Source organism: Acidovorax sp. GW823-FHT01C06, assembly GCF_058798375.1.
Genome location: NZ_JBXAKN010000004.1, coordinates 226,393 through 282,067, shown reverse-complemented (window position 1 = coordinate 282,067; position 55,675 = coordinate 226,393). Strand labels below are relative to the sequence as shown.

Genomic DNA, 55,675 nt, shown 5'->3' with positions numbered 1-55,675 from the left:
AAGGCCGCTCCCGCCAAGAAGGCAGTAGCAGCAAAGAAGGCTGCGCCTGCCAAGAAGGCAGCAGCACCAGCCAAGAAGGCCGCTCCCGCCAAGAAGGCAGCAGCAGCAAAGAAGGCTGCACCCGCCAAGGCCGCCCCCGCGAAGAAAGCTGCACCGGCCAAGAAGGCCCCCAAGGCGCCTGCCCCTGCGGCCGCTCCTGCAGCACAGACTACCCTGAACCCTCAGGCAGCCTGGCCCTTCCCTACGGGCAACAAGCCGTAATCAGCACGTATTACGCGCTCAACCCGGTGCCGTTGCACCGGGTTTTTTTATGCCTGCCGAGACACGCGCTTCGGGCAAAGCGGCATCTCGAACCGAAGCCGCCCCCACCCGCCTGCCCCGCAGGCACCGCCCCCTCACGCGGGAGTGAAATCCAGCGTGTAGTTCTGCGGGCCGCGCTGCGCAATCTTGAGGGCCCCGACCCGGTTGCCCAATTCGGCGCAGCGGGCCAACGGCCAGCCCTTTTCCAGGCCGAACAACAGTGCGCCACGCCAGGCATCGCCACAACCCGTGGGCTCGACCACGGCGGCCGGCTTCGCGGCCGGCACATGCTCGCGCTCGCCGTCAATCCAGACTTCGCAGCCTTCCGCAGCCAGGGTCACGACCAGCCCACGCACACGCCGGGAGATGTCGGCCAGGCTCCAACCCGTGCGCTGCGAGAGCATTTTCCCTTCGTAGTCGTTGACCACCACCCAGCTGGCAAGATCCACGAAATGCGCAAGCTCCTTGCCGTCGAACATGGGCAGGCCCTGGCCAGGATCGAACACAAAGGGAATATCCGCCGCCTTGAATTGCTCTGCATGCTGCAGCATCGCCTCGCGCCCGTCGGGTGCGACGATGCCAAGGCGGATGTCTCCGCGCGCGGCAACGCGTGTGATGTGCGCCTGCTGCATCGCCCCGGGATGGAAAGCCGTGATCTGGTTGTTGTCACGGTCGTTCATGATCATGGCCTGGGCCGTGAAGCTGTCATCCACTTGCCGCACAAATTCGGTGCTGATGCCCAGCGTTCGCAGCCGCTGCAGATAGTCCGCGCCGTCGCTTCCCAATGTCGCCATGGGCAATGGTTCGCCGCCCAGCAGCTTGAGGCTGTACGCGATGTTGCCCGCGCACCCCCCGAAATCACGGCGCAACGAAGGCACCAGGAAAGAGACATTCAGGATGTGCAGCTGGTCCGGCAGTATCTGCTCGGCGAAGCGGCCCTCGAAGGTCATGATGGTGTCGAATGCCAGGGAACCGCAAATAAGGGCAGCCATATCAGAAAAGTAGGTTGGTAGAAATCAGTATCAGGGATAGAACGCCAGCAGCCGATAGCCGGCCACACGCGCCCCGCCAGTGGTCACGATCACCGACACCGAGGCGCTCCATTCACCCCGCGCCGGCAACTCCATCGGAGCTCCCAGATCGGCCGGCAGCAGGACACGCCGGAGAACGGGCTGGTCCTGCGCGTCCGTCAGGGTCAGCTCCACGGCGGGCATGGCCAGGGGTATCGAGGCCTTGCTCTTCATGGCCAGGGCCAGCTGATAGCTGTCACCCCGGGCCTTGTTGAAGGAGGAGCTGTCGATGACCACATCCGCAATCTGGCGCTGCGGCGCAATCTGGCATTGCAACGGAACGCACAACGCCATCAACCATGGCCTTGTGCGCGGATCCATCGCCGCCACGCGGTCACGCTCCTGAATGGCGACCTGCAGCGCGAGCGCCGCGACCGACAACAACAGCACGAGGGCAAGCCCCACGCGCACCATCGGCTTGCGCCAGAACGCCTTTCGCCGCGCCGCGACGACAAAGCTGACCTCCTGCCCGGCATCCACTCCCTCGTCTTCGTCGTCATCCAGGTCTGGCGCGTCCCGGGGCGAATTGCGCGAGGGGGCCAGCAAGACGGCTGCGGGAGAACGGTCCTCCACGAGCGCCAAGGCCTCCGGCCCGGGCACCACGGACTCCCGCACAAACTCCACTGGCGGCAGGGGCTCTGCGGTGCCCTCCGACGCGGCGGGTACCACCTCGACGCCACCGTCATCCTCCGGCGCGGAGGCGGCCGCTGGTTTCACAGGCAACTCGAGCGCTGGATAGCCCATGTCGGTCAGGGCCGCTGGCGAAACCGGTTCAGGCTCCTCCTCGGGGTCTCGCAACGCGGCGTACGGCAATTCATACCCGCCCGGCACGGACTCAACGGCCACATCCGGCCGTGCGGCGGGCAAGGGATCCGAGACCACAGCGGCGGGAGGCGGCACCGGAGCCGGAGCCGGAGCCGCGCCATCGGGACTGCCAGGCGACGAAGAATCTTCCGGACGCCACGCAAATCGCGTCAGGCGCGCCATGCGGGCGTCCTCGCCGTCAGCCACGTCCCCGCTTGCCGCGGAAAGAAAGGCAGGCACCGCCGGCTGAGGGACATCCAGGACAGGGGTCGCGGGCAATTGCGGAAGCGCGGCCGGCGCGGGCCCGCTTGCCGGTGACACCGCCGGAGACGGTGAAGCAGGCGGTGGAGAGAAAGGCTCGCCCCATGCGCGCTCAGCATCCGCCCTGCGCGCCATGGGCACCGGCGGCGGACGCACGTCGGTCAGGGACACATCCGGCAAAAGCGCGGGAGGGGCCGCTGGCAGCAGATGCGCCGACGCATCGAAAACCTCTTTGCATTGGCCGCAGCGCACCCATCCTTCGGAGATGCGCAATTGGTCTGCCACCACCTTGAAGGAGGTAAGACAGGACGGGCAGCGAGTGATCTGGCTCATCAGCGATGGATTGTAGATAGCGGCGCACGCAACCCCGCCGGGCGTGTGGCTCTGCCTACGCCGCCTCGTCGCGCCGTGCGGTCATCAGGATCCAGCCGTCCTCCAGGTCGGCCACCTCGAGCCGAATCCAGGGTGCATAGGCTTCTTTCAGCTCATCGGCCTGGCGCTCCAGGATGCCCGCCAGCACCAGGTGCCCGCCCGGCATCACATGCCCGCACAGGAGGGGCGCGAGCACCCGCAAGGGGGTGGCAAGTATGTTCGCCAGCACGGTCTGGTATGCGCCCCGGGCCTTGTCGGGCAGGCCGGCATGCAGCTGCACCTCATTGGCTTGCGCGTTCAGCGCCGTGGATTCCACGGCGGCAGGATCGATATCCACCGCATCAATGTCCGTGGCGCCAAACTTCGCCGCGCCAATCGCCAGGATGCCGGAGCCGCAGCCATAGTCCAGAACCCGGCCCAGCGGATTGCCCATGGACGACTCGGTGGCACCGTTGCGGGCAATCCAGCGCAGGCACATGCGTGTCGTGGGATGGGTGCCGGTGCCGAAGGCCAGGCCCGGGTCCAGCCGGATGCTGCGCTTCGCCTGCGCCGGCAGTTCATGCCAGGTGGGAACGATCCAGAAGTCCGGGGTGATGTCCACGGGTGCGAACTGCGATTGCGTCAGGCGCACCCAGTCCTGGTCGGCCACCTGGGACACACCCAGGACCTGGCAGCCGGCAAAGAAGTCCTGCACGGCCAGCAGCTGCTGCGCATCGCGCGCAGCCCCTTCGGAGGGGAAGAGCGCCGTCACCCGGCTGCGTTGCCAGCCATCCTTGGGCGGCGGCATGCCAGGCTCGCCGAACAGGGCCTGTTCGGCATCGGTCTGCGCATCGGCATCCTCCACCGACACGCTCAGTGCATCCAGTGCATCCAGGGCATCGCTGACCGCTTCGATCCGGTCCTCGGGGCACATCAGGCTCAGCTCAAACATAGGCGCCTCTCAGAAAAAATGAAATGCTGGCACCCGTCGCCAGGAGCCAGCATGCGAATGACCGTGCGCAGCCGCAATCTCAGCGCTTGTGCTGCGACAGCCACTCTTCCAGATAGTGGATGTTGGTGCCGCCAGCCATGAACTTGGCGTCCACCATCAGCTCGCGGTGCAGCGGCACGTTGGTGTTGATGCCTTCGATCACGGTCTCGTTCAGCGCCGTGCGCATGCGGGCCAGGGCCTGCTCGCGCGTGTCGCCGTGCACGATGATCTTGCCGATCATCGAGTCGTAGTTGGGCGGCACGAAGTAGTTGGTGTACGCATGTGAATCCACGCGCACGCCGGGGCCGCCTGGTGGGTGCCAGGTGGTGATGCGCCCGGGCGAGGGGATGAACTTGTAGGGGTCTTCCGCATTGATCCGGCACTCGATGGCATGGCCCCGGATCTCGATCTGGCGCTGGGTGAACGGCAGCTTCTCGCCGGCCGCCACCATGATCTGCGTCTTCACGATGTCCACGCCGGTGATCCACTCGGTCACGGGGTGCTCGACCTGCACGCGCGTGTTCATCTCGATGAAGTAGAACTCGCCGTTCTCGTACAGGAACTCGAACGTGCCCGCGCCGCGGTAGCCGATCTTCTTGCAGGCCGCCACGCAGCGCTCACCGATCTTTTCGATCAGCTTGCGGGGGATGCCGGGTGCCGGCGCCTCTTCGATGACCTTCTGGTGGCGGCGCTGCATGGAGCAATCGCGCTCGCCCAGGTAGACCGCGTTGCGGTGCTTGTCGGCCAGGATCTGGATCTCGATGTGGCGCGGGTTCTGGAGGAACTTCTCCATGTACACCGCAGGATTGCCGAAGGCGGCGCCCGCTTCGGCCTTGGTCATCTGCACGGCATTGACCAGGGCGGCCTCGGTGTGCACCACGCGCATGCCGCGGCCACCACCGCCGCCGGCGGCCTTGATGATCACGGGGTAGCCCACGGCCTTGGCGATGCGGCGGATCTGCACCGGGTCATCGGGCAACTCGCCCTCGGAGCCGGGCACGCAGGGCACGCCCGCGCGGATCATGGCCTGCTTGGCCGAGACCTTGTCGCCCATGATGCGGATGGACTCGGGCGTGGGGCCGATGAACTGGAACCCGCTCTTTTCCACGCGCTCGGCGAAGTCCGCGTTCTCGGACAGGAAGCCGTAGCCGGGGTGGATGGCTTCGGCGTCGGTCACCTCGGCGGCGGAGATGATGGCGGGCATGTTGAGGTAGGACAGCGGGGACGGGGCGGGGCCGATGCACACCGCTTCTTCCGCCAGCTTGACGTACTTGGCGTCGCGGTCGGCCTCGGAGTAGACCATCACCGCCTTCACGCCCAGCTCGTAGCATGCGCGCTGGATGCGCAGCGCGATCTCTCCGCGGTTCGCAACAAGAATTTTCTTGAACATGGGCACCTTATTCGATGACGAACAGCGGCTGTCCGTATTCCACGGCCTGGCCGTTTTCGCCCAGGATGCGGGTGACCGTGCCCGACTTGTCGGCCTCGATCTCGTTGAGGATCTTCATCGCCTCGATGATGCAGATGGTCTCGCCTTCCTTGACCTGGCTGCCCACTTCGACAAAAGCCTTCGCGCCGGGGCTGGAGGAGCGGTAGAACGTACCGACCATGGGCGACTTGACGATGTGGCCCGCAGGGGCTGCGGGTGCGGAAGGCGCAGGCAGCTCGGCCACCTGCGCGGCGGCGGGTGCGGGGGCGGCAGGCGCCTGCACCGGGGCGGGCACATACTGCTGAACCACGCCCCCCACGCTCTTGACGATGCGGACTTTGCCCTCCGCCTCCGTGATTTCGAGTTCGGATACGTTCGACTCGGACACGAGATCGATGAGGGTTTTGAGTTTTCGCAGATCCATGGGAGCTCCAACGGCTATAAAACTGAATAGGGCGCGAATTTACTCCAATTTCGGCCTATCACCGTCTTCCACGGGTATTTTTCATGAACTACATCATGCCAATAACCCCCGGATATCCCAGCGGAACCGCCAGACGGCCGGTGCGAGGGGTCAGCGCAAGGCGGCCCAGCGCTGCAGGTCCTGCGGGGTGATCTGCCCCATTTTACGATGCAGGACACGGCCGCTGCCGCCCAGGACCACGGTGAACGGCAAACCTCCCGTGAGATTGCCCAGCGATCTGCCCAGGTCCGTGCCGCCCAGGCCGGCCAGCCCCACAGGGAATTCCAGCGGGATGCGCTGCAGGAATTTGCGCACGGCGGACGGCTGGTCGATGGCCAATCCAAGAACTTGCCATCCGTTCGCTCCATGTTCGCGGTAGAAGGCATTGAGCATGGGAAGCTCCTCCACGCAAGGCGGGCACCACGTCGCCCAGAAGTTCAGCAACAAGGGTTTGCCGGCCAGCGACTTGAGCGCCACCGAGCCGCCTTCCGGTTTTTCGAATTCCATGGTCCAGAGCGCTTGCTCGGCCCCCTGCTCCATCGCGTGGGGCTGGAATTTCCACCAGGCCAGGCCCGCGCCGCCCAGCGCGGCGGCGCCCGCCACACCCGCATAGAGCAGGCGCCTGCGGGAGGCTGCGGGCGCAGTGCCAGGGACGGGGGCCGCAGAGGCAGGGTGATCGGAAGAAGGTGTCGTCATGGGGCTGGGGTTTCCTGGAGCAGGCGCCGTACGGCGGTCATGTCGCCCCGCGGCACACGTCCCTTCGCGTCCGGGCGCAAGGCGCCGCGCAGGTCGTCAAGGTCATAGATCAGCAGGTGCACCCCGATCATCTCATTGAGTTCGGGGGATTTGCTGCCCAGGCTCAATGCTTCGACCGACTCGCCATGGAAACCGGTCACCGTGCGCGGTTCATAGTCGACGTGGTGGTCGATCAGGGCTATTTCTGCCGATTTCGGGTCATCGCAGAACAATTGCAGATAAATATCGGACAACCGCGTGGCCGTTCCATGCCAGACCGCGCCCGCCAGATGGGGGCGGAAGGCCGCCATGCGCTCCATCCACACCAGGGCGAGCTGGCGCAGCGCCCGCAACTCGCGCGGCTGGGTGTCGGCACAGAAAAGCTGGATGTACTCCCGCACCGCGGCCTCGACCTGGTCGTTGTCCGGCAGGGCGGTGCGGGCGGGCAGCCCCATCTGGCGCAGCGCCCGGCGCTTGGCCGGGCCCCATTCAAGCCCTTCCTCCACCACCAGCCGGGCCGTGGTGTGGGCGATTTCGTCGCTCAAAGGTGTGTGCATGGCAGTGGGAAGGCAGCAAGGAACGAAACCGCATTGTGGCCCGAACCGCCCACCAGGACTACGGGTTGACCCTAGTCCCCACTCCGGCCACACCCGCATTTACTATATTTTTCATAGCTTCTTGCGCTTGCCAGCCAAGCGCTGGAGCCCCGTTTTCTGTTGAACCTTAGAATCTGCGCCCATGCATATACACATACTGGGCATTTGCGGCACGTTCATGGGAGGCCTCGCCGCACTCGCACGCGAGGCGGGCCACAAGGTGACGGGCTGCGATGCGGGGGTCTATCCGCCGATGAGCGACCAGCTCCGCGCGCTGGGCATCGACCTGATCGAAGGGTTCGGCGCCGACCAGCTTGCCCTGCAGCCCGATGTGTTTGTGGTCGGCAACGTGGTCAGCCGGGTTCGGCAGCCCGATGGATCGCCCAAGTTTCCCCTGATGGAAGCCATCCTGGACGCCGGCCTGCCCTACACCAGCGGCCCCCAGTGGCTGGCCGAACAGGTGCTGCAAGGCCGCCACGTGCTCGCGGTCGCGGGCACCCATGGCAAGACGACGACAACCTCGATGCTGGCCTGGATCCTGGAAAGCGCGGGCCAGCAGCCGGGCTTTCTGATTGGCGGCGTACCCCTCAATTTCGGGTTGTCGGCCCGGCTGGGCGCACCCCGGCGCCCGGTGCCCGCGCCCTCGCCACTCGGTGCGGCGCCGCTGTTCGTGATCGAGGCGGACGAATACGACACCGCGTTCTTCGACAAGCGCAGCAAATTCGTGCACTACCGGCCCCGCACCGCCGTGCTGAACAACCTGGAGTTCGACCACGCGGACATCTTTGACGACCTGGGAGCCATCGAGCGGCAGTTCCACCACCTCGTGCGCACCGTGCCCCCGTCGGGCCGGGTGGTCGTCAACGGCCTCGAGGAAAGCCTCGCCCGCGTGCTGCACACGGGTTGCTGGAGCGAGGTGGCCAGCTTTGGGGAGGCCGTCAGCGACTTTTCGGCCGAGGGCGATCCCCAGGCGTTTGATGTGCTGCACCAGGGGCGCAAGGTGGCCCGGGTGGAATGGGCGCTGACCGGCGTGCACAACCAGCTCAACGCGCTGGCGGCCATTGCCGCCGCGCACCATGTGGGCGTCAGCCCCCAGCAGGCGGCCACGGCACTGGCGGCCTTCCAGAATGTGAAGCGGCGCATGGAGCTGCGCGGGACCGTGCACGGGATTGCCGTGTATGACGACTTCGCGCACCACCCCACCGCCCTGAGAACCACCCTGGACGGCCTGCGCCGCAGCCTGGGCCACGGCGTGCGCATCCTGGCGGTGTTCGAGCCCCGCAGCAACACCATGAAGCTGGGCGCGATGAAGGCGCAGTTGCCGTGGGCGCTGGAACCCGCCGATCTCGCGTTCTGCCACACGGCCGGGCTGGACTGGGATGCGGCCGAAGCCCTCGCCCCCCTGGGCGTGGGCCCGGGCCTGCGGGCACAGACTGCCGACGACATCGCCACCCTGGTGCAGCAAGTCACCGCGGCAACCCGCCCGGGTGACCACATCGTGTGCATGAGCAACGGCGGATTTGGCGGAATCCATGCGAAGCTGCTGGATTCGCTACAAAATAAATAGCTGTCTGCGCTTGTATGGCAAGCGCTAGGGCCCTATTTTATTCAAAAGGGTCAGAACGACACGGCCATGCCCGGCACATCCACGCGCACCACCGGCTTGGCCAGTGCGGCGCTGGCGGCCCGCGCAAAGTCGCGGGACCATGCCGGATCGGCCAGGAGCGAGGCCCCTGCCGCGCGTGCGACGGTAAGCACCTTGTCGGCCAGCAGCACCTTGCCGCTGGCGCGCAGGGGTTCGCAATCGAGCGCAGTGAACTGGTCGTCGAGCCAGCGCCTTCCGGCCTCATGACCCATGGGCTCGGCGCCCTCCAGATCGAAACGGAATTCCTGGTTTCCGGCCAGATGGACCGACACTTCGCTGTGCATGATGGTTTGCCTTTCTTCTGAAGCCGTGGTGCTTCCCGTGCGTCATCGCACGGGCCGCCACAGGCTTGCAGTTTAGGGCCTCCCGCCTGCGGCGCGGACCATCGGCCCGTCCGCTGTCAACGCGCGCGGCGCGCCTTGACCGCGTCGGACAGCTCGGCGAGCGACACCAGCGAGTCATCCCACCCCAGGCAGGCGTCCGTGATGCTCTTGCCGTACTCCAGCGCGCCGGGCTGGTCCTTGCCGGGCGAGAACTTCTGGGCACCGGCGATGAGATGGCTTTCGATCATGAGACCGAACACGCTGCGCGATCCGCCGGCGAGCTGCGCCGCGATGTCGCGTGCCACGTCCAGCTGCTTTTCATGCTGCTTGCTGCTGTTGGCATGGCTGCAGTCCACCATCAGCGTCGCGGGCAGCTTGGCGGCCTCGAGGTCCTTGCAGGCAGCGGCCACGCTGGCGGCGTCATAGTTGGGAGCCTTGCCGCCCCGCAGGATCACATGGCAGTCCTTGTTGCCCTTGGTGTTGACGATGGCCACCTGGCCGTTCTTGTGCACCGACAGGAAGTGGTGGCCCCGGCTGGCCGACTGGATGGCATCGGTGGCGATGCGGATGTTGCCGTCCGTGCCGTTCTTGAAGCCAATGGGCGCCGAGATGCCGGACGCCAGTTCGCGGTGCACCTGGCTCTCGGTGGTGCGGGCACCGATCGCGCCCCAGCTGATGAGATCGCCGATGTACTGGGGCGAGATCACGTCCAGGAACTCGCTGCCCGCCGGCATGCCCAGTCGGTTGATGTCGATCAGCAACTGCCGCGCGATGCGCAGCCCTTCGTCGATGCGGTAGGTCTCATCGAGGTAGGGATCGTTGATGAGGCCCTTCCACCCCACCGTGGTGCGCGGCTTCTCGAAGTACACGCGCATCACGATTTCCAGGGTGTCGGCGTACCGCGCGCGCACGGCCATCAGGCGGCGTGCATATTCCAGGGCAGCGGCCGGATCGTGGATGGAACACGGCCCGATGACGACCAGCAGGCGGTCGTCCTTGCCCGCCATGATGTTGTGGATGTTCTTGCGGGTCTGGGTGATCAGCGTCTCGACCGGCGTGCCGCGGATCGGGAAAAAGCGGATCAGGTGCTCTGGAGGAGGCAACACGGTGATGTCCTTGATACGTTCGTCGTCGGTCTGGCTGGTTTTCTCGACGCTGCGGTACCAGGCATCGCTGGTGGGGGTGGTAGGGACCGTCATGGTTGCTTCCTCGTGGAGTCAGTTGAAGTGGATGGAAAAACGGGAGGGCGGAAAAACAAAAACCGCCGGGCTTTGCAGCGTCGGCGGTTGGTATGGGAAGGTTGTGTCAGCTTGCGCGTTTTCCTCTCATCCGCCGGGGACCGAGATAAAAAACCAAAAATAAAACGCGCTGCGAACTTGCATGGCGACCAATGTAGCACAGGAGTGCGGCAGTGCAGCAACCCTCAATTGTTGTGATTGCACGACAGATAGAGACTGCGAAGGCAGTCTCGGGACGCAGGCATCGGCCCTGCCGGGGACGGTATCGGCTATGGGGATCACCGCCGTGCAGTGACCTGCCTCCGACCACGCCATCCGTTTCTGCAACGAAATCGTTTGGAATCGCCACGCCAACCACCTCGGTCACCGCCAGAAGCGCCGCCACCAGCTACGTGCGCGCTGCAAGGCAGACAGGTGGCGCGGCGAAGCAGCGCCCTCGGACAGAAGATCGCTGGGCGGGTCGCTGCTGTGCTCGTACATGTCAATAAGCAGAAGCGCTTCTCCCAGCGTACGCCAGGCCAGAAGCTCAAACTGGTCGAAGCTCGCGCTTTCCTTGGCGCTGCGGCGCTCCAGCATCTGCAGCCAGTCCGCGATCGCATTGCGTAGCTCCCTCAGCGCCCGCTGATAGGCGCCAAACTCGTACAGAGCATGCCAGGCCGAACCCAGGCCCGTGAGGAACAATTGATGTTCACGTGCGCACTGCGACAAGGCCGTGACCCGCCGTGTGATCGCCATGGTGTCCGTGCTCGTGCGGCGCATACGCACGGTCTCGTCGATCTGCATCGACAAGGCACCGAGGCTGTCGCGCAACTGGCGCGACTCCTCATCGGCAACACCTTCGCGCAGAAAGCGGCTGATGTCGCCAAACGACTGGAGGGTTAGCTGCAGGCTGGGGCGCGTAGCGGGCATGGCGCCATTTTGCGCTGCCAAACGCGCGGCAAGGCACCTATTGAGCATTCTGGCGGGCACTCCCATGGAACGCTTTGCGAGCGCCTACCCATGTCAATCCATGACAACCAGTGCGTCCTCCATGCTGTACCAGGACGCCCCCAGATATCAAGTCAGGCCGTGCCGCCCACCGTCAGCCCCTCGATGCGCAAGGTAGGCTGGCCGACGCCCACGGGTACGCTCTGGCCTTCCTTGCCGCAGGTGCCCACGCCGCTGTCCAGGCGCATGTCGTTGCCGATCATGGTCACCTTCTTGAGCGACTCGGGGCCGCTGCCGATGATGGTGGCGCCCTTCACGGGGTAGAGGATCTTGCCGTTCTCGACCCAGTAGGCCTCGCTGGCGGAGAACACGAACTTGCCCGAAGTGATGTCCACCTGGCCGCCGCCGAAGTTGCTCGCGAACAGGCCTTTCTTGATGCTGGCCACGATCTCCTGGGGATCCTTGTCGCCGCCCAGCATGTAGGTGTTGGTCATGCGCGGCATGGGGATGTGGGCGTAGCTCTCGCGACGGCCGTTGCCGGTGGGCGCCACGCCCATCAGGCGTGCGTTGAGGGAATCCTGGATGTAGCCCTTGAGGATGCCGTCCTCGATGAGCACGTTGCGCTGGCTGGCGTGGCCTTCGTCGTCCACGTTGAGCGAGCCGCGGCGGTCGGCGATGGTGCCGTCGTCCAGCACCGTGACGCCCTTGGCCGCCACGCGCTGGCCGATCCGCCCGCTGAATGCGCTGGAGCCCTTGCGGTTGAAGTCGCCTTCCAGCCCATGGCCGATGGCCTCGTGCAGCAGGATGCCAGGCCAGCCAGGGCCCAGCACCACGGTCATTTCGCCAGCAGGCGCGGGGCGGGACTCCAGGTTCACCAGCGCGGCATGGACCGCTTCGTCCACGTAGCGGCCCATCTGCTCGTCGTCGAAGTAGGCCAGGCCGAAGCGGCCACCGCCGCCGGCGGACCCCATCTCGCGGCGGCCGTTCTGCTCGGCGATCACCGTCACCGACAGGCGCACCAGGGGGCGCACATCGGCCGCCAGCGTACCGTCGGCCCGGGCCACCAGCACCACGTCGTATTCGCTGGCCAGGCCCGCCATCACCTGCGCCACGCGCGGGTCCTTCGCGCGCGCGCGCTGTTCCAGCTTCTCGAGCAGCGCCACCTTGGCGGTGCTGTCCAGGGAGGCGATCGGGTCCACGCCGGGGTACAGGCTGCGGCCAGCAGCTATCTTTTTAGTAGCTACCCGCGCTTTCCCCGCCTGCGCTGCAGACGAAATGGATCGTACCGTGCGGGCCGCATCCATCAAGGAAGCCTGCGAGATGTCGTCCGAGTAGGCAAACGCCGTCTTTTCCCCGCTGACCGCCCGCACCCCCACCCCCTGGTCGATGCTGAAGGAGCCCGTCTTGACGATGCCCTCTTCCAGGCTCCAGCCCTCGCTGCGCGTGTACTGGAAGTACAGGTCCGCATCGTCCACCTGGTGGGTGCGGATCTCGGCCAATGCCCGTGCGAGATGGCTCTCATCGAGCCCGAAGGGGGTCAGCAGCAGTTCGCGAGCGACGTCGATGCGCTGGCTGGTGGCCGCGCGCTGGGGCGCGGCAGTGGTGGAGCGGGAAGTCATCGGGGCATTTTAGGCGCGCGGCCATGCCCGGCAGGGCACGAGGCGGTATGTCCCTATGCCGCATCACGCGGCCGCCCCGATGCTCAGGCTGCCGTCTGATCGTCCAGGCCGGCCTGCGGGGCGTGCGCCTGCACGGATTCGATGCCCGCATCCCGCGCCTTGGCGCCGGAGTACATCTGGCTTTGCCCGATGACCTGGCCATTGCCCGCCTTGAGCGTGAAGTAAGGGGAGCCGTCCTTGGCGCTCAGGCGTCCGAACCGGCCGCCCTCGGGCGCGTTCTTGCGCACGGCCTCGATCCCGCCCAGCGCGCTGGCCCGGGATTCGTACAGCTCGCTGGTCAGGATCACCTGGCCGTTGGTGGCCAGCAGGTTGAAGACAAATTTATCGTTCTTCGACTTCTTCAGCTCGAACTTCGCCGCCATGGGGAATCCCTTCGGTTGCTCTGAGGCCAAGGCACAGTTGGCCTGCCGGTTTGTACCCTCTTGCGGCGGCCCACGCAACGCCCGGGCAGAGACCCTGGGCCTTGCCAAGATTCATCCGGGGCCACGCCGCCCCGGCGCGCTACAGCGCGGGACGCGCGTCCTTGGGCTCCTGCTTCTGGGCGCGGGCGACCGACATCAGGATGCCCAGTGCCAGGCCCAGCGTGACCATGGCGGTGCCGCCATAGCTGATGAAGGGCAGTGGCACGCCCACCACGGGCAGTATTCCGCTGACCATGCCCATGTTCACGAAGGCGTAGGTGAAGAAGATCATGGAGACCGCCCCGGCCATGAGGCGCCCGAACAGGCTCGTGGCCCCCGCGGCGATGGACAGCCCGCGCCAGACCAGCATCAGGAAGCAGACCAGCAGGAAAAGGTTGCCCGCCAGGCCGAATTCCTCGGAAAACGCGGCAAAGATGAAGTCGGTGGTGCGCTCCGGGATGAACTCCAGGTGCGTCTGCGTGCCCGCCATGAAGCCCTTGCCCCACATGCCCCCGGAGCCGATGGCGATCATGCCTTGGATGATGTGAAACCCTTTGCCCAGCGGATCGCGCGTCGGGTCCAGCAGGGTGCAGATGCGCTGCTGCTGGTAGTCATGCAGCACCGACCAGCGCACGCCGTCCGCGCACAGCTGGTCGCCCAGGAGCACCAGCGCCAGCACGCCAATGCCTCCCAGCAGCACCGGCGGAAGCACCAGTTTCCAGGACAGGCCCGCGAAGAAAATCACCGACAGCCCCGCCGCCAGCACCAGCAGCGAGGTGCCCAGGTCGGGCTGCTTCATGATCAGCCCCACGGGCAGGGCCAGCAGCAGCCCCGCGGCGGCAAAGTCGAGCGGGCGCAGGGTCCCTTCCCGCTTCTGGAACCACCACGCGAGCATCAGCGGCATGGCAATTTTCAGGATTTCGCTGGGCTGGATGACGATACCGACGTTGACCCAGCGCTGCGCGCCTTTTTTGGTGATGCCGAACAGCGCCACCGCCACGAGCAGCGCCACGCCCGCCGCATACAGCGGCACGGCGAACACCATGATCTTCTGCGGCGGCACCTGGGCCACCATGAACAGGATCGCCCCCGCGATGAGCATGTTGCGCCCATGGTCCATGAAGCGCGTGCCGTGGTCGTAGCCCGACGAATACATGGCCAGCAGCCCGGCGCATGCCAGCAGCACCACCACCAGGAGCAGCGGCAGGTCGAACCCGCGAAACAGGGGAAGAAAACGCTGGGCGAGCGTGGGTTTCTCAAAAACAACGGCCATCGCGGGATTATCGTGGCCCCGGGGCCCGCCCGCACCAGGCGGCGTTCACCCCGCCTGGCGAAAGGCCATCACCGCCTGGTTGCGCAGGGTGCGCAGCAGCCCGAGGGCCTTGTCGTCCACGACGATGCCCCCGGCCATGGACTGGTCGGCGTAGATGAGCGCGAAGGTCTGGCCCTTGATCTGCAGCGGAAGCAGCAGGAACGAGGGTGCGTTGAGCCCCGTGCGGTACCACTCGGGCAAGCGGGACTGCATCCTGGGCTCGGTCGCGTCGTTGATGAGCGTGTCGGCGCCGCGCAGGCAGACAGCGGCGAACAGATCTCCCTGGGCCTTGAGCGGCACTTTCATGGCGCGCACGGCGGCCTCGCTGCCTTCGCCCAGGCCGAAGCGGCCGGTCAGCAGGTCGGTGCGCGCCTCGCGCAGGCAAAACACCATGCGCCGGAACCCCAGCGCGCGAAACATGGTCTCCAGGATCATGCGCAGCACGTCGTTGAGCTGAAAGCTCTCGACCATGGCGTTGGTGACATCCTGGATGCCCGCGGCCAGCACCTCGTTGACCTGCGCCACCGACACCGCGCCGCCGGCCTGGGACTCGAGCACCGCGGGCAGCGGCTGGGTTTCGCTGGCCCGCAGCTCGTGCGAGCCCAGGGGGTCGTCCTGCGGCATGGCGGCGCCCGTCGGGGGCGGCAGCTTCAGCAGCCGCGCGGCGGGCGTGCCCGGTTCCACGCGCAGGTCCAGCGCCTCGGCCAGCGCCACCAGCTTGTGGCGGGCACGCAGAGTGGCATCGGAGATCGCGTCGGCGGACAACGCCAGCGTGCGCGAATAGCGCGTGCCGATCTGGCCAAGGCGCCCTTCCAGCGCGGCCGGCTCGCTCAGCAGCAGCGTGCTGGCCACCTCGTTGGCCGCCATGGCCACCCACCGCAGGCGCTCCACCCCCTGCTCCGGGGCGCGCTGCATCGGCGAGCCCAGGGGCTTTCGCATGCAGCGCTGCAGGCTCTCGGGCAGCCCCCAGACGCGGGCCACGCCCACGCCCAGGTCCTCGAACCCCAGGCCCAGCACCTGCAGCGCGGCGGCTTCTTCGCCGCCTTCCACGCGGCCCGACGCCAGCAGGCTGCGCACCTGCCGCGCCTCTTCCGGAAAATAGAACTCGCACAGCATGCGCCCCAGGTTCTGGAACATGGCCCCGATGAAAGCCTCCTCGGCCGCCTGGGCCGATGCGCACAGTTCGGCCGCCACCGAGCCGGCCATCATGGCGCGCAGGAACTCCTCGCGCATCTGGCTCGCATGGGCCTTGTCCTGCATGTGGTCCAGCAGCACCAGGCTGAGCGCCATGTTACGCACGGCGTTGAAACCCACCAGGCTCACCGCGCGCGACACGGTGCTGATCGTGCCGCGCCCCGCATGGGCGTAGTGCACGCTGTTGACCAGGCGCAGCAGCTTGTTGGTGAGCGCCACATCCTTCAGTATCTCGTGCGTGAGGTCGCTGATGCTGTCGTCCTCGGAGTTGGCGACGCGCTGGATGCGCGCCACCGAATCGGAGAGCGCCGGGAAATCGCTCTTGTGGCGCATGCGCCGCAGCAGGAAGTCGAGCGTGGCGTTGCTGGCCGCCGTGGGCGCGCTCGCGGGCGCGGCCCAGGCGCGCAGGGCATCGCGAAACTCCGCCGCCGAGGCGTAGCGCCCGCCCGGCTCGCGGGCCATGGCGCGCTGCAGGATGGCCCGCAGCCCGTCGTCCACGCCCGGGCCCAGGTCCTGCGGCAGCTGCAGGGCTTCATTGGCGATGTGGTACAGCGCCTGCCAGGTGTCCTTCTGGTGGACCAGCGGATGGCCGGTGAGCATTTCCACCAGCACCAGCGCCGCGGAATACACATCCATGGCGGGCGCGGGCGCCGCGCCCGCCGCGGCCTCGGGCGCCAGGTAGGCCGGGGTGCCGCTGGCCATCTGGGCATCCGGCGTGGCCTGCATGGGCGCCGCCATGCCGAAGTCCATGACCCGGGCGTGGCGCTGGGCGTCGATCATGATGTTGGACGGCTTGAGGTCGCGGTGCACGATGCCCGCCTGGTGCGCAGCCTGCAGGCCGTCGAGCACGTCCACCATCAGGGCCACGGCATCGTGGGGCGTGCAGCGCCCCTGCTGCGCCAGGTGTTCGGCCAGTGTCCTGCCCGGCACGTACTCGAAGACGATGTAGGGCTGGCGGCCCTGCACGTCCGCCTCGAACACCGGCACGATGAAGGGGTGCGCGAGGCGCCCCACGTGCCGGGCCTCGCGCAGCCAGTGTTCGAGCACCGACGGGTCCTGGTCCTGCACGGGGCGCATGAGCTTGATGGCCACCTCGCGCTGCAGGCGCGGGTCCAGCGCCAGCCACACCGTGGCCTGGGCGCCCCGGCCCAGAAGCCTTTTCAGCTCGAACCGCCCCAATGAAGCGGGCGGCTTCTCGGCGGATCCCAGGGCCCAGCGTTTGGCGGTGGAAAGCGGGGCAAAATCAGTCATGGTGGGGATCAAGGCTGCGGGCTCCACCGTGTGGCGCCCATGCCACGCATCTTATGTCTGGGCCACCGCCCTTTGCAGCAGTGATTCCCCTGCCTTGTCGTTTTCCCCCTCCATGACCACCACCCACCTCCTGTACCTGCACGGCTTTCGCTCCTCTCCCCAGTCCGCCAAGGCCCGGCAGATGGCGGCGTACGTGGCGCTGCACCATCCGGGCGTCACCTTCTGGTGCCCCCAGCTGCCGCCGTCGCCCCGGGCGGCGATGGCGCTGGTGGCGCAGGGCATCGCCCACTGGCCCGGCGCGGCCATGGCGGTGGTCGGCTCGTCGCTCGGCGGTTTCTATGCCAGCTGGGTGGCGCACCACAAGGGCTGCCCCAGCGTGATGCTCAACCCCGCCGTCCACCCGGCGCGCGACCTGGAGCGCCACATCGGCGAGCAGACCTCCTGGCACGACCCGGCACAGCGGTTCTACTTCCAGCCGGAGTACATCGGCGAGCTGCGGGCGCTGGACACTTCGGACCAGCCCCCCGCCGCCCCGGAGATGGCCATCATCGCCAAGGGCGACGAAGTGCTGGACTGGCGGGAAATGGCGGCGCGCTACCCGCATGCGCGGCGGATCGTGCAGGAGGGGGGCGAACACGCCCTCGCCAATTTCAGCGACCACCTGCCCCAGGTGGCGCAGTTCCTGCGCCTGGCCTGACCACCAGCGCCACGCGGGCGCCTGTGCTCAGCGGGCGCGGGACGCCCCGGCGCCACCCGCCCCCATCCAGCGGGCATGGTCGTCCGGGTAGGCGATGCGGTAGCGCTTCATGTGGAACGCGGCTTCATCGTCCTTGCCCAGCATCACGGCGCTTTCGATCAGTGCCTCGATGACGCGGGGCTCGGGAGAGTAATGGAGCAGCTCGTGGGCCAGGGCATTCATCTGCTGCGCGTTGTCCCGCGAGAGCGCCATCGTGGTGAGGCGCGCGAAGTCCAGCTGGCTCGCAAACATCACGGAAGAGGACACCCGGCCCGGCAGGTCATCCCGGTACGCCGGGGCCCTTTGCGCGCTGGGCTTGTAGAACTGGCTCACGCGGTGGTAGTCCCAGGCGGCAACGCCGCACACGGCGAGGACCGCCACGGCCCCCACCAGCCCCGCAAGCCCCGCCCCCGGCGCGGTGCCGCCCGCCGCCCGCCGCGGCCAGGCCAGCAGCGCCACCGACAGCAGGGCCACCAGCTGAAAAGGCCCGTACCACAGCGGGTACTCCAGCATGCTGTGCAGCCCGATGATCGCCAGGGCACCCCAGGCCAGCTGGCGCGCGGGATCGGTCTCGCGCCACGGCCGGGCGTGCACGCACCAGGCCACGAACGCCCCGCACAGCGCCAGGGCCGCCGGCAGGCCCAGCTCCACGGCCAGGTGCAGGGGCAGGTTGTGCGCGTTGTCCAGCAGCACGCAAAAGCGCTCGCCGGGGAACAGCGTGATGTAGTGCGCATAGTCCAGTTCCCCCCAGCCCCAGCCCAGCCAGGGCTTTTGCGCGATCAGGGTGAACATGTTGGACCACAGCACCCGGCGGCTGGCGCACGCGTGCGCGCCATCGGTGAAGCGATGGAACAGCGCATCTGCACGGACGCCCTGGAACTGCCAGAGCAGTTCGGGCAGCAGCCATGCGGCCGCGAGAAAAATCGAAAGCCCGACCGCGCCCATGCGCAGCGCGCTGCCCCTGCCGGGCCCCCGCCACAGCACCAGCAGCCCCAGGATGAGCAGCCACTGCACGGCGACTGTCCGCGACGCCGTGGCGGCCTCGCCCACGGCGATCCCCGCCAGCGCTGCCACGGCAAGCACGTTCGCGAGCGCGGTGGATGGCGGCCACCGCCCCGGGCCCGGCGCTTCCCCGCCGCGTTCCCCTGCGTGGGACGGCCGGGCATGCAGCGCCCACCACAGCCAGGCCCATGTGCCCAGGCTGAGCAAGGTCGCCTGCTGGTTGCGCTGGCGCAGATTGCCCACGGCCTGCCCGGGCACGGAGGCGTGGATCCAGGGGCCCAGGCCCACATCGCCCGCCACGTACTGGACAAGTCCGATGGCGCTGGCCACGACCGCGGCCGCGCCCAGCCCGCCCGCCAGCAGCATTCCCCACCAGGCGCGCCCTCCGCGCCGGGGTGCCTCCGCGTGCACCGACCAGGCCCCCAGCAGCAGGAGCACTGCCACGCACACCCACGACACCAGCACGGGCCAGAAATTGGAGATCGGGGAGTCGGTGAAGGCGAAGAGGAACGGCAAGACCACTGCGAGCAACGCCAGCGGTGCGGCAATGGCATCAAAAAGCATGTCGATAGAACCGTGCCATCATGAAGGACCCTGGATCATAGGGGCTGGTTTCGCACCCCGCACCCCGCACCCCGCGCGCCGCCGCATGCCCGCACCTGCCCTGCCGTCCTCCCGCCTGGCGGGAGCTCCCGGGCCGCCGGTAACATCTCCACCAGGCAACTTCCTCGCACACCCCATGAGAATCGCCCTGCTTTCCGACCTGCACCTGTCCGTGCAGCCCCTGGCCCTTGCCGTGCCCGACGCCGACGTGGTGGTGCTGGCCGGAGACCTGCAGCGGCCCGCGCAGGCCATGGCGTGGGCACGGCAGCTGGGACTGCCCACGGTCTTCGTGGCGGGCAACCACGAGTTCTACGGCTCGGACCTCGTGACCACCATGGCGCAGCTGCGCGCGCATGCCGAGGGCAGCGGCGTGCGGGTGCTCGAACGTGGCGAGTGGCGCCACGGCGGCGTGCGTTTCCTGGGGTGCACGCTGTGGTCGGACTACCGGCTTTTTGACTCGGCGCAGCAACGCGACGAGACCCTGGCCAAGGCCGTGGAGCTGGTGCGCGACTTCACCCGCATCCGCGTGGCGCCCGAATTTCCCCAGCCGTTCACCCCCGCGGTGTCGCAGATGCTCTTCGACCAGTCCGTCGCCTGGCTGGAAGAGCGTTTTGCCGAGCCGTTTGACGGTCCCAGCGTGGTCGTCACGCACTTCGCGCCGGCGCGCGGCAGCATTGCCAGCCAGTTCGCCGGCTCGCCGCTCAATGCCTGCTTCGTCTCCGACCTGGAGGAGCGCATCCTGCGCTGGCAACCCCGCCTGTGGCTGCACGGCCACGTGCACGACAGCTTCGACTACACCATCGGCGCCACGCGCGTCGTCGCCAATCCACGGGGCTACGCGCCCCAGGGCGTGGTGGAAAACAAGGCGTTCGCTCCCGGACTGGTCCTGGAGATCTGACAATCGGCGCCCGGCGCCCATGGGAGAATGCCGGCCATGCATGCATTGTTTGAAGAAGCCGGCAAGTTCATGGCCGGCCGTATCCTGTCCGAAGCCGACACCTCCGCCCAGGTCGAGCTCGACTCGGGCAAACGGGTCAAGGTCAAGGCCGCCAACCTCCTCCTGAAATTCGAGAAACCTGCTCCCGCCGAGCTGGTCGCCCAGGCCCAGGCCGTGGCCGAGACCATCGAGCTGGACCTGGCCTGGGAGTTCGCGCCCGAAGACGAATTCGGCTTTGCCGACCTGGCGCGCGACTACTTCTCCGAGAACGCCACCCTGGTCCAGCAGGCCGGTGCGCTGTTCCGCCTGTACGACGCGCCCCACTATTTCCGCCGCGCGGGCAAGGGCCGGTTCAAGAAGGCATCGGCCGAGATCCTGCAGCAGGCGCTGGCGGCCATCGAGAAGAAAAAGGCCGTCCTCGCGCAGATCGACGAATGGGCCGCAGCGCTCGGACGCGGCGAATGCCCGCAGCCGATCCGCGACCAGCTCTACAAGATATTGTTCAAGCCCGACAAGAACGCGCCCGAATACAAGGCCGTGGTGGACGCCAGCCGCGCCACGCACACCGCGCCGCTCGACCTGCTGCAAAAGGCCGGCGCCATCGACTCGGCCTACCAGTTCCACTGGAAGCGCTTCTTGTTCGAGAACTTCCCCAAGGGCACGGGCTTTCCAGCCGTCACGGCGCCCGCCATTGCGGACGAGCTGCCGCAGTCGCCCGCGCAGGCGTATTCCATCGACGATTCGCAGACCACCGAAATCGACGATGCGCTGTCGGTGCAGGGCCTGGGCACGGGCACCGTGGTACTGGGCATCCACATCGCGGCGCCCGGCCTGGCGATCCAGCCGGGCAGCGCCATCGACCAGCTCGGCCGCGCGCGCCTGTCCACGGTGTACATGCCGGGCTACAAGATCACCATGCTGCCCGACGACGTGGTGCAGACCTACACGCTGGACGAGGGCCGCGCCAACCCGGCCGTGTCGCTGTACGTGACCATCGACGAGGCCACGCTGGAGTTCAAGAGCTCCGAGACAAAGCTCGAGCGCGTGCACGTGGTGGCCAACCTGCGCCACGACCAGCTCGATGCGGTGGTGACCGAAGAATGGCTGTCCAACCCGGCGTTCGAGCATCAAAACGACCCCCAGCGCTTGTCCGACCTGCGCCCCCAGCTATCATTTTTGCACCGCCTGGCCAAGGACCTCAAGGCCCGCCGCGAAGTCGTGCGCGGCAAGCCCGAGAACTTCAACCGGCCGGACTACAACTTCCGCCTGGTCGGCAACAACGGCGCCGAGCCCACGGGTGATGAACAAGTGCAGATCAGCGTGCGCCAGCGCGGCGCGCCGCTCGACCTCATCGTGGCCGAGGCCATGATCGTGGCCAACAGCACCTGGGGCAGCTGGATGGCCGAGCTGGGCGTGCCCGGCATCTACCGCAGCCAGGCCAGCATGGCGCCGGGCGTGAAGGTGCGCATGGGCACCAAGGCGCTGCCGCATGCGGGCATCGGCGTGAAGGCGTATTCATGGGCCACATCGCCCCTGCGCCGCTACACCGACCTGGTCAACCAGTGGCAGATCATTGCCTGCGCCCGCCACGGCAAGACCGCCGCGCTGGCCGCGCCCTTCAAGCCCAAGGACGCCGACCTGTTCTCCATCATCAGCAGCTTCGACGGCGCCTACAGCGCCTACAACGGCTACCAGGCCGGCATGGAACGCTTCTGGACGCTCAAGTATGTGGAGCAGCACGGCATCACCGAGCTGAACGCCACCGTCTTCAAGGAAGGCCCGGGCGGCAGCTTTTTGGTGCGGGCGGACGACATTCCGCTGGTCTTCCCGGTGCTGGGCGCGCAGAACCTGCCGCGCGGCGCGCGCCTCCTGGTGAAGCTGGGCGAGGTGGACGAGATCACCCTGGACATCCACGGCACCGTGATCGAGCGCCTGGACGACCCGGCCGATAGCAGCGACGACGGCCCGGTGGAGGACGCCGAGGAAGAAGACGACACCGTGGCGGGGCCCATCGCCATCGCCGTGGATGTGAACGAGGCCGAACCCGCCACCGCTGATAATCCCACCCCGTGAACATGGCCCCCACGCTCCCCAGCCCCGTCTGGCCGCGGCCCCCCGAGGGGGCCGCGTTGGATTCGGGGGCATCCCTGAAATGAAACTGCCCGCCTTCCTTCGCACCTTCAGCACGCTGCAGCTGGCGCTGGGCGTGTCCATCGCCGTGCACGCCGCGCTGATCTCGGTGCGCTTCATCGACCCCGAGGGCTTCAACCGCGTGTTCCAGGACACGCCGCTCGAAGTCATCCTGGTCAACGCCAAGTCCAACGAGCGCCCCGACAAGGCCCAGGCCATCGCCCAGACCAACCTGGCGGGCGGCGGCGATGCCGACAAGGGCCGCGCCACCAGCCCCCTGCCGTATTCGGCGCTCACGGCCATTGGCGACGATTTCGAGGAAGCGCAGCGCAAGATGGATGCGATGCAGGAGCAGCAGGCGCAGCTGCTGGCCCAGCTGCGCAAGCAGCTGGCCACCCTGCCCGAGCCCGACCCGCGCAAGCCCAGCCAGAGCGCCGAGCAGGCCAACGAGCAGGAAAAGCGGCGCCAGCTCGTCAAGCTGCTGGCCGAGATCGAAAAGCGCATCAACGAAGAAAACTCGCGCCCCAAGAAGCGCTACATCAGCCCCGCCACGCGCGAGGAAGCCTACGCCGCCTATTACGACACGCTGCGCCGCAAGGTGGAAGACAAGGGCACCGAGAACTTCCCCGAACAGGGCGGGCGCAAGCTGTACGGCGAGCTCACGATGATCGTCACCGTCAACCACGACGGCCGCGTGCTGGAGACCGAGGTGGTGCAAGGCTCGGGCAACACCACACTCGACCGGCGCGCCGAGGCCATTGCCCGCGCCGCAGGGCCCTTTGGCGCCTTTGGCACCGACATGCGCAAGAAGGCCGACCAGATCGCCATGGTGGCGCGCTTCAAGTTCACGCGGGACCAAACCCTGGAAACCAGTGTTCGGTAACCCCCCTGAGTCGCCTGCGGCGTCTTCCCCCCAGGGCGACGCCGCCAGCCGCCTGGCAAAGCCCGTTCCGCGGCAGCCCCGGCCTGACCCCGCTCCCTGCATGCAGCCCTTGTTGTTCCCATGACACCTTCGCCTCTCGCCCCCGACCTGTACTGCGTGATGGGCAACCCGGTGGCGCACAGCCGCTCGCCCGCCATCCACGCCCGCTTCGCCGAACTGACGGGCGAGCACATCGCCTACGAGCGCCGCCTGGTGCCCATGGATGGTTTTGCGCAGGGCGTGCGCGACTTCGCGGCCCAGGGCGGGCGCGGCTGCAATGTCACCGTGCCTTTCAAGACCGAGGCGCCCGGTCTCGCCACCGAATGCAGCGAACGCGTGCAACTGGCCGGTGCGGCCAACACCCTGACCTTCCGCGCCGATGGCGGCATCTATGCCGACAACACCGACGGCCTGGGCCTGGTGGCCGACATCACGCGCAACGCGGGCATCTCGCTGGCGGGGCGCGATGTGCTGCTGGTGGGCGCCGGTGGCGCCGCTGCGGGCGTGCTGGGCCCGCTGCTGCGGGCCGGTGCGCGCCACATCACCGTGGCCAACCGCACGCTGGCCAAGGCACAGGCCCTGGTGCAATCGCACAGCGCGCTCGCATCGCTACAAAAATCGGAGCTGCTAGCGCTTATCCCACAAGCGCTAGATGCCAATTTTGATGTCATCATCAATGCCACGGCCAGCAGCCTTGCCGGTGCCGAGGTGCCGGTGCCCGCCCACGTGCTGCGCCCGGGCTGCCTGGCCTACGACATGATGTATGGCCCCGCAGCGCAGGGTTTTCTGGACTGGGCCCGGCGCCACGGCGCCGTGCCGCGCGACGGCCTGGGCATGCTGGTGGAGCAGGCCGCCGAAGCGTTCCTGCTGTGGCGCGGGGTGCGCCCGCCCTCGGCGCAGGTGCTGGCCGAACTCCAATCCGCCCTCTGACTGAACCCACGGAACAAGGACACGCTGCGATGAAAGCCGTGCTGCGCTGGCTGGGACTGGTGGTGCTCGCCTTCGTGGCGCTGCAGCTGTTCTTCGTGGTCCGCATCGCGGCCATGGTGGCCATCGACCCGGAATCCACCAGCTTCCAGCGCTCCGAGGCCTGGGCGCAGCTGTCCAGCACGGGCCAGGTGCGCTGGCGCCAGCAATGGGTGCCCTACGCGAGCATCTCGGACTCGCTCAAGCGCGCCGTGATCGCGTCGGAAGACGATGGCTTCGTGAGCCACGACGGCGTGGACTGGATGGCCATCGAGAAGGCCTGGGAGCGCAACGCCAAGGCCGAGGCCCAGGCCAGCAAGGCGCAGGCCCGCGCCCCCGACCGCCCCGTGCGCGCCCCGAAGATCCGGGGCGGCTCGACCATCACGCAGCAACTGGCCAAGAACCTGCTGCTCTCGGGCGAGCGCACGCTGCTGCGCAAGGGCCAGGAGTTCGTGCTGACGCTGCTGCTGGAGCAACTGCTCTCCAAGCAGCGCATCCTGGAGATCTACCTCAACAGCGTGGAGTGGGGCGAAGGCGTGTTCGGCGCCGAGGCGGCCGCGCAGCACTACTTTCGCAAGAGCGCCAGCAAACTCACCGCCGGCGAGGCCGCGCGCCTGGCGGTGATGCTCCCGGCCCCCAAGCGCTTCGAGAAAACACCCGGGTCCGCGTATCTGGCGGGCCGGTCGCGGACGATTCTGGCGCGCATGGGCAGCGCGGAGCTGCCGTGACGGGGCGGGCCCTGCGCCACCGCAGGGCCTGGGGGCACCTGGCCCTGCACCCGCCCGGGCGGCGCGCCTAGCACCGCCGCGCCAGCCGCACCATCACCGGCCCGTCAGGCCGCAAGGTCACGTGCAGCCTTGGCGCGCACGCGGGCCCCCCACCCGGCAACCGCAGCTGATAGCGCTGCAGCAGCATGGCCGCGAGCAGCGTCATCTCCAGCATCGCGAAGTGCTGGCCAATGCACACGCGGGGGCCCACGCCGAACGGTATCCATGCACCCTTGGGGATGGCCGGGGCATCGTCCAGAAAACGCTCGGGCACGAACCGGTCGGCCTGGGCAAACCAGCGTTCATCCCGGTGCAGCACCCAGGGCGTGATGCGCAGCATCGCGCCCTGGGGCACGGCCACGCCCCCCAGCGTGATGGGCGCGGTGGTGCGCCGGGTCATCAGCGCGGCAATCGGCGGGTACAGGCGCAGCGCCTCCTTGAGCGTGGCGGCCAGAAAGGGCAGCCGGGCCAGGTGCTCGGGGCCGGGCGTCTGGCCCGGGGGCAGCACGCTGTCCACCTCGGCCTGCGCGCGCTGCGCGGCCTCGGGGTGTTCGGCCATCAGGCGGCTCCACCACAGCAGCGTGGTGGCGCTGGTTTCGTGCCCGGCCTGGAAGCTGACCATGCACTGGTCGAAGACCTCCTGCGGCGACAGCGGCTCGCCCGTGGATTCGTCGCGCAGCGCCAGCAGCATGTGCAGCAGGTCGGTGCGCGGCGGAGCGCTCGCCGGGCCGCCCTCTTCCCGCCTGCGCGCATCGATGTGGCGCTGCACCAGCCCCCGGAGCGCCTTGAGCGCGCGCCGCTTGGCGGACTTGCCGGGCAGGGGCAGCCAGTCGGGCAGCGTGAAGGGCATGAACATTTCGCGGAACGCCGTCTCCGACAGCGTCTGCGTGGCCCAGGCGGCGTCGCGCGCATCGGCCTTTGCCGACTCGCTGAACAGCGTGCGCAGGATCACGTCCATCGCCACGCCGGTCCACAATGTGTCCATGGGCACCAGCGCCTCGGCCTGGCCGGCGGGCACGGCGGCATCGAGCGCGCTGCGGGCGGCATCGGTCATCAGTTGCGCGTAGCCCGCCACGCGCCTGGGGCTGAACGCGGGCATCAGCATGCGGCGCTGGCGCTGCCAGGTGTCGCCCTCGGTGACCAGCACGCTCTGGCCGAACACCTGCTCGAACACGGCAATGCCGCGCTCCCAGCGGATCAGCTGGTCGGCATGGGTGACCAGCGCCTCGCGCACCAGCTCGGGCGACATGAGGTCCCATGCATCCTCATGCACCAGGCGCATGCGGGTGAGGTCGCCATGGCGGCGCTGCAGCCGCACGACAAAGCCCAGGTAGTCGGCGCGCATGTCGCGCAGCAGGGGCAGCCCCCACCAGCGGCGGGCAGGGCCGCCAGGCCGTGCGGCCTGGGCGGTGGCGGGGGGTATCGGAGCGGTCGCGGCGGGAGTGGTGGTCGTGGTGTTCATGCCGTGCATGGTGCAATGCAGCAGCCGCCGGGTATTGAACGAATTCGACATCGCCCCTGGCCTACACTCGCGCCCCATGGCAACCCTGGTCCCACCTTCCGCACGGCATCCACAGGGGCTGATCCCCTCGGGCCAGCTGTGGCTGCCGCGCGCCAGCCTGTCGGCCTGCCTGCGCGGTGCCATGGTGCGCAGCACGCTGGGCTACGCGCTCCGTGACGAGCAACGCATCAACCGCTTTCCGGCCACGCCCCTGTGCAGCCTGAGCTGGTGGTTTGAGGGTCGCAGCGAATGCCTGGTGCCCGAGCGCCCCGACACCATGCCCGGCCTGCACAGCCCGCGCGAGGCCTACCCCGGTCGCTGGGTGCTGACGGGCCCGCACACTCGGCCCAGCACCAGCTATTGCGCCCATCCCACCCACGCCATGATGGTGATGTTCATGCCCGATGCGCTGCACCAGCTCATCGGCCTGGAGCCCGAGACGCTGACCGACCGCATGGTGGACGCGCAAACCGTGCTGCCGCCCGACTGGATCGCGATGTGCGAAGCCGTGCAGCACCAGCCCGACGACGCGGCCCGCATGGCGTGCCTGGAAGCATTTCTGGAGCCCCGCTGGCAAGCCTGCCGCCCCGCGCAAGCGCTGCAGGCGCAGCGCTATGGCGACTGGGCCATGCACCTCGCGCAACGCGCCGCCGTGTCGGCCCCAGGCCGCAGCCTGCGCCAGCTGGAGCGCCGCATCAAGCGCTGGGCAGGGCTGCCGCTGCGCGAGCTGCGCGGCTTCGGCAAGGCCGAGCAGGCGTTCTTCGACACCATCGCGGCCGAGGCTGTCCACGGCACGGTGAAATGGGCCGATGTGGCGGCGGGCGCAGGTTTCTCGGACCAGTCGCACCTGTGCCGCGTCACCCGGCGCGTCACCGGCTACGCACCGCAGGCACTGTATGACGGCATCTACGGCGACGAAGCGTTCTGGGCGTACCGCATCTGGGTGTAGGTGCAGCGGGGGTGGCCGCCCGCCCGCAGTCCGCCACGGCGGCGCACGCCGCAGGGCCCAGGGCGCAGGTCGCAGGTCGCAGGTCGCAGGTCGCAGGTCGCAGGTCGCAGGGCGCAGGGCGCACGCCACGTATCATCCCCGCCATGCTTGCCAAGTTGATGAGTCTTTTTCTGCTGGGGATCGTGCGGTTTCTCACCGGCTCCCAGGCCCGCTGGTATGGCTGCCCGCCCAAGGCCGAACAGCGTATCTACTTCGCCAACCACCAGAGCCATGCCGACATGGTGCTGATCTGGGCCGCGCTGCCCGAGGAGCTGCGCAGCATCACCCGCCCCATCGCGGCCAAGGACTACTGGACCAAGACGCCCTTGCGGCAATGGATCACCACGGCCGTGTTCAACGCCGTCTATGTGGACCGGCAGGCCACGCCCGCGCGGCCGACCGCGGCCGTGGCGGCGGAGCCCGGGGGCGCGCCCGCGGCCCCGGCCGATGCCGACACCGCCATGGCCGGCGGCCCCGACCCCTCGCCCGAAGCCCCGCCCCGCCCGCCCAGCCCCGAGGCGCTGCGCGCCGCGCTGCCCGAGTCGGACCCGCTGGCGCCGCTGGTGCGCGCGCTGGAGAGCGGCGACTCCATCGTGATCTTCCCCGAGGGCACGCGCGGCCATGGCGACGAGCCGCAGCCGTTCAAGTCGGGCCTGTTCAAGCTGGCGCAGATGTTCCCGCAGGTGGTGCTGGTGCCCGCCTGGATCAACAACGTGCAGCGCGTGATGCCCAAGGGCGAAGTGGTGCCCGTGCCCATCCTGTGTTCCGTGACCTTTGGCGCACCCGTCCAGCTCGAAGCGGGTGAAGAACGCCGTCCGTTCCTGGACCGCGCACGCCGCGCCGTGATCGCGCTGCGGGAAGTCTGACCATGACGATCCCCAAGCCCCTGCCCTCGCCTATCGCCGCGCCCCCGGGGGCGGCACGGACATGAACAACTTCCTGCGCAACCTCACCGCCACCCAGCAGATCGGGGCCCTGTTCCTGGTCGTGTTCGGCATCCTGTCCATCGTCACCGTCTGGGCCTTCGTGCGCAACCTGCGCGAGCACGCGGGCGACGATCCCGAATCCGAGGCGCGCGCGCTGGAGGCCAAGCGCTTCTGGGGCCTGCTCAAGACCTCGTGGATGATGGCCACCGTGTTCTGGGTGGGCTGGGTGCTGGGCGACACCGTGGCCACCGTGCTCTTCGCGATCGTGGGTTTTTTCGCGCTGCGCGAGTTCATCACGCTCTCGCCCACGCGCCGGGGCGACCACCGCAGCCTGGTGCTGGCCTTCTTCGTGGTGCTGCCGCTGCAGTTCTGGATCGTGGGCAGCAAGCACTTCGACCTGTTCACGGTGTTCATCCCCGTCTACGTGTTCCTGGCCCTGCCCGTGGTGAGCGCGCTGGCCAACGACCCGCAGCGCTTCCTGGAGCGCAACGCCAAGCTGCAGTGGGGCATCATGGTCTGCGTGTACGGCATGAGCCATGTGCCCGCGCTGCTGCTGCTCGACTTTCCGGGCTACCGCGACAAGGGCGCTTTCCTGGTGTTCTTCCTCGTCTTCGTGGTGCAGACCTGCATGGTGGTGCAGCATCTCCTGGGCCGGCGCTTTCCGCACAAGCCCGTGGCGCCGCAGGTCAGCCAGAGCTTCCAGTGGGCGAGCTGGCTGGCGGGCGTGGGCGTGGGCGGGCTGGTGGGCACGCTGCTCACCTTCATCACGCCCTTCAAGCCCGGGCAGGCGCTGGGCATGGCGCTGCTGGCCTGCGTGGCGGGCAGCCTGGGGCACCTGGTGATGAAGGCGCTCAAGCGCGACCGTGGCATCACGAGCTGGGGCATGCAGGGCATGTCCGTCACCGGCGCGGGCGGCCTGCTCGACCGGGTGGACGCCCTGTGCTTCGCGGCGCCGGTGTTCTTCCATTCGGTGCGCTGGTACTTCGGCCTCTGACAATAAAATCGGCCGCCAGCGCTTTACCAACAAGCGCTGGTAGCTATTAAATAAATAGCAAATGCGCATTCTCGGCATCGACCCCGGCCTGCAGACCACCGGCTTCGGCGTGGTGGACATGGACGGCCACCAGCTCAGCTACGTGGCCAGCGGCACCATCCGCACCACCACGCTGGCGCTGGGTGACCTGCCCGGGCGCCTGAAGATCCTGTTCGACGGCATCACCGAAGTGGCCGCGCGCTACGAGCCCGATGTGGCCTCGGTCGAGATCGTGTTCGTCAACGTCAATCCGCAGTCCACCCTGCTGCTGGGCCAGGCGCGCGGCGCCTGCATCACGGCCCTGGTGGCCAGCAACCTGCCCGTGGCCGAATACACCGCGCTGCAGATGAAGAAGGCCGTGGTCGGCCATGGCCGCGCGGCCAAGAGCCAGGTGCAGGAGATGGTGCGCCGCCTGCTGTGCCTGCCCGGCCTGCCGGGCACCGATGCGGCCGACGGCCTGGGCATGGCCATCACCCACGCGCATGCCGGTGCGGCCATGGGGCGGCTGGGGGAAGCGGCCACGCTCAACCGGCGCCAGCATGCGATGTACAAGGGCGGGCGCAGCTACTGACCCCCGGGCGCCCGCAAGACGGCGCCCCGCTGCGGCTTCGCCCGGCCACCCGCCGGAATGCCGGCGTGCCACAGGCAAAAAAATACCGCGCCCGAAGGCGCGGTATAGCCGCACCAGGGTTTCTGCGGCAATGAAAGGGTCAGGCCACCTGCGTCTTGAGCCGGTCGGCACGCTCCTTGGGCGAAGGGTGCGTGGACAGGAAGCTGGTGGAATCCCCGCCCGACATGGCGGCGAGCTTTTCCAGGGCCGTCACGCAGGCCGCGGGCTGGTAGCGCTTGGCCTTCATGAAGCCCATGGCGTAGTCATCGGCCTCGCGCTCGTTGCCTTGCGAGTGCTGGGCGCGTACCACCTTCTCGAACAGGTCACCCAGCTGCGAGCTGGCGATGGCGCCGGCCTTGCCGTTGCTCGACGCCACGGCGTTGCGCAGCGCGCTGGTGCGCAGGGCCGTCTGGATGCGGGCCTTGGTGTGGCCTGCCTTGACGTGGCCGATCTCGTGGCCGATCACGTAGCGCACCTCGTCGTCGGTGAACTTGTCCATGAGGCCCGAATACACGCGGATCGTGCCGTTGGCCATGGCGAAGGCGTTGATCTCGGGCGTGAGGTAGACCTTGAAATTCATCTTGAGGCCGTCGTGCGTGCCCAGGCCCGAGGTGAGTTTGGTGAGGCGGGTCGCGTAGGGGTTGCCTGCCGGGGCCACCTTGTTCTGGCGGTCCATCTCGGCGGACATCTGGTCGAACGTGCTCTTGAGTTCCTCGTCCGACAGGCTTTCGGACTTGGCCAGGTCCTTGCCCGCGTCCAGCATCTTGCCCAGGTCGAACTGCGCCCACACGGGCGATACGGCGCTCACGCCGGAAGCCAGGGTCACGAGCGTCAACAATTTACGGCGGTCCATCGGGGTTCCCTCTCTGACGTCAGTCAGTTGATTGATCTTGGTCTGATTGTTTTTTTGCGCAACCAACCGCAAGCAGTGGCGGGCGCGCGCCGAAGGATAGCCACGCCAGTGCCGTTTCCGGCCCCTGGCGATGTCTGCAGATGTAAGAACTGTGTGCCGATGCTGGCGGCGGGCGCGGCGGCGCTGATGGCCGCAGCCATTGCCGTGCCAGAACAGCCGGGAATGTGAAAAAAACGCTCCAGGCGCTTACTGGTCAATCACATCACGCTGCACAAAACATAGCATTCGACGGTATTGGTCAGCCGCTGTGCCGCGCCCAGTCATGCGGCTGCCCCCGGGATTCAGCGCCCCAGGCCCCGCTTGAGCTCCTTGAGCAGCAGCAGCACCTGGTTGGATGCGTGGCGGCAGCTTCCGTTGAGCAGCTGCACGGCCTTTTGCTGCTCCCCCGCCTGGAACAGGGTCACGACATCGGCCGCCTGCTGGTGGAAGTACTTGTGCCGCGCCACCAGCATGTCGAACGCCGGAAAGTGCCCCAACCGCACGCGCCCCGTGCCGTAGAGCCAGCGGCCCAGGTCGCAGCGGTCGTCCTGGCAGATGCGGTCGGGCCGCATGACCTCCTGCGAGCGGCCATTGACCATGTCCTGCAGCTGCAGGCGCCAGCGCTCGTGGCTGGCGATGGCCGCGTCGATGTCGATCTCGGTCATCAGCATGGAGGCGTATTCGGCGTCCAGCACCAGCTCGCTGCCGTTGTCTTCCATGGCCCAGGTGGTGTCGGGGCTGGCAGGGTCTTGCTCCCGGATCTTGAACAGGCGGCTGAAAAAACCCATGCTTGGTCCCAGTAAAGGCCTCGTGCGGGAAACCGGAAATCGTCCCGGCAGAAATGCCTTGAAACATTTTGTGGGTGCGGCGCATTTTTGGCTACCAAAAAATCGCCTCTCCGCGCACGCGGCCCAGGGCAACCCTTCAGCCGCTGCCAGCTCTGGCACCCGGCCTGCACGAATGTGGTGGCCGCCGGACAATGCACCCATGACTTCCACCGCCACCCGCCCCGCCCTGTCCATGCTCGACCTGGTCGCCGTCCGCGAAGGCGGCACCGTCGCCGACGCGCTGCAGATTGCCCTGCGCACCGCGCAGCACGCCGAAAAACTGGGCTTTGCCCGCTACTGGCTGGCGGAGCACCACAACATGGCGGGCATCGCCAGCTCGGCCACCGCCGTGCTGGTGGGGCACATCGCGGGGGGCACCTCGCGCATCCGCGTGGGCTCGGGCGGCGTCATGCTGCCCAACCACGCGCCGCTGGTGGTGGCCGAGGCCTTCGGCACGCTGGCCGAGCTGTACCCCGGCCGCATCGACCTGGGCCTGGGCCGCGCGCCGGGCACCGACCCCACCACCATGCGCGCATTGCGCCGCAGCCGGGTGGAGACGGCCGACGACTTTCCGCAGGACGTGGCCGAGCTGCAGCGCCTGCTGGCACCGGCAGAACCCAACCAGCGCCTGATCGCGATGCCCGGCGCAGGCACCAATGTGCCCATCTGGCTGCTGGGCTCCAGCCTGTTCTCGGCGCAACTGGCGGCGGAGCGCGGCCTGCCCTATGCCTTTGCCTCGCACTTCGCGCCGCGCCTGCTGCACCAGGCCATCGACCTGTACCGCAACCTGTACCGCCCGTCCGCCGCCTGGCCCAAGCCCTATGTGGCGATCGGGGTGCCCCTGATTGCAGCGCCCACGGACGAGGAAGCGGAGTTCCTGGCCAGCAGCACCTACCAGCGGGTGCTGGGCATCCTGACGGGCGACCGCCGCCGCCTGCTGCCACCCGTCGAAAACTACGCCGCGCGCCTGCAGCCGCAGGAACGTGCGGCCATCGGAGACTTTCTGGCCGCCGCCGTCATCGGCGGGCCTGACACCGTGCGAGCGGGCCTGGAGCAACTGAGCGAGGCCACGGGCGCGGATGAGCTCATGCTGGTGAGCGACGTGTACGACCCGGCGCTGCGGCTGCGCTCGCTGGACATCGCGGCGCAGGCCCACGGCACCCTGCGGGCCACAGGCCTGCCTCTGCCAGCCTGAATCACCACACACCCCCCTGTCGCCCAGGCTTCACCGCGCCAGATATCCGCCATCCACCGGGTAATACGCCCCGGTCACAAATGACGCCTTGGCGGATGCCAGCCAAGCCACCAGCTCGGCCACCTCTTCGGGCTGCCCCAGGCGGCCGATGGGGTGCGCACCCACCAGCATGGCATTGACGCCTGCGTCCTGCTCCAGACCGCTGATCATCGGCGTGTGGATAAAGGCGGGCCCCACGGCATTGATGCGCACGCCATGGGCACCGTACTCAATGGCTGCCGCCTTGGTCAACCCCACCACACCGTGTTTGGCGGCCGTATAGGCCGGCGCCGTGGCAAACCCCACGGAGCCCAGGATGGACGCCATGTTGATGATGGCGCCACCGCCATTCTTGAGCATGGCCGCGATCTGGTACTTCATGCCGTAGAACACGCCCGACAGGTTGATGTTGATGACCTGCGCCCAGCCCTCCAGCGGATAGTCGGCGGTGGGTGCCTGCGGGCCGCCGATGCCAGCGTTGTTGCAGGCAACGTCCAGACGGCCATAGTGGGCAACCGTGCGGTTGACCAGCGTTTCGCAGTCTGCGGGCTTGCCCACGTCGGCGGCCACAAAAATGGCGTCGCCGCCCGCCGCACGCACCAGCGCAGCCGTTTCCTCGCCCGCCGGCACGTTCACATCCGACGCCACGACCTTGGCGCCTTCGCGCGCCCACACGAGCGCAATGGCACGCCCGATGCCCGACGATGCCCCCGTGACCAACGCCACCTTGTTCTTCAGCATGAAAGACTCCTGGTTCGTTCAGAACACCTGCAACCCGATGCCACAGGTCCGTTTTTTTCATTCTGCGCGCCCGGGGTGCCGGCGCCTTGACCTGGATCACGCCTCCGACAGCAGGACCCACGGCGCGGCAAGTGGCCTCGGGTAGCGGCTACCATCTCGGACTGCAGGGCATTTCTGCCTCCACCCACCGTTGTGTGATTTCCTGACGCCCACGCCTTACCGCCCACGCCCGCATGCCCGCTTTTTCCTTTGAAGCCCTGGACGCCCAGGGCCAGACCCGCAAGGGCCTCATGGAGGCCGACACCGCCAAGGCGGCGCGCAGCCTGCTGCGGGCCCAGGCCCTGGTGCCGCTGGCCGTGGAACTGGTGCAGACCGGACAGTCGCTGGACGGGAGCGCCGCCAGCCTCGGCCAGCGGCTGTTCACCCGGCCGGTGTTCGGTGCCACCGCGCTGGCCATCTGGACGCGCCAGATCGCCGGGCTGGTGTCGTCCGGGCTGCCGCTCGAACGCGCCCTCACCGCCTTGTCGGAAGAGGCCGACGACGAGCGCCAGCGCCACCTGGTGGCCGCGCTGCGCGCCGAGGTGAATGCCGGCGCCACGTTCGCCCGCGCGCTGTCGCAGCACCCGCGCGAGTTCTCGGACATCTACTGCGCCGTGATCGGCGCGGGCGAACACAGCGGCAACCTGGGCCTGGTGCTGGAGCGCCTGGCCGACGACCTGGAAGAGCGCCAGGCGCTCAAGGCCAAGCTGGTGGGCGCTGCGCTGTACCCGGCCATCGTGACCATCGTGGCCATCGTGATCGTGCTCTTCCTCGTCGGCTACGTGGTGCCCCAGGTGGCCAGCGTGTTCGCGGGCACCAAGCGGGCGCTGCCGTTCCTCACGGTGGCCATGCTGGGTATCAGCGCTTTTGTGCGCAGCTATGGCTTGATGGTGCTGATTGCTTTTGTCTTGATGGTTTTTGGCGCACGCTGGGCACTGACCATTGGGCATATCCGTGAAAAATTCGATGCCGCCTGGCTCAACCTGCCCCTCGTGGGCAAGCTGGCGCGCGGCTACAACGCGGCGCGCTTTGCCGGCACGCTGGCCATGCTGGCGGGCGCGGGCGTGCCCATCCTGAAAGCCCTGCAGGCCGCCGCCGAAACCCTGAACAACCGCGCGCTGCGCGCCGACGCGCTGGACGCGCTGGTGCTGGTGCGCGAAGGCGCGCCCCTGGCCTCGGCGCTGGCGCAGAAAAAGCGTTTTCCCGGCCTGCTGTCGATGTTCGCGCGCCTGGGCGAGCAGACCGGGCAGTTGCCGGTGATGCTGCAGCGCGCCGCACGGCAGCTTTCCACCGAGGTGCAGCGCCGCGCGATGGCGCTGGCCACCATCCTGGAGCCTTTGCTCATCGTCGGCATGGGCATGATCGTGATGCTGATCGTGCTGGCCGTTTTGCTGCCCATCATCCAGCTGAATCAGTTTGTGAAGTGACTTTATGGCCGTGACCCTGGACGACAAGCTGGTGGTGGCGATCTCCTCGCGCGCGCTGTTCAACTTCGAGGAAGAAAACCGCGTCTTCGAACACGAGAGCGATGACCGCGCCTACGTGGAGCTGCAGCGCCAGCGCCTGGATGTGCCCGCCGCGCCCGGCGTGGCGTTTTCCCTGGTGCGCAAGCTGCTCGCGTTCAACACCTCCGAGCACCAGCGGGTGGAGGTGGTGCTGCTCTCGCGCAATGACCCGGTCAGTGGCATGCGCGTGTTCCGCTCATGCAATGCCCATGGCCTGCCGACCATCCAGCGCGGCGTGTTCACCCAGGGGCGCGACCCGTTCCGCTACCTGCGGCCGCTGGGCGCGCACCTGTTCCTGTCGGCGAATGAGGCCGATGTGCGCGAGGCCCTGCACCTGGGCTACCCCGCCGCGCGGGTGATCACCGAGTCGGTGCGGGCCGGCGACGCGAACCCGCAGGAAGTGCGCATTGCCTTTGACGGCGACGCCGTGCTGTTCTCCGACGAGGCCGAGCGGGTGTACCAGGCCGAGGGCCTGGCGGCGTTCCAGCAGCACGAGACCGACAAGGCGGCCCTGCCCCTGCCCGACGGCCCCTTCAAGCCCCTGCTCGCGGCGCTGCACCGGCTGCAATCCGCCGGAGAATCCGGCGGCGCCACCGGCATGCGCATCCGCACGGCCCTGGTCACGGCGCGCAGCGCACCCGCGCACGAACGCGCGATCCGCACGCTGATGGACTGGAACATCGACGTGGACGAAGCCATGTTCCTGGGCGGCCTGCCCAAGGGCGAGTTCCTGCGCGAGTTCGAGCCGGACTTCTTCTTCGACGACCAGACGGGCCATGTGACGTCGGCAGCGCGCCATGTGCCCGCGGGACATGTGAACAGCGGCATCTCCAACCCCCTGCGTGCCGGGGGCGGCTGAGGCAGGGGGTGGCGATGGTCCGGGCTCTTGCCGCGAAAAGTTCTGCAAAGTCCTGCAACGCCGGGTGAAAGCCTGCAAAGCCCCGGTTGCAATCCGCCGGCGGCCCACCAACTGTGCCAACATCGTCCCCCGAACCCCACTGAAGGAAGATGTGTTGCGCAAGAGAATTTCCCTCGCCGCCTGCCTGATGGGCGCCGTGCTGGCCACCATGGGCTCCGCCGCGCTGGCCCAGGCCCCTGCCGCACCGCCGCCAGAGCCTGCGGCGAGCGCGCCCGCCGAGCCCGGCACGGGCCAGACCAAGGGCGAGATCAAGGCCATGCGCGATTTCAAGATGCTGGACTTCAACGGCGACGGCAAGCTCAGCCGCACCGAGGTCAAGCTCTTTCCCCGCCTGGCGGCCGCGTTTGACGAGGCGGACACGGACGGCGACGGCTACGTGTCGTACGAAGAGGTTCGCGTCTTCGCCGCCAGATACCGCGCGGAGCGGGACCGCAACAAGGCAGCCCAGGCCGCCCGCCAGCCCGCCTCCGGCAGCCAGCCCTGAACCCGCCCGGGTGGACGGCTGACCATCCCTCTCCCGCAGGCAAGCGCGCAGCGCGGGCAGCCAGATCCGGGGTCAAATAGGTGTTTTGCGCTTGCTGGATAAGCGCCTTCAGCTATATTTTCAGGAGCATCACCCCGCAGGCGCCGCTGGGGGTGGGAAGCCGATCCGCACAAGGGACGGGCTGCGGGCGGCAGCATTGCGCGCCACCGGCCAAAAAATGCAAAAGAAGCAAGGAACAGCCACTGCGGGCAGCGCGGTACCGGTGCCACCGGCCCAGCACGCAGCGCAGGCGGCGGGCTAGAGGCCGCCCGTGCGCTTGATCTTGGGGTCCGAGTACGTCAGCGGCTCGTTCTTGACCTGCTGGGCCAGGCGCTCCTGCAAGGTCATCCGGTTGATGTCCTGCGCCACTTCCACCGCACTGCCGCTGGCCCGCCACATCGACTGGATGAGCTCCAGCAGCTGCTTGTAGATTGGCTCCTTGGGCGGCTCTGGCGGTTCTTCCACGGTGTCCTTTTTTTTCACCTCGGTCCAGTCCCGGTTCGCCACGTCGGGCGCCGACGGCTTGTCGGGCTCGCGCACGATCGCGCCCTCGCCCATCCGGTCCATGGACTCGACGGGGTTGGATGCGTTGATGGGACGCACCGGTGGCGCGCCAGAGGCGCCAGTGGAATACAAATCAGCGCCCTGAGGACGCCAACTCGGCGATCGATCGACAGGTGGCATTTGCATGGCAATGGCCCGTAGTTGAGATGAATGACAGAGGGTCTTTTGGCCTCTTCGTACATTCATTACGGCAAAAAGAAGGGGAAATTTAGGTCTTTTTCACCGATTGCTCAAAATTAAGGGTTTTCACCTACCTTTTCGCGATTTTCAGGCCGCCAAAGGGCCTGATGAATGGCCGGACGCACGGATTGAACACGCAGGCGGTGGCAATCACGCGGGTTGCGTGTTGCTTTTTGGGGTGGAATGCCGCCGACAGGCGCCAGCGGCGGGCCCGAAACGCCCACCACGGCTACCGGCGATCCTGTGCGGGAAGGGCCCCGGTATGGCGGGGCTGGCGCGTCAGAGGAAGCGTTCGAGCAGCCGGCGCGAATGCCGGTCCAGCGCGGTGGTGTCCTGGACCCGGAACTGGACCCCGTCCCCGCCCGCGATCAGCAGCCGGGTGCGCCCCCCCAGCCTGCGGATGTCTTCCTCGGCCTTGAGCACCAGCTTGGCGGGTCCGCGATCGGTCTCCACATCCCAGGTGCTGGGGGTCGAAAAGCTCGACACGGCAACGATTTTTTCAATAGTGGGCACAAACTCGCGCACTTCCAGCTCTTCTTCGATGAGCTGGCGCGCGGTGGCCTCCAGCTGGTCGAGCCGGTCGATCCACAGCAGCTCGTGGCCATCCGAACCGATCAAGGAGAGCCCGTGCGCCGGCGCGGCAATGGGGAAGGCCCGCACGGGGGTGATGCCTTCGTGGACGGTGCCATCGGGCAGGGTCAGGACCAGCCGGCCGTGCGGATTGCGGGCCAGGGTGAATTCAGGCTGCGACACCAGGGTGAAGGTGGTTGTGTTCATGGCGGTTCCCACGGTGGCGGTCACGAATTGCCGGCCGGGTGGGCCGGGTGCAGCAGGCTGCTGTCGATGATGACGCCGGCGGCCTGCGCGTCTTCCTCGGCGCGGCGGGCCTGGGCTTCGTACAGCCGCCAGTAGGCGCCCTGTTTCTCCATGAGTTCGTCGTGGGGGCCCACTTCCACCACCTCGCCGCGGTCCATCACCACCAGGCGGTCGGCCTTGCGCAGGGTGGACAGGCGGTGGGCGATGGCGATGGTGGTGCGGCCCTGCACCAGGTTGTCCAGTGCCTTCTGGATTTCCTTCTCGGTCTCGGTGTCCACGGCCGAGGTGGCCTCGTCGAGGATCAGGATGCGCGGGTCGATCAGCAGCGCACGCGCGATGCTGATGCGCTGGCGCTCACCGCCCGACAGGCCCTGGCCGCGCTCGCCCACCAGCGAGTCGTAGCCGTGCGGCAGGCGCAGGATGAACTCGTGCGCGTGGGCCGCGCGGGCGGCCGCCACGATCTCCTCGCGCGTGGCCTCGGGCTTGCCGTAGGCGATGTTCTCGGCGATGGTGCCGAAGAAAAGGAAGGGCTCCTGCAGCACCAGGCCGATGTGGCGCCGGTAGTCGGCCACGGCGAAGCGGCGGATGTCCACGCCATCGACCTGGATGGAGCCGTCGCTCACGTCGTAGAAGCGGCTGATCAGGTTCACCAGGGTACTCTTGCCCGAACCGCTGTGTCCCACCAGGCCGATCATCTCGCCGGGGCGGATATCCAGGTCCAGCCCCTTGATCACCGCGCGGCTGCCGTAGCGGAAACCCACGTTGCGCATGGCGATGGCGCCCTGCACCTTGTCCACCTTCACCGGCTGGGCCGGGTCGGGCACGTTGCTCACGTGGTCCAGGATGTCGAAGATGCGCTTGGCGCCGGCCGCCGCCTTCTGCGTGACCGAGACGATGCGGCTCATGGAGTCGAGCCGGCTGTAGAAGCGCCCGATGTAGGCGATGAAGGCCGTGAGCACGCCCACCGTGATCTGGTTGCGCGACACCAGCCAGATGCCGAAGGCCCAGACCACGAGCAGGCCGATCTCGGTGAGCAGCGACACCGTGGGGGTGAACAGCGACCAGGTCTTGTTGAGCTTGTCGTTGACCTCCAGGTTGTGCTGGTTGGCGTCGCGAAAGCGCTGGGCCTCGCGCTTTTCCTGGGCGAAGGCCTTGACCACGCGGATGCCGGGGATGGTGTCGGCCAGCACATTGGTCACCTCGGACCAGACCCGGTCGATCTTCTCGAAACCAGTGCGCAGGCGGTCGCGCACGGTGTGGATCATCCAGGCGATGAAGGGCAGCGGCACCAGGGTGACCAGCGCCAGCCAGGGGTTGATGGAGAACAGGATGGCCGCCGTCATCATGATCATGAGCACATCGGTCACGAAATCCAGGGCATGCAAGGAAAGGAAAACGTTGATGCGGTCTGTCTCCGAGCCGATGCGCGCCATCAGGTCACCGGTGCGCTTGCCCCCGAAATAGTCGAGCGACAGGCGCAGCAGGTGCTCGTAGGTGGTGGTGCGCAGGTCGGCGCCGATGCGCTCGGACACCAGCGCCAGGATGTAGGTGCGCGCCCAGGACAGGCCCCAGGCCGCCAGGGCGGACAGCAGCAGGCCGCTCAGGTACAGCAGCACCAGGCCCGGTTCGATCTGCTTGCCGTTCTGGAACGGGATGAGGATGTCATCCATCAGCGGGATGGTGAGGTACGGCGGCACCAGGGTGGCGGCGGTGGAGGCCAGCGTCAGCCCGAAGCCGGCCGCCAGCTGCTTGCGGTAGGGCCGGGCAAAGCGCCACAGGCGCAGCAGCACCCAGGTGGAGGTCTGGGGCGGCTGGGCGCGGGCACAGGCCGGGCACTCCTCCGTATCGGGGGGCAGCGGCGTGTGGCAGGTGGGACAGGTGGGCTCGTCGGCCTCCTCGGCGGCGTCCGCCTCGCCCCGCGCGCTTTGCTGCTCGAAACGCTGCACCAGGCGCAGCGCCTGGGCATGCTGTGACAGGGTGAAGCGCCACAGGGCCAGGCGCGCCCGCGCATCGTGCAATTCCAGCGAACCCACGCCCCCGTGGTCCTGCAGGCGCAGGGCCAGGCCGTCGCCCAGGGGCCAGCCGCGCCAGGCGGTGGTACCCGGATCGCAGGCCAGCAGTCGCTCGGACGTCACCACCACCCAGCCCGCCGCGAAACGCAGGGCCGTGCTCAGGTCAACCTGGAGCGCTGCCAGTACGTTCTCTTTGGGAGCGAGCATGGCCCGCAAATCGGCCCCCACGGGGCCGGAAAAGACACCCGAGGCGTCCACAGAATGGTGATGTTGCATTTTTGGTTGGTATTTCCGCCCCCGGCAGCCTGCGGTGACCGATCTCGCGAAAGCGCGAATTCTCCCCCATACTGCGCCCCACGGCGCGGCGGCGTCCCGCTGTAACGTGTGCGGCAGTCATCTGGCTGACACCGCATCCCGGCTCCAGTCTGGCGCACAATCATCGTCCACAAAGTCACCTTTTCCCAGCAAGGCCCGCAAAAGGCCGGAAACACACCCGCTGCAATCCATGGCGAAACTCAACGATATCCAACTGCTTCGCATCAACTACCTGCGCGGCCCCAATATCTGGACCTACCGGCCCGTGCTGGAGGTCTGGCTGGACCTGGGGGAACTGGAGGACCATCCCTCCAACCTCCTCCCCGGCTTCAACGAGCGCCTCACCGCCTGGCTGCCCGCGCTGATCGAGCACCACTGCGGCGTGGGCGAGCGCGGCGGGTTCCTGCAGCGCCTGCAGGAAGGCACCTGGTGCGGCCACGTGCTGGAGCACATCGTGATCGAGCTGCTGAACCTGGCGGGCATGCCCACCGGCTTCGGCCAGACCCGCAGCACCTCGCAGCGCGGCGTGTACCGCATGGTGTTCCGCGCCCGCGACGAGCAGGTGGCGCGCATGGCCCTGGCCCAGGGCCATGGCCTGATCATGGCGGCGATCAACGACGAGCCCTTTGACGTGCAGGCCGCCGTGGCCCGCGTGCGCACCGAGGTCGATGACCAGTACCTGGGCCCCAGCACCGCCTGCATCGTGACGGCCGCCACCGACCGGGGCATCCCGCACATCCGCCTGAACGACGGCAACCTCGTGCAGCTGGGCTATGGCGCCAGCCAGCGCCGCATCTGGACGGCCGAGACCGAATTCACCAGCGCCATCGCCGAGGGCATCGCGAGCGACAAGGACCTGACCAAGAGCCTGCTCAAGTCCTGCGGCGTGCCCATTCCCGAAGGCCGCGTGGTCAACAGCCCCGAGGAAGCCTGGGAAGCGGCCGAGGACATCGGCCTGCCCGTGGTGGTCAAGCCCTCCGACGGCAACCACGGCCGGGGCGTGACGCTGGACCTGCGCAAGAAGGAAGACATCGAGGCGGCCTACCACGTGGCCTACCCCGAGGGCAGCGACGTGATGGTCGAGAGCTTCATCCCCGGCGACGAGCACCGCCTGCTGGTGGTGGGCGGCAAGGTGGTGGCCGCGGCGCGCGGCGAGGTGGTCAGCATCACCGGCAACGGGCGCTCCACCGTCAAGGAACTGATCGACACCCAGCTCAACTCCGACCCGCGCCGGGGCTATGAGGAAGAGTACCCGCTCGAAATCATCGATCTGGCGACCGACACCAAGGTGCAGCTCGAGCTCAAGCGCCAGGACCTCGACGCCAGCTCCGTGCCCGCCGCCGGCCGCCAGGTGGTGGTGCAGCGCAACGGCAACGTGGCCGTGGACTGCACCGACGACGTGCACCCCGAGGTGGCCTACATCGCCCAGCTGGCCGCCAAGGTGGTGGGCCTCGACATCGCCGGCATCGACATGGTGGCCAGGGACATTTCCAAGCCCCTGCACGCCCAGGGCGGCGCCATTGTCGAGGTCAATGCGGGCCCGGGCCTGCTGATGCACCTCAAGCCCGCCGTGGGCGCGCCGCGCCCGGTGGGGCAGGCGATCGCGGAACACCTGTTCCCGTCCGAAGACGGCGATGGCCAGGCCGGCCGCATTCCGGTGGTGGGCGTGGCCGGCACGCGCAGCACCTCGACCATCGCACGCGTGGTGGCGTGGCTGCTGCACCTGGGTGGGCACCACACGGGCCTGGCCTGCCGCGAAGGCCTGTTCCTGGACCGCCGCTGCGTCGAGACCACGGACTGCGCCCACTGGGAAGCCGCCCACCGCCTGCTCATGAACCAGATGGTGCAGGCCGCCGTAATCGAAAGCGACGCGCGCACCATCCTGCGCGACGGCCTCGCCTATGACCGCTGCCAGGTGGGCGTGGTCACCGACATGGACGGCGTGGAAACGCTGGCCGAATTCGACGTGCACGAGCAGGACCAGATGACCAAGGTGATGCGCACCCAGGTCGACGTGGTGCTGGCCGAGGGCGCCGCCGTGCTGAACGCGGCCATCCCCCAGGTGGCAGACCTCGCCCCGCTGTCGGATGGCGCCGTGGTGCTGTACGCCCAGGACGCCACGCTGCCCGTGATCGTGGAGCACCGCGCCACGGACAACGGCCGCGCCGTAATCGTGAAGAACGGCCGCGTGGTGCTGGCCACCGGCAGCGCCGAGCACGTGCTGGGCTCGCTGTCGGACCTCACCTTCGGGCGCAACGCCGTGGTGCCGGACACCGATGCCCTGCTGGCCGCCATCGGCGCGGCGTGGGCGCTCAACATCGCCCCCGACCTGATCGGCGCGGGCATCAAGACCTTCGAGCCCGACCTGCCGGCGCCGGTGGGCCTGCCTTCCTGATCCGCCCGTAGAGAACCGAACGCCCGCGACTTGAACGGGGCCCGCGAGCCCCGAACGATTACTGAAAGAGACCCCATGGATGTATCCCGCACCCGGGCCCTGCGCGGCCCCAACCTCTGGAGCCGCCACATGGCCATCGAGGCCGTGGTTGCCTGCACCGAAGCCGAACGCGCCGTTGGCCAGATGCCCGGATTCGAAGCGCGGCTGCGGGCCCTGTTCCCCGCCATCGGCGTCCTTCATGCCGAAGGGAGCACCGACATTTCCCTGGCGCACGTGCTGCAGACGGCCGCGCTGAACCTGCAGGCCCAGGCCGGCTGCCCCGTGACCTTCGCGCGCACCACCGCCACCACCGACGCGGGCGTGTACCAGGTCGTGGTCGAGTACAGCGAAGAGGCCGTGGGCCGCCAGGCGTTCGAAGACGCCCAGCAGCTCATCCAGGCCGCGCTCGGCCACGGCGGCTTCGATGCCGACGCGGTGATCGCCAAGCTGCGCGAGCTCGACGAAGACGAGCGCCTGGGCCCGAGCACCGGCTCCATCGTGGATGCGGCCGTGGCGCGCGGCATCCCCTACCGGCGCCTCACGCGCGGCAGCCTGGTGCAGTTCGGCTGGGGCTCCAAGCAGCGCCGCATCCAGGCCGCCGAGGTCGACTCGACCAGCGCCGTGGCCGAATCCATCGGCCAGGACAAGGACCTGACCAAGCGCCTGCTGCATGCGGCCGGCGTGCCCGTGCCGCTGGGCAAGCCGGTCGAGACGCTCGACGAGGCCTGGGAAGTGGCCCAGAAGGTGGGCCTGCCCGTGGTCGTGAAGCCGCAGGACGGCAACCAGGGCAAGGGCGTGACGGTGAACATCACCGACCGCGCGCAGCTCGAGGAAGCCTTCCGCACCGCGGCCGAATACGGCACGGTGATGGTCGAGCGCTTCCTGCCGGGCCACGATTTCCGCCTGCTCGTGGTGGGCGACCAGCTCGTGGCCGCCGCGCGCCGCGAGCCGCCTCAGGTGCTGGGCGACGGCCAGCACACGGTGCGCGAACTGGTCCACCAGGTCAACCTGGACCCGCGCCGTGGCGAAGGCCACGCGACCTCGCTCACCAAGATCCGCCTGGATGACATCGCCGTGGCCCGCCTGGCCATGCAGGGCCTGACGCCCGACTCGGTGCCGCCCAAGGGCCAGCGCGTCATCCTGCGCAACAACGCCAACCTGTCCACCGGCGGCACCGCCACCGACGTGACCGACGACGTGCACCCCGAGGTCGCCGCGCGCGCCGTGGCCGCGGCGCAGATGGTGGGCCTGCACATCTGCGGCGTCGACATGGTGGCCGAAACCGTGCTGCGCCCGCTGGAAGAGCAAGGCGGCGGTTTCGTCGAGGTGAATGCCGCCCCCGGCCTGCGCATGCACCTGGCACCCAGCTACGGCAAGCCGCGCAACGTGGGCCAGGCCATGGTGGACAAGCTGTACGCCCATGGCGACGACGGCCGCATTCCGGTCGTGGCCGTCACGGGCACCAATGGCAAGACCACCACGGCGCGCCTGATCGCCCACCTGTTCACGGCCCAGGGCCTGCGCGTGGGCATGACCAACACCGACGGCGTGTACGTGAACGGCCGCCAGATCGACAGCGGCGACTGCAGCGGCCCCAAGAGCGCGCGCAACGTGCTGCTGCACCCCGAGGTGGACGCGGCCGTGTTCGAGACGGCGCGCGGCGGCATCCTGCGCGAAGGCCTGGGCTTCGACCGCTGCCAGGTGGCCGTGGTCACCAACATCGGCGCGGGCGACCACCTGGGCCTGAACTACATCACCACGGTGGAAGACCTGGCCGTGCTCAAGCGCGTGATCGTGCAGAACGTGGCCACCACGGGCTATGGCGTGCTCAACGCCGCCGACCCCATCGTGGCGGCCATGGCGCCCGCCTGCCCCGGCAAGATCATCTTCTTTGCGAGCGACCGCCACCACCCCGTGATGGCCACGCACCGCGCGCAGGGCCACCGCACCGTGTACGTGGACGGCGACTCCATCGTGGCCTCGGAAGGCTCGTGGCGCGAGACCATCCACCTGCGCGACGTGCCTATCACGCGCAACGGCAAGATCGGCTTCCAGGTCGAGAACGTCATGGCCTCCGTGGCCGCCGCCTGGGGCGTGGGCATGCCCTGGCAGACCATCCGCCGCGGCCTGTCGGGCTTCGTGAACGACAGCGACAACGCGCCCGGCCGCTTCAACATCATGGACTACCGGGGTGCCACCGTGATCGCCGACTACGGCCACAACCCCGACGCCATGCGCGCCCTGGTGGGTGCCGTGGACGCGCTGCCCGCCAAGCGCCGCAGCGTGGTCATCAGCGGCGCGGGCGACCGCCGCGACGAGGACATCCGCGACCAGACCGTGATCCTGGGTGCCGCGTTCGACGACGTGATCCTGTACCAGGACGCCGCGCAGCGCGGCCGTGCCGACGGCGAAGTGATGGCCCTGCTGCGCGAAGGCCTGGTGGGCGCATCGCGCACCACGCACGTCGAAGAGATCCGCGGCGAATTCATCGCCATCGACGCCGCCCTGGCGCGCCTGCAGCCCGGCGACCTGTGCCTGGTGCTGGTGGACCAGGTGGAAGAAGCGCTGGCCCATCTGGCACAGCGCTGCGCCGACGCCGGGGCCACGGCGTGACGAAATCATCCACCGCCACCAGCCTGCGCCGTGCCCGCCGCTGGGCCATGGCGGCGGCGTGCGCACTGGCCGTGGTGCTGCCGGCGCTGGCGGCCACGGGCGAGAAGATCGGCACGGTGGACACCGCCTTCCAGTGGCTGGGCCGCGACCACGACATCATCGTGGAGGCCTACGACGACCCCGGCGTGCAGGGCGTGACCTGCTACGTCTCGCGCGCGCGCACCGGCGGCATCAAGGGATCGCTGGGCCTGGCCGAGGACCGCGCCGAGGCCTCCATCGCCTGCCGCCAGGTCGGGCCCATCAGCTTCCCCGAGCCGCTCAAGAAGCAGGAAGAAGTCTTCAGCGAACGCATGTCCATCCTGTTCAAGCGCCTGCGCATCGTGCGCATGGTGGACGCCCCGCGCAACACGCTGGTGTACCTGACGTATTCAGAAAAGCTGGTGGACGGATCGCCCCAGAACAGCGTGACCGCCGTGCCCGTGGACCGCGCCACGGCCATCCCGCTGCGCAAGTGACAAGCGGTCGTCGTCCGTCGCCGTAGCGGGACGTACGTCACCACCAACAGAAAAGGGGCCTTGAGCCCCTTTTCTTTTGATAAAAACAGCCTCTACCGATTGACTGGTAAGCGCGAACAGCTATTAGTTCAATAGCATCACCTCATCCAGCCTGCTGCGCCGCAATCTGCCGCAGCGCCTGCTCGAACACCTCCACCGGCTGCCCGCCCTGGATCAGGTGCCGCTCGTTGATGATGATCGCCGGCACCGAATGGATGCCACTTTGCAGATACAACTGCTCCCGCTCGCGCACCTCGTCCGTGAAGCGATCAGATGCGAGCAGCGCACGCGCCTCGGCCACGTCCATCCCCACCTCGCCCGCCACACGCGCCAGCACCTCGTGGTTGCTCGGGTCCTGCCCGTCGGTGAAATAGGCCTTGAACAGCGCCTTCTTCAGCGCGGGCTGCACGCCCTTCTCTTCGGCCCAGTGCAGCAGCCGGTGCGCATCGAAGGTGTTGTAGATGCGGCTGCGCTTGTCCATGCTGAAGGTAAAGCCCAGCTCCGCGCCGCGCGCCGCGATGGCCTCGCGGTTTTTCTGGCTCTGCGCGGGCGTCGCGCCGTACTTTTCTTGCAGGTGCTCGCCGATGTCCTGCCCCTCGGGGCCCATCTGCGGGTTCAGCTCGAATGGCTGAAAGTGCAGGTCCAGCGCCACCTCGTCCTTGAGGCGGTCCGCCGCCTGCTCCAGCGACCGCAGGCCGATGATGCACCAGGGGCAGGAGACATCGGAGACGAAATCGATCTTGAGGGTGGTGGGGTTGGGCATGGGAAGGCCTTGGGAAGGGAAGAAGGACGGGATGGTAGGCGGGGTGGGATAACCGTGGTGGGAGGGGGTTTACTGAGCAGGTCGGCGCCGCCGACTGCGAAGCGGCCAGTGATGTCGGCCCCCTGAGCTCACGGTCCAGGTCACGCGGCGGTCATGCATGCGCCAGTGACTTCTCGGACCCAGCGGCCGGTTGCAAAGGGCTGCAGGCCCTGCCATCCAGCCGGTACGTTCACCACGCCTGAACGTCCGCTGACCCGGGCCAATCCGGCGTGAACCTGCATGGGGCCTATTGAACCCGCAGCACCTCAAACTGCTGTCGGATTGGAGCGACCTGTATCGACACCTCATCCCCCTCGCATTTGCCCAGCATGGCCCTGCCCAGTGGGGCTTCGCTGCTGATGACCTGAACGGGCTGGGCGCCGTTGACCAGCTTCATGCTGCCCCCATCCGGACCGAGAAAGAGCTGCTGCCGCTTGTCGTCGGAATCGACCAGGCAAACCAGTGCGCCGAGCTGTATACCTTTGCTGGCGTCGTAGGGTCGCGGGCGGAATTGGCGCCAATTGGCCATCGCCTGGCGGATGGCTTCGGCGCGCCGGGCTTGGCCGGTGGCCAGGTAGGCGGCTTCGAGTCCCAATGTGTCGTATTTGTTTTCGGCGATGTTTTCTTCGTGGGTCGCCGTTTCATGGGCCGCACGCACTGCCTGTTCGGCTTGCAGCAGGTCTTCGGCGAGCCGTTCCAGCACCTGCTGCCGCAGCAAGAATTTATCCATGATGAAGGGTCGGCATCTCGAACAAGCGGGGGTGGGTCTTGATTGCGAAGGGCTTCGGGCTCCACCAGCCTTGGACGCTTCTGTCGGCTGCGGGTTGACTTCAGCCATGGGCACTGTCCTGTCGTCCATTTCGGTGCATCGAACGGCAGGAACTGGCCGATGGTACCCATTCGCGAAAGTGGGGCGCATGCCCGCAACCCGCCTGAAGCTGCGGCCCGCCAAAGCCGAGCGATCTCTAGGCGCGTCCCCTCAACTCCGTCTTCAACACCTTCCCATAACTATTCTTGGGCAACCCCTCCACCCACCGATACACCTTCGGCCGCTTGAACCGCGCAATGTGCTCTCCGCACAGCCCATCCAGCACCGCATCCCCCACCGGCCCGCCCTCGCCCGCCACAAGATACGCCACCACCACCTCGCCCCACTCGGCATCGTGCTGGCCCACCACGGCCACCTCGCGGACCTGGGGGTGCAGCAGCAAAACCTCTTCCACCTCGCGCGGGTAGATGTTGCTGCCGCCGGAGATGATCACGTCCTTCGACCGGTCCTTCAGGGTCAGGAAGCCATCGGCATCCAGCACGCCCAGGTCGCCGGTGTGCAGCCAGCCGCCCTGCAGCGTGCGCGCGGTGGCGTCGGGGTTGTTCCAGTAGCCGGGCATGACGGTGTCGCCGCGCACCAGCACCTCGCCGGTCTCGCCCGTGGGCAGGGGCTGGCCTTGGGCGTCGGCCACGCGCACCTCCACCAGCGACTGCGCGACGCCGACCGAGGCCATGCGGTCGGCCCAGCGGAGGTGGGTGGTGTCGGCCAGGTGCGCGCGTGACAGCGCGGTGATGGTCATGGGGCTTTCCCCCTGGCCGTAGATCTGCACGAAGCGATCGTCGCCCATCACGGCCATGGCGGCGCGCAGGTCGTCGGCATACATGGGGCCGCCGCCGTAGATGATCGTTTTGAAGCCCGACACGTCGGCACCCGCGGCGCGCACGTGGTCCACCAGGCGGTGCACCATGGTGGGCGCGGCAAACAGGGTGAGCTGGCCCACCGATGCGGCCAGCTGCACCAGCTCGGCGGGGTCGAAGCCGCCGGACACCGGCACCACGTGCCGCCCGCCGCGCAGCACCTGGGCGTAGTTGTACAGGCCCGCGCCGTGCGACATGGGCGCGGCGTAGACCATGGCGTCGCCGGGCAGCACGTCGTCCACGTCGGTGAAGTAGCAGGCCGTCATGGCCAGCAGGTTGCGGTGCGTCTGCATCACGCCCTTGGGCCGGCCGGTGGTGCCGGATGTGTAGAACAGCGATGCGATGTCCTCCGGGGCGCGGTCGTGCACGTGCATGGGCGCATCGTGCTGCACGGCGGCATCGTAGGCGGCGCAGCCCAGCACCAGGGTGGCTGCGGGGTCTGCGCCCGCCTCGCGCGCGGCGGGGTGCAGGGCCTCGGACACCAGCGCCACGCGCGCACCGGAGTCGGCCAGCACGTAGGCCAGCTCCTTGGCGTGCAGCTTGTAGTTGACGGGCACGGACACGGCGCCGGCCCACACGATGGCGTGCAGCGCCTCCAGGTACTCGGGCGCATTGGCGGCGTAGATGGCCACGCGGTCGCCGGGCAGCACGCCGTAGCGTGTACGCAGGCTGGCGGCCAGCGCGGCGGTGCGTGCGCCCAGCGTTTGGTAGTCGAAGAGCACACGGTCGCCGTGCAGCACGGCGGGCTGGTGGGCATGCAGTTGCGCGCTGCGGCGCAGCAGGTGGGCGATGTTCATCGGGCGCCCCGCGCGCTGGGGGTGGTGGTACCTGCCCTACTGGTACTGCCGGTACTGCCCGTGATGCTCGTATTGTTTGCCCTGCTGGTCGTCGCCGCTTGCCGCATGCCTTGCCTCCTTGCCATGAGACAGCCACTGTACGCAAGAGAGGCCCGGGCGCACAGTCGCTCCACTACGCAAGGGGAAACCCGGGTGGGCCGCAGGGCTGGCAGCCGGCGCCGCGATGCACCTGGTTACCAGATGCCCGCAATTCCCCACAAGCCGTGGCGTTGAAAGCGCGCACCCTAGACTGCACCTGACTCCGCACGCCGCCCCACCGCCTTCTGGCACGGGCAGCGTGACAGCCCCCTCCATTTCACGGCCTTGCAGGCCCGCACCGCATGACTCCAGAACAGCAAAAATCCATTCTCACCATCGCCTTGCTGGCCGCGTTTGCGGACGGCACCAAGGACGACGCCGAGCGTGAAGAGATCCGCCGCATCGCCCAGTCGCTGGCGGGCGACAGCGGCATGGCCGACCTGCCGCGCATTTACCAGGACGTGCTGCTCAAGCGCACCACGGTGCAGGCCGCAGCCGCCGCGCTGACCGACCCCGGCCACCGCCAGCTGGCCTACGAGATGGCGGTGTGCGTGTGCGATGTGGATGGGCGCCAGACGCCTGCCGAGGCGCAGTTCCTGGCCACGCTCAAGTCCGCACTGCAGTTGGGCGCGCAGCAGACCGCCGCCTTCGAGCACGAGGCCGATGCGCTGGTGGACGTGGCCGAGAAGACGGCCCCCTCGGCCGTGCCCTGGGGGGTGGCGGGTGCTGCCACCGGTGCTGCGGCCTATGCAGCAGCCGCCGCGTCGGCGCCTTCTTCTTCGTCGTCTGCATCCGTGCCGGTGCCCGCACCCGCAGGCCCGGGCGATGCCGAGCTGGACAAGTCCATCCTGAACTACGCGATGCTCAACGGCGCTCTGGAGCTGCTGCCGCAGTCGTGGGCGTCGATGGCCATCATCCCGATGCAGGTGAAGATGGTCTACGGCATCGGCAAGGCGCACGGCGTGGAGCTGGACCAGGGCCACATCAAGGAGTTCATCGCCGCGGCGGGCGTGGGCATGACGTCGCAGTACCTGGAGCAGTTTGGCCGCAAGCTGCTCGGCGGCCTGCTGGGCAAGGTGGCGGGCCGCACCATTGGAGGCGTAGGCAGCGCGGCCACCGGCATGGCGTTTTCGTTTGCCACCACGTATGCGCTGGGCCAGGTGGCCAAGCGCTACTACGCGGGCGGCCGGGTGATGAGCACCGCCATGCTGCGCGACAGCTTTCAGAATCTGCTGGGCCCGGCCAAGCAGATGCAGTCGCAGTACCTGCCGCAGATCCAGCAGAAGGCCGCCACGCTGGATGCGGGCAAGATCATGGCCATGGTGCGCGGCACCTGACCCACGGGGCCTGGCAAGATTGCTATATTTTTAATAGCTTCCAGCGCTTGACAGACAAGCGCTAGCGGCTCATTCAAGGCCCGATCCCGGGGCCTGCGGCATGCGAGCAGGGGCGCCGGCGCGCGGCGCGGGCCCGGCGGCGCTGCAGCCGCGCCACGCGCGCGCGCAGGCCCTGTGGCGCCAACACCGGCCCATGACAGAATCGGCCCATGCTCGACCACACGGATCCTGTCGCCTCCATCATCCCGGCCATGTCGCTCGATTCACCGTCCGACAACGCCATGACGGCGCTCTCCCGGCTGGCGCTGGGGCCCGTGAACACCGCGTACTACCTGGCCGTCTTCGAGCGCTTTGACAACACCGGCCGCACCACCACCACCTGGAACTGGGCCGCGTGCCTGGCCACGCTCAACTGGATGCTGTTTCGCCAGTTGTGGAGCGCCGCGCTGGTCTACGTGGCGGCCGCCGAGGGGCTGGCGCTGATCGTGTTCGGCGTCGGCCGCTCCTTCCTGCAGTGGCCGCCGGGCGTGGAACTGGGGGTGCTGGGCGCCTTCGCCGTCCTGGCCTTCGCGGTGCCCGGCCTGTATGGCAACGCCATCCTGTATGCCGACATCCGCAAGCGGGTGGCGCGCGCCCTGGCCGCCTCCCGCACCCTGCCCGAGGCCAGCGCGCTGCTGGAGAAGCAGGCCAGCTCGCGCAAGCGGCTGCAGGCGCTGGTGCTGGCCAACCTGGTGCTGGCGGCCGCGGCGGCGCTGGCCTACCTGGCCTGGGCCCCTTCGGCCACCAGGCCCCTGGCACTGGAACCGGCGGTGACCGTCGCCCAGGCCACCGCGACAGCCGCGTCCAGGCCCGGCGCGGCGGCGTCTTCTGCACCAGCACCAGCGCCCGCCCCCGCACCGGCACCGGTACCTGCATCCACGCCCGCTGCCTCGGCCCCCATGCCGAGCACCTCCGCCGCCGCGGCGACGGCGGCGCCCCCCGCCACCGGTGCCGCGTCCACGGCGGCGGCACCGCCCGGGGCACCAGCGGCCGCGCCGGCAGGCAAAACCCCGCCACCGGCCACCCAGGCAGCGCCCGCCACCGCGAGCCCTTCCGTACCCACGGCCCCCACGGCGCCGCCGGCCGCCAGCGCGCCAGTCTCCGCGCCGGCCACCAAGGCCACCTCCAAATCCCCGGTCAAGGCAGCACCCGGCGCGGCCAGCACACCGGCGCCCGCCGCCGAGCCAGCAAGCCGCGCGGCCTCCACCGCGAAGCCTTCCAAGGCGGCCAAGGCACCACCCGCCCCAACCGCTGCTCCAGCGGCCTCCACCACCCTGCCCACCGTGGGCACCGCGGCGGGCTACTACATCAACGTGGGGCTCTTTGCCGACGAAGCCAACGCCCGCAAGGCCCAGGCCCGGCTGCTCAACGAAGGGCTGCCGGCCTTCCGCCAGGAGCTGAACAGCGCCAAGGGCCGCCGCATCCGTGTCCGCGTGGGGCCCTACGAAAGCCGCGCGCAGGCCGACGCGGCGGCCGGGTCGATCCGGGCGATGGCGCTGGAAGCCGTGGTCTTCAGGCAATAGACAAATAAATAGGCGCGGGCCCGCGCGCAGCGGCCCACCCCGGCGCCGGGCGCGCCGTCCTACGCCCCGGGCGCGCTGGCGCCGACGCCCGCACCCCAGGCGCGCCGGTAGGCTGCATGCACCACACCGCCACCGCCATGAACCGCACGCCCCGCCCTGCCCTGCATCTCTCCACGCGCCGCCTGGCCACCATCGCGGCCATGGCCGCGGGCGCGTTGCTGGCCACCGCCTGTGCGCCATGGCGCATCTGGACGGTGGCGGAGCTGGCCCGTGGCGCGCGGCCCTTCACCGCACACCCCGCCCAGCCGGACAACCGCCTGCTGGTCGTGGGCGACAGCACCGCCGTCGGCACCGGGGCCAGCACGCCCGCGCAAAGCCTGCCGGGCCTGATCGGCCAGCAGCACCCGCGGTGGCGCATCGACAACCTGGCGGCCAATGGCGCACGGTTTGCCGACGTGGCCGCGCAGCTGGAGCGCGCGGACGGTGGCTACGACATGGTGCTCGTGCTCGCGGGCGGGAACGACGTGATCCGCTTCACGCCCGTGGACACGCTGCGCGCCGAGCTGCAAAGGACCATGTCGCTGGCCCTGCAGAAAGGGCGCCGCGTGGTGCTCATGCCCTGCGGCGACGTGGGCCATGCACCGTTCTTCGGGCCGCCGCTGTCCTGGGTCATGTCGCGCCGTTCGAAGCGCCTGCACGCCCTGGCGCAGGAGGCCGCCGCGGACCACGGCGCGCACTACGTGCGCCTGCTCAGGCCCCGGGACCAGGACCCCTTCGTGTCCCGGCGGGACACCTTGAATGCCGCCGACGGACTGCACCCCAGCAGCGCGGGGTACCAGGAGTGGTACCGCGCACTGGCGGCCCAGGGCGGACTGCCCGCGCCCTGACGGCACGCGCGGGCGCCGCGCGCACCGGATGCAGGCCGCGCCCGCCGGGGCGGCCCGCGTCAGCGCGCCCCGTCGATTTCCGCCAGCCAGTCCTGGACCTGCCGGATGACCCAGCGCGGGTCGTCCAGCGGCAGATCGTGCCCTGCGCGGGGGTGCAGCACCACGGGCACCCGCCACGCGCTGGCCACGGCCTGCGAGCACTGGCTGCGCACCAGGCCGTCCCCGTGGCTCGCCAGCAGCAGGATGCGCGCCACGGGCCCCACCCGGGGCGCACGGTAGCGGGCCGCCGCCACCAGCTGGCGCAGCGCATTGGCGGCCCGCACCGGGCGGCGCGCGCGCACGGCGGCCCAGTCCCGCACCACCTGCTGGCGCTCAGGCGCGCTGTTGCTGGTCAGGCGCAAGACCACCTGCTCGATCTGTTGCGGCGCGCCGCCCCACAGCGCCAGGCGCAGCAGCGCCGCGTAGTTGCGCGGCCGCAGGCGGTGATAGAAGGGGCTGAAAGGGCGAAAGCTCGTGTTGATCAGCACGCAGCCCGCCACCTCCGCGGGGGCCACCCGCGCCCACTCGGTCGCCACCATGGCTCCCAGCGACACGGCCAGCAGGTGGTAGGGCGGCGCGATGCCGCGCCCGGCCAGCGCCTCGCGGCACGCCCGCACCATGGCGGGCACCGACAGCGGCGAAGGCTGGCGGTGGAGCTGGCCGTTGCCGGGCAGGTCGAGCGGCAGCACCCGGTCCCGTGGCAAGGCACGCTCGAAATCCGCCAGGAAGTCCCCCCAGTGGGCGGACTCCCGCGCCAGGCCCCTGAGCAAGATCCACTGGCGCATGGGCGCAGGCCTTCAGTACCACGCGGCCAGGGCATCCGCCCTGCGCTGCGCGCGCTGCCCCGGTGCGGGCACCCAGCGCCCGTGGCTGCAGGCCGCGCGGGCCAGGAAATCGAGCAGCGACAGATGGCGCCGCAGCACGCGCTGCTGCCGGTGGTCGATGAGCGGGTTGAAGATGCCATTGCGCGAGAACAGCTGGCGCGGGTTCTTCTTGATCCACAGCCAGGAGCCCATCTCCAGCGTCAGCGGCAGGAACGTGTGCGCGGGCACGTCGCGGCAGGCCTGCAGGTACAGGTGGTCCCACAGGTCGCCGTGCGCCAGGTACTGCGCGCTCTGCGGCTCGATGACGTACGGGTGGTGGCTGTGGGCCTGCAGGAAGATCTCCTGCAGCGCGTGCAGCTCGGCCAGGTGCGCGATGGGCTTGCGCGTGTGGGCAAACGGGAACCACAGGCGGTCCCGGGCGCCAAATCCCGAATGGCAGTCGATGGCGATGCTGAAAGGCCGCGCCAGCAGCTCCTCGGACGCCACCTCGCACAGGGCCTGGCTTTCCGGCTCCATGGCATCGCCCGCGCGCCCCCGGTACCAGGGAAGCCCCGCGCTCACCCGCTGCCCGCCGATCCACGGCGGTACCCGGTCGGTGGCGTCCACCGGCGCGTTGCGCATCAGGTCCACGCCGCGCGGATTGGCGCGCGTGGCGGCCCACATGCCGCCCGGATTGACGATGGGCATGAAGACCATGCGCATGTGCTCGAGCTGGCGGTGCAGCGTGGTGTCCCACTGCAGCCGCATCACCACGTTCTGCAGGTAGGCCAGGACCACCTCGGCGCCGATGCGCTCCAGGCCATGCACGCCACCGAAGAACCCGACCGCCGGAACGTCCGGCGCCGGATTGCCCAGGCCAATGGCATGGATCGGAAAGCAGTGGCCCGAGGCCGTCTGCACCTGCCGCACCACCCGCACCTGCAAGTGGGACGCACCGAGTTCGATGATCTTTTCGAGCGCCAGCAACTCGGGCAGCGTGTTCATGGTGGGTGGCAAGGGTGGCGCGAAACCGGGCGGCAGGGCGGCAGTACAACGAAGAGCGAGCATATGCCCGGCCCGCAGGCACCGGCAACGCCATCGCGCGCCCTGTATGAATTCAGCGAAACGACGCGGAACTGTCACACAAGCGCGTTAACTTGCCCGCAGACAACCTGTTCAAAGAGGCACACGATCATGCTCTGGAGATGGCTCGGACTGCAGCGGCTGCTGGATGAACTCTTCGATGCCCCCGGCTGGCCGAGCTTCGACCTGCCCCGCACCGATGGATGGGCGCATGAAGACGCAGCAGCCACGGCGCAGGACTGAAGTGCGCCGCCTGGCCGTGCTGTGCGGCACCCTCGGCTGCGCGCTGGCCTGGGGCCTGGTGGAGCTGCTGGCGCTCCAGCGCCAGCGCTACCACCAGTG

51 protein-coding genes (2 of these 51 running past the window's edge) are annotated in these 55,675 nt (G+C 68.5%); 24 read left to right on the top strand and 27 right to left on the bottom strand.

What is annotated here, in order from left to right; all coding sequences use genetic code 11:
* Window positions 1-261: the end of a histone gene (locus tag AC1RCS_RS11760; RefSeq protein ID WP_218296057.1), read on the top strand. The gene continues 324 nt to the left of window position 1, outside the view; 261 of the gene's 585 nt are visible here — the last part of the coding sequence; its start codon lies off the left edge, out of view; its stop codon occupies window positions 259-261.
* 134 nt (window positions 262-395) lie between these two features.
* On the opposite strand, the gene AC1RCS_RS11755 is transcribed toward AC1RCS_RS11760, so the two are convergent.
* The 7 genes from AC1RCS_RS11755 to AC1RCS_RS11725 all read right to left on the bottom strand — a co-directional run bounded on the left by AC1RCS_RS11755 (window position 396) and on the right by AC1RCS_RS11725 (window position 6,961).
* Window positions 396-1,292 (bottom strand): carbohydrate kinase family protein, encoded by an 897-nt coding sequence (locus AC1RCS_RS11755; protein ID WP_218296058.1) that lies wholly within the window; start codon window positions 1,290-1,292, stop codon window positions 396-398.
* 30 nt (window positions 1,293-1,322) lie between these two features.
* On the bottom strand, window positions 1,323-2,768 hold the full coding sequence (locus tag AC1RCS_RS11750; RefSeq protein WP_492244564.1) for a zinc-ribbon and DUF3426 domain-containing protein: 1,446 nt from the start codon (window positions 2,766-2,768) through the stop codon (window positions 1,323-1,325).
* A gap of 55 nt (window positions 2,769-2,823) precedes the next feature.
* Entirely contained in the window at window positions 2,824-3,738 is a 915-nt protein-coding gene (gene prmA / locus AC1RCS_RS11745; RefSeq protein WP_218296060.1) for a 50S ribosomal protein L11 methyltransferase, read from the bottom strand.
* A 79-nt stretch (window positions 3,739-3,817) separates the two neighbouring features.
* A complete protein-coding gene (accC, locus tag AC1RCS_RS11740; RefSeq protein ID WP_492244565.1) occupies window positions 3,818-5,167 on the bottom strand; it encodes an acetyl-CoA carboxylase biotin carboxylase subunit in 1,350 nt (449 codons plus the stop codon).
* 7 nt (window positions 5,168-5,174) lie between these two features.
* Entirely contained in the window at window positions 5,175-5,630 is a 456-nt protein-coding gene (gene accB / locus AC1RCS_RS11735) for an acetyl-CoA carboxylase biotin carboxyl carrier protein (protein WP_218296062.1), read from the bottom strand.
* Between the two features lie 150 nt (window positions 5,631-5,780).
* Window positions 5,781-6,365 carry a TlpA family protein disulfide reductase gene (locus AC1RCS_RS11730; RefSeq protein WP_369643331.1) on the bottom strand — a complete coding sequence of 195 codons (585 nt, stop codon included), beginning with the start codon at window positions 6,363-6,365 and terminating at the stop codon, window positions 5,781-5,783.
* On the bottom strand, window positions 6,362-6,961 hold the full coding sequence (locus tag AC1RCS_RS11725) for a hypothetical protein (RefSeq protein ID WP_369643332.1): 600 nt from the start codon (window positions 6,959-6,961) through the stop codon (window positions 6,362-6,364). Before AC1RCS_RS11725 ends, AC1RCS_RS11730 begins: the two co-directional genes overlap by 4 nt.
* Before the next feature lie 181 nt (window positions 6,962-7,142).
* Between AC1RCS_RS11725 and mpl the strand changes: the two genes are divergently transcribed.
* Window positions 7,143-8,567 (top strand): UDP-N-acetylmuramate:L-alanyl-gamma-D-glutamyl-meso-diaminopimelate ligase, encoded by a 1,425-nt coding sequence (gene mpl, locus AC1RCS_RS11720; protein ID WP_492244566.1) that lies wholly within the window; start codon window positions 7,143-7,145, stop codon window positions 8,565-8,567.
* 50 nt (window positions 8,568-8,617) lie between these two features.
* Here the strand turns inward: mpl and AC1RCS_RS11715 are convergent, their stop codons facing one another.
* The 7 genes from AC1RCS_RS11715 to AC1RCS_RS11685 form a co-directional block, all read right to left on the bottom strand.
* Window positions 8,618-8,929: a hypothetical protein gene (locus AC1RCS_RS11715; protein WP_218296066.1), complete on the bottom strand. Its 312-nt coding sequence runs from the start codon at window positions 8,927-8,929 to the stop codon at window positions 8,618-8,620.
* A gap of 116 nt (window positions 8,930-9,045) precedes the next feature.
* Window positions 9,046-10,167, bottom strand: coding sequence for a 3-deoxy-7-phosphoheptulonate synthase (locus tag AC1RCS_RS11710; protein ID WP_492244567.1), 1,122 nt, complete (start codon window positions 10,165-10,167; stop codon window positions 9,046-9,048).
* Window positions 10,168-10,569: 402 nt separating this feature from the next.
* Window positions 10,570-11,115, bottom strand: a complete 546-nt coding sequence (locus AC1RCS_RS11705; RefSeq protein WP_492244568.1) for a hypothetical protein — start codon at window positions 11,113-11,115, stop codon at window positions 10,570-10,572.
* A gap of 152 nt (window positions 11,116-11,267) precedes the next feature.
* Entirely contained in the window at window positions 11,268-12,752 is a 1,485-nt protein-coding gene (gene tldD, locus AC1RCS_RS11700; protein WP_218296074.1) for a metalloprotease TldD, read from the bottom strand.
* An 83-nt stretch (window positions 12,753-12,835) separates the two neighbouring features.
* Window positions 12,836-13,174 (bottom strand): YegP family protein, encoded by a 339-nt coding sequence (locus tag AC1RCS_RS11695; protein ID WP_218296075.1) that lies wholly within the window; start codon window positions 13,172-13,174, stop codon window positions 12,836-12,838.
* Between the two features lie 139 nt (window positions 13,175-13,313).
* Window positions 13,314-14,486 (bottom strand): rod shape-determining protein RodA, encoded by a 1,173-nt coding sequence (gene rodA / locus AC1RCS_RS11690; RefSeq protein ID WP_218296076.1) that lies wholly within the window; start codon window positions 14,484-14,486, stop codon window positions 13,314-13,316.
* A 45-nt stretch (window positions 14,487-14,531) separates the two neighbouring features.
* Window positions 14,532-16,970, bottom strand: coding sequence for a protein kinase domain-containing protein (locus tag AC1RCS_RS11685; protein WP_492244569.1), 2,439 nt, complete (start codon window positions 16,968-16,970; stop codon window positions 14,532-14,534).
* A gap of 112 nt (window positions 16,971-17,082) precedes the next feature.
* On the opposite strand from AC1RCS_RS11685, the gene AC1RCS_RS11680 reads away from it, so the two are divergent.
* Window positions 17,083-17,667: a YqiA/YcfP family alpha/beta fold hydrolase gene (locus AC1RCS_RS11680; protein WP_218339699.1), complete on the top strand. Its 585-nt coding sequence runs from the start codon at window positions 17,083-17,085 to the stop codon at window positions 17,665-17,667.
* A gap of 27 nt (window positions 17,668-17,694) precedes the next feature.
* On the opposite strand, the gene AC1RCS_RS11675 is transcribed toward AC1RCS_RS11680, so the two are convergent.
* Entirely contained in the window at window positions 17,695-19,272 is a 1,578-nt protein-coding gene (locus AC1RCS_RS11675; protein ID WP_492244570.1) for a Wzy polymerase domain-containing protein, read from the bottom strand.
* A 175-nt stretch (window positions 19,273-19,447) separates the two neighbouring features.
* On the opposite strand from AC1RCS_RS11675, the gene AC1RCS_RS11670 reads away from it, so the two are divergent.
* The 5 genes from AC1RCS_RS11670 (at window position 19,448) to mtgA (ending at window position 24,994) form a co-directional block, all read left to right on the top strand.
* On the top strand, window positions 19,448-20,209 hold the full coding sequence (locus tag AC1RCS_RS11670; protein WP_492244571.1) for a metallophosphoesterase: 762 nt from the start codon (window positions 19,448-19,450) through the stop codon (window positions 20,207-20,209).
* A gap of 36 nt (window positions 20,210-20,245) precedes the next feature.
* Window positions 20,246-22,321 carry a ribonuclease catalytic domain-containing protein gene (locus AC1RCS_RS11665; protein WP_492244572.1) on the top strand — a complete coding sequence of 692 codons (2,076 nt, stop codon included), beginning with the start codon at window positions 20,246-20,248 and terminating at the stop codon, window positions 22,319-22,321.
* Between the two features lie 79 nt (window positions 22,322-22,400).
* Window positions 22,401-23,261, top strand: coding sequence for a TonB family protein (locus tag AC1RCS_RS11660; protein WP_218296082.1), 861 nt, complete (start codon window positions 22,401-22,403; stop codon window positions 23,259-23,261).
* 120 nt (window positions 23,262-23,381) lie between these two features.
* Window positions 23,382-24,230 (top strand): shikimate dehydrogenase, encoded by an 849-nt coding sequence (gene aroE, locus AC1RCS_RS11655; RefSeq protein ID WP_492244573.1) that lies wholly within the window; start codon window positions 23,382-23,384, stop codon window positions 24,228-24,230.
* A 29-nt stretch (window positions 24,231-24,259) separates the two neighbouring features.
* Window positions 24,260-24,994 carry a monofunctional biosynthetic peptidoglycan transglycosylase gene (gene mtgA, locus AC1RCS_RS11650; protein ID WP_492244574.1) on the top strand — a complete coding sequence of 245 codons (735 nt, stop codon included), beginning with the start codon at window positions 24,260-24,262 and terminating at the stop codon, window positions 24,992-24,994.
* 67 nt (window positions 24,995-25,061) lie between these two features.
* Here the strand turns inward: mtgA and AC1RCS_RS11645 are convergent, their stop codons facing one another.
* On the bottom strand, window positions 25,062-26,495 hold the full coding sequence (locus AC1RCS_RS11645) for a cytochrome P450 (protein ID WP_492244575.1): 1,434 nt from the start codon (window positions 26,493-26,495) through the stop codon (window positions 25,062-25,064).
* 76 nt (window positions 26,496-26,571) lie between these two features.
* On the opposite strand from AC1RCS_RS11645, the gene AC1RCS_RS11640 reads away from it, so the two are divergent.
* From AC1RCS_RS11640 to ruvC, 4 genes are all read left to right on the top strand, one after another.
* A complete protein-coding gene (locus AC1RCS_RS11640) occupies window positions 26,572-27,483 on the top strand; it encodes a helix-turn-helix domain-containing protein (protein ID WP_255594768.1) in 912 nt (303 codons plus the stop codon).
* A gap of 143 nt (window positions 27,484-27,626) precedes the next feature.
* Window positions 27,627-28,388, top strand: coding sequence for a lysophospholipid acyltransferase family protein (locus AC1RCS_RS11635; protein ID WP_218339704.1), 762 nt, complete (start codon window positions 27,627-27,629; stop codon window positions 28,386-28,388).
* Window positions 28,389-28,449: 61 nt separating this feature from the next.
* Window positions 28,450-29,442 (top strand): phosphatidate cytidylyltransferase, encoded by a 993-nt coding sequence (locus tag AC1RCS_RS11630; protein ID WP_218296088.1) that lies wholly within the window; start codon window positions 28,450-28,452, stop codon window positions 29,440-29,442.
* Window positions 29,443-29,503: 61 nt separating this feature from the next.
* Complete coding sequence (gene ruvC, locus AC1RCS_RS11625) at window positions 29,504-30,052, top strand: crossover junction endodeoxyribonuclease RuvC (RefSeq protein WP_218339705.1); 549 nt, start codon at window positions 29,504-29,506, stop codon at window positions 30,050-30,052.
* Window positions 30,053-30,191: 139 nt separating this feature from the next.
* Here ruvC and AC1RCS_RS11620 read toward each other — a convergent pair whose 3' ends face one another.
* Window positions 30,192-30,944: a M48 family metallopeptidase gene (locus AC1RCS_RS11620; protein ID WP_218296090.1), complete on the bottom strand. Its 753-nt coding sequence runs from the start codon at window positions 30,942-30,944 to the stop codon at window positions 30,192-30,194.
* Between the two features lie 341 nt (window positions 30,945-31,285).
* Window positions 31,286-31,771, bottom strand: coding sequence for a CZB domain-containing protein (locus AC1RCS_RS11615; RefSeq protein WP_218296091.1), 486 nt, complete (start codon window positions 31,769-31,771; stop codon window positions 31,286-31,288).
* A 199-nt stretch (window positions 31,772-31,970) separates the two neighbouring features.
* Between AC1RCS_RS11615 and AC1RCS_RS11610 the strand changes: the two genes are divergently transcribed.
* Window positions 31,971-33,005 (top strand): LLM class flavin-dependent oxidoreductase, encoded by a 1,035-nt coding sequence (locus AC1RCS_RS11610; RefSeq protein WP_492244576.1) that lies wholly within the window; start codon window positions 31,971-31,973, stop codon window positions 33,003-33,005.
* 30 nt (window positions 33,006-33,035) lie between these two features.
* On the opposite strand, the gene AC1RCS_RS11605 is transcribed toward AC1RCS_RS11610, so the two are convergent.
* Window positions 33,036-33,785 carry an SDR family NAD(P)-dependent oxidoreductase gene (locus AC1RCS_RS11605; RefSeq protein WP_492244577.1) on the bottom strand — a complete coding sequence of 250 codons (750 nt, stop codon included), beginning with the start codon at window positions 33,783-33,785 and terminating at the stop codon, window positions 33,036-33,038.
* A gap of 233 nt (window positions 33,786-34,018) precedes the next feature.
* Here AC1RCS_RS11605 and gspF point away from each other — a divergent pair, with 233 nt between their 5' ends.
* The 3 genes from gspF to AC1RCS_RS11590 all read left to right on the top strand — a co-directional run bounded on the left by gspF (window position 34,019) and on the right by AC1RCS_RS11590 (window position 36,732).
* Entirely contained in the window at window positions 34,019-35,251 is a 1,233-nt protein-coding gene (gspF, locus tag AC1RCS_RS11600) for a type II secretion system inner membrane protein GspF (protein WP_218296094.1), read from the top strand.
* Window positions 35,252-35,255: 4 nt separating this feature from the next.
* Window positions 35,256-36,188, top strand: a complete 933-nt coding sequence (locus AC1RCS_RS11595; protein ID WP_369643340.1) for a 5'-nucleotidase — start codon at window positions 35,256-35,258, stop codon at window positions 36,186-36,188.
* Window positions 36,189-36,342: 154 nt separating this feature from the next.
* Window positions 36,343-36,732, top strand: a complete 390-nt coding sequence (locus AC1RCS_RS11590; RefSeq protein WP_255591038.1) for an EF-hand domain-containing protein — start codon at window positions 36,343-36,345, stop codon at window positions 36,730-36,732.
* 297 nt (window positions 36,733-37,029) lie between these two features.
* Here AC1RCS_RS11590 and AC1RCS_RS11585 read toward each other — a convergent pair whose 3' ends face one another.
* The 3 genes from AC1RCS_RS11585 to AC1RCS_RS11575 form a co-directional block, all read right to left on the bottom strand.
* Window positions 37,030-37,461, bottom strand: a complete 432-nt coding sequence (locus tag AC1RCS_RS11585; protein ID WP_218296096.1) for a hypothetical protein — start codon at window positions 37,459-37,461, stop codon at window positions 37,030-37,032.
* 333 nt (window positions 37,462-37,794) lie between these two features.
* Complete coding sequence (locus AC1RCS_RS11580) at window positions 37,795-38,292, bottom strand: cyanophycin metabolism-associated DUF1854 family protein (RefSeq protein WP_218296097.1); 498 nt, start codon at window positions 38,290-38,292, stop codon at window positions 37,795-37,797.
* A gap of 20 nt (window positions 38,293-38,312) precedes the next feature.
* Entirely contained in the window at window positions 38,313-40,619 is a 2,307-nt protein-coding gene (locus AC1RCS_RS11575; RefSeq protein WP_218296098.1) for a cyanophycin metabolism-associated ABC transporter, read from the bottom strand.
* A 229-nt stretch (window positions 40,620-40,848) separates the two neighbouring features.
* Here AC1RCS_RS11575 and AC1RCS_RS11570 point away from each other — a divergent pair, with 229 nt between their 5' ends.
* From AC1RCS_RS11570 to AC1RCS_RS11560, 3 genes are all read left to right on the top strand, one after another.
* The gene (locus AC1RCS_RS11570; protein WP_369643343.1) at window positions 40,849-43,053 is read left to right on the top strand and encodes a cyanophycin synthetase; all 2,205 of its coding nucleotides are present in this window, start codon (window positions 40,849-40,851) and stop codon (window positions 43,051-43,053) included.
* A 75-nt stretch (window positions 43,054-43,128) separates the two neighbouring features.
* Window positions 43,129-45,705, top strand: a complete 2,577-nt coding sequence (cphA, locus tag AC1RCS_RS11565; protein WP_218296100.1) for a cyanophycin synthetase — start codon at window positions 43,129-43,131, stop codon at window positions 45,703-45,705.
* Between the two features lie 47 nt (window positions 45,706-45,752).
* Complete coding sequence (locus AC1RCS_RS11560) at window positions 45,753-46,220, top strand: CreA family protein (RefSeq protein ID WP_255594789.1); 468 nt, start codon at window positions 45,753-45,755, stop codon at window positions 46,218-46,220.
* Window positions 46,221-46,362: 142 nt separating this feature from the next.
* Here the strand turns inward: AC1RCS_RS11560 and AC1RCS_RS11555 are convergent, their stop codons facing one another.
* The 3 genes from AC1RCS_RS11555 to AC1RCS_RS11545 all read right to left on the bottom strand — a co-directional run bounded on the left by AC1RCS_RS11555 (window position 46,363) and on the right by AC1RCS_RS11545 (window position 49,544).
* Window positions 46,363-47,022 (bottom strand): DsbA family oxidoreductase, encoded by a 660-nt coding sequence (locus AC1RCS_RS11555; RefSeq protein ID WP_492244578.1) that lies wholly within the window; start codon window positions 47,020-47,022, stop codon window positions 46,363-46,365.
* A 286-nt stretch (window positions 47,023-47,308) separates the two neighbouring features.
* Complete coding sequence (locus AC1RCS_RS11550) at window positions 47,309-47,791, bottom strand: GreA/GreB family elongation factor (protein WP_369643345.1); 483 nt, start codon at window positions 47,789-47,791, stop codon at window positions 47,309-47,311.
* Window positions 47,792-48,026: 235 nt separating this feature from the next.
* The gene (locus AC1RCS_RS11545; protein ID WP_492244579.1) at window positions 48,027-49,544 is read right to left on the bottom strand and encodes an AMP-binding protein; all 1,518 of its coding nucleotides are present in this window, start codon (window positions 49,542-49,544) and stop codon (window positions 48,027-48,029) included.
* Window positions 49,545-49,924: 380 nt separating this feature from the next.
* Here AC1RCS_RS11545 and AC1RCS_RS11540 point away from each other — a divergent pair, with 380 nt between their 5' ends.
* The 3 genes from AC1RCS_RS11540 to AC1RCS_RS11530 all read left to right on the top strand — a co-directional run bounded on the left by AC1RCS_RS11540 (window position 49,925) and on the right by AC1RCS_RS11530 (window position 53,408).
* Complete coding sequence (locus AC1RCS_RS11540) at window positions 49,925-50,959, top strand: YcjF family protein (RefSeq protein WP_492244580.1); 1,035 nt, start codon at window positions 49,925-49,927, stop codon at window positions 50,957-50,959.
* A 209-nt stretch (window positions 50,960-51,168) separates the two neighbouring features.
* Window positions 51,169-52,521 carry an SPOR domain-containing protein gene (locus AC1RCS_RS11535; RefSeq protein ID WP_218339720.1) on the top strand — a complete coding sequence of 451 codons (1,353 nt, stop codon included), beginning with the start codon at window positions 51,169-51,171 and terminating at the stop codon, window positions 52,519-52,521.
* Window positions 52,522-52,637: 116 nt separating this feature from the next.
* Window positions 52,638-53,408, top strand: a complete 771-nt coding sequence (locus AC1RCS_RS11530; RefSeq protein ID WP_492244581.1) for an SGNH/GDSL hydrolase family protein — start codon at window positions 52,638-52,640, stop codon at window positions 53,406-53,408.
* Between the two features lie 59 nt (window positions 53,409-53,467).
* On the opposite strand, the gene AC1RCS_RS11525 is transcribed toward AC1RCS_RS11530, so the two are convergent.
* Complete coding sequence (locus tag AC1RCS_RS11525; RefSeq protein ID WP_218339721.1) at window positions 53,468-54,232, bottom strand: alpha/beta fold hydrolase; 765 nt, start codon at window positions 54,230-54,232, stop codon at window positions 53,468-53,470.
* A 12-nt stretch (window positions 54,233-54,244) separates the two neighbouring features.
* Window positions 54,245-55,255 (bottom strand): M14 family zinc carboxypeptidase, encoded by a 1,011-nt coding sequence (locus AC1RCS_RS11520; RefSeq protein ID WP_218339722.1) that lies wholly within the window; start codon window positions 55,253-55,255, stop codon window positions 54,245-54,247.
* A gap of 189 nt (window positions 55,256-55,444) precedes the next feature.
* Between AC1RCS_RS11520 and AC1RCS_RS11515 the strand changes: the two genes are divergently transcribed.
* Window positions 55,445-55,576: a hypothetical protein gene (locus AC1RCS_RS11515; protein ID WP_255591040.1), complete on the top strand. Its 132-nt coding sequence runs from the start codon at window positions 55,445-55,447 to the stop codon at window positions 55,574-55,576.
* Window positions 55,545-55,675, top strand: partial view of a hypothetical protein gene (locus tag AC1RCS_RS11510; protein WP_218296109.1) — the 5' portion only. 34 nt of this gene lie beyond the right edge of the window; 131 of the gene's 165 nt are visible here — the first part of the coding sequence; its start codon is at window positions 55,545-55,547; its stop codon lies beyond the right edge, outside the window. The genes AC1RCS_RS11515 and AC1RCS_RS11510 overlap by 32 nt, the downstream gene beginning before the upstream one ends.

Excerpts from the sequence above, each read along its gene's own strand:
- AC1RCS_RS11755 (WP_218296058.1), bottom strand. The coding sequence starts at position 1,292 with ATGGCTGCCCTTATTTGCGGTTCCCTGGCATTCGACACCATCATGACC.
- AC1RCS_RS11750 (WP_492244564.1), bottom strand. The coding sequence starts at position 2,768 with ATGAGCCAGATCACTCGCTGCCCGTCCTGTCTTACCTCCTTCAAGGTG.
- prmA (WP_218296060.1), bottom strand. The coding sequence starts at position 3,738 with ATGTTTGAGCTGAGCCTGATGTGCCCCGAGGACCGGATCGAAGCGGTC.
- accC (WP_492244565.1), bottom strand. The coding sequence starts at position 5,167 with ATGTTCAAGAAAATTCTTGTTGCGAACCGCGGAGAGATCGCGCTGCGC.
- accB (WP_218296062.1), bottom strand. The coding sequence starts at position 5,630 with ATGGATCTGCGAAAACTCAAAACCCTCATCGATCTCGTGTCCGAGTCG.
- AC1RCS_RS11730 (WP_369643331.1), bottom strand. The coding sequence starts at position 6,365 with ATGACGACACCTTCTTCCGATCACCCTGCCTCTGCGGCCCCCGTCCCT.
- AC1RCS_RS11725 (WP_369643332.1), bottom strand. The coding sequence starts at position 6,961 with ATGCACACACCTTTGAGCGACGAAATCGCCCACACCACGGCCCGGCTG.
- mpl (WP_492244566.1), top strand. The coding sequence starts at position 7,143 with ATGCATATACACATACTGGGCATTTGCGGCACGTTCATGGGAGGCCTC.
- AC1RCS_RS11715 (WP_218296066.1), bottom strand. The coding sequence starts at position 8,929 with ATGCACAGCGAAGTGTCGGTCCATCTGGCCGGAAACCAGGAATTCCGT.
- AC1RCS_RS11710 (WP_492244567.1), bottom strand. The coding sequence starts at position 10,167 with ATGACGGTCCCTACCACCCCCACCAGCGATGCCTGGTACCGCAGCGTC.
- AC1RCS_RS11705 (WP_492244568.1), bottom strand. The coding sequence starts at position 11,115 with ATGCCCGCTACGCGCCCCAGCCTGCAGCTAACCCTCCAGTCGTTTGGC.
- tldD (WP_218296074.1), bottom strand. The coding sequence starts at position 12,752 with ATGACTTCCCGCTCCACCACTGCCGCGCCCCAGCGCGCGGCCACCAGC.
- AC1RCS_RS11695 (WP_218296075.1), bottom strand. The coding sequence starts at position 13,174 with ATGGCGGCGAAGTTCGAGCTGAAGAAGTCGAAGAACGATAAATTTGTC.
- rodA (WP_218296076.1), bottom strand. The coding sequence starts at position 14,486 with ATGGCCGTTGTTTTTGAGAAACCCACGCTCGCCCAGCGTTTTCTTCCC.
- AC1RCS_RS11685 (WP_492244569.1), bottom strand. The coding sequence starts at position 16,970 with ATGACTGATTTTGCCCCGCTTTCCACCGCCAAACGCTGGGCCCTGGGA.
- AC1RCS_RS11680 (WP_218339699.1), top strand. The coding sequence starts at position 17,083 with ATGACCACCACCCACCTCCTGTACCTGCACGGCTTTCGCTCCTCTCCC.
- AC1RCS_RS11675 (WP_492244570.1), bottom strand. The coding sequence starts at position 19,272 with ATGCTTTTTGATGCCATTGCCGCACCGCTGGCGTTGCTCGCAGTGGTC.
- AC1RCS_RS11670 (WP_492244571.1), top strand. The coding sequence starts at position 19,448 with ATGAGAATCGCCCTGCTTTCCGACCTGCACCTGTCCGTGCAGCCCCTG.
- AC1RCS_RS11665 (WP_492244572.1), top strand. The coding sequence starts at position 20,246 with ATGCATGCATTGTTTGAAGAAGCCGGCAAGTTCATGGCCGGCCGTATC.
- AC1RCS_RS11660 (WP_218296082.1), top strand. The coding sequence starts at position 22,401 with ATGAAACTGCCCGCCTTCCTTCGCACCTTCAGCACGCTGCAGCTGGCG.
- aroE (WP_492244573.1), top strand. The coding sequence starts at position 23,382 with ATGACACCTTCGCCTCTCGCCCCCGACCTGTACTGCGTGATGGGCAAC.
- mtgA (WP_492244574.1), top strand. The coding sequence starts at position 24,260 with ATGAAAGCCGTGCTGCGCTGGCTGGGACTGGTGGTGCTCGCCTTCGTG.
- AC1RCS_RS11645 (WP_492244575.1), bottom strand. The coding sequence starts at position 26,495 with ATGAACACCACGACCACCACTCCCGCCGCGACCGCTCCGATACCCCCC.
- AC1RCS_RS11640 (WP_255594768.1), top strand. The coding sequence starts at position 26,572 with ATGGCAACCCTGGTCCCACCTTCCGCACGGCATCCACAGGGGCTGATC.
- AC1RCS_RS11635 (WP_218339704.1), top strand. The coding sequence starts at position 27,627 with ATGCTTGCCAAGTTGATGAGTCTTTTTCTGCTGGGGATCGTGCGGTTT.
- AC1RCS_RS11630 (WP_218296088.1), top strand. The coding sequence starts at position 28,450 with ATGAACAACTTCCTGCGCAACCTCACCGCCACCCAGCAGATCGGGGCC.
- ruvC (WP_218339705.1), top strand. The coding sequence starts at position 29,504 with ATGCGCATTCTCGGCATCGACCCCGGCCTGCAGACCACCGGCTTCGGC.
- AC1RCS_RS11620 (WP_218296090.1), bottom strand. The coding sequence starts at position 30,944 with ATGGACCGCCGTAAATTGTTGACGCTCGTGACCCTGGCTTCCGGCGTG.
- AC1RCS_RS11615 (WP_218296091.1), bottom strand. The coding sequence starts at position 31,771 with ATGGGTTTTTTCAGCCGCCTGTTCAAGATCCGGGAGCAAGACCCTGCC.
- AC1RCS_RS11610 (WP_492244576.1), top strand. The coding sequence starts at position 31,971 with ATGACTTCCACCGCCACCCGCCCCGCCCTGTCCATGCTCGACCTGGTC.
- AC1RCS_RS11605 (WP_492244577.1), bottom strand. The coding sequence starts at position 33,785 with ATGCTGAAGAACAAGGTGGCGTTGGTCACGGGGGCATCGTCGGGCATC.
- gspF (WP_218296094.1), top strand. The coding sequence starts at position 34,019 with ATGCCCGCTTTTTCCTTTGAAGCCCTGGACGCCCAGGGCCAGACCCGC.
- AC1RCS_RS11595 (WP_369643340.1), top strand. The coding sequence starts at position 35,256 with ATGGCCGTGACCCTGGACGACAAGCTGGTGGTGGCGATCTCCTCGCGC.
- AC1RCS_RS11585 (WP_218296096.1), bottom strand. The coding sequence starts at position 37,461 with ATGCAAATGCCACCTGTCGATCGATCGCCGAGTTGGCGTCCTCAGGGC.
- AC1RCS_RS11580 (WP_218296097.1), bottom strand. The coding sequence starts at position 38,292 with ATGAACACAACCACCTTCACCCTGGTGTCGCAGCCTGAATTCACCCTG.
- AC1RCS_RS11575 (WP_218296098.1), bottom strand. The coding sequence starts at position 40,619 with ATGCAACATCACCATTCTGTGGACGCCTCGGGTGTCTTTTCCGGCCCC.
- AC1RCS_RS11570 (WP_369643343.1), top strand. The coding sequence starts at position 40,849 with ATGGCGAAACTCAACGATATCCAACTGCTTCGCATCAACTACCTGCGC.
- cphA (WP_218296100.1), top strand. The coding sequence starts at position 43,129 with ATGGATGTATCCCGCACCCGGGCCCTGCGCGGCCCCAACCTCTGGAGC.
- AC1RCS_RS11560 (WP_255594789.1), top strand. The coding sequence starts at position 45,753 with ATGGCGGCGGCGTGCGCACTGGCCGTGGTGCTGCCGGCGCTGGCGGCC.
- AC1RCS_RS11555 (WP_492244578.1), bottom strand. The coding sequence starts at position 47,022 with ATGCCCAACCCCACCACCCTCAAGATCGATTTCGTCTCCGATGTCTCC.
- AC1RCS_RS11550 (WP_369643345.1), bottom strand. The coding sequence starts at position 47,791 with ATGGATAAATTCTTGCTGCGGCAGCAGGTGCTGGAACGGCTCGCCGAA.
- AC1RCS_RS11545 (WP_492244579.1), bottom strand. The coding sequence starts at position 49,544 with ATGAACATCGCCCACCTGCTGCGCCGCAGCGCGCAACTGCATGCCCAC.
- AC1RCS_RS11540 (WP_492244580.1), top strand. The coding sequence starts at position 49,925 with ATGACTCCAGAACAGCAAAAATCCATTCTCACCATCGCCTTGCTGGCC.
- AC1RCS_RS11535 (WP_218339720.1), top strand. The coding sequence starts at position 51,169 with ATGCTCGACCACACGGATCCTGTCGCCTCCATCATCCCGGCCATGTCG.
- AC1RCS_RS11530 (WP_492244581.1), top strand. The coding sequence starts at position 52,638 with ATGCACCACACCGCCACCGCCATGAACCGCACGCCCCGCCCTGCCCTG.
- AC1RCS_RS11525 (WP_218339721.1), bottom strand. The coding sequence starts at position 54,232 with ATGCGCCAGTGGATCTTGCTCAGGGGCCTGGCGCGGGAGTCCGCCCAC.
- AC1RCS_RS11520 (WP_218339722.1), bottom strand. The coding sequence starts at position 55,255 with ATGAACACGCTGCCCGAGTTGCTGGCGCTCGAAAAGATCATCGAACTC.
- AC1RCS_RS11515 (WP_255591040.1), top strand. The coding sequence starts at position 55,445 with ATGCTCTGGAGATGGCTCGGACTGCAGCGGCTGCTGGATGAACTCTTC.